Source organism: Schaalia odontolytica (assembly GCF_009730335.1).
GTDB classification, from domain to species: Bacteria; Actinomycetota; Actinomycetes; order Actinomycetales; family Actinomycetaceae; genus Pauljensenia; species Pauljensenia dentiphila.
On sequence record NZ_CP046315.1, the window covers coordinates 2,248,682 to 2,305,723 of the forward strand.

General features: G+C 65.4%; 50 protein-coding genes (2 of these 50 only partly in view). 18 read left to right on the top strand and 32 right to left on the bottom strand.

What is annotated here, in order from left to right; genetic code table 11:
- Positions 1 to 72, bottom strand: the 5' end (the start) of a protein-coding gene (locus tag FOC40_RS09820; protein WP_003792228.1) for a carbohydrate ABC transporter permease. 807 nt of this gene lie to the left of the window's left edge; 72 of the gene's 879 nt are visible here — the first part of the coding sequence; its start codon is at positions 70 to 72; its stop codon lies off the left edge, out of view.
- 10 nt (positions 73 to 82) lie between these two features.
- Positions 83 to 946, bottom strand: coding sequence for a carbohydrate ABC transporter permease (locus FOC40_RS09825; protein ID WP_003792226.1), 864 nt, complete (start codon positions 944 to 946; stop codon positions 83 to 85).
- 297 nt (positions 947 to 1,243) lie between these two features.
- Here FOC40_RS09825 and FOC40_RS09830 point away from each other — a divergent pair, with 297 nt between their 5' ends.
- The gene (locus tag FOC40_RS09830; protein ID WP_003792220.1) at positions 1,244 to 2,929 is read left to right on the top strand and encodes a DUF4832 domain-containing protein; all 1,686 of its coding nucleotides are present in this window, start codon (positions 1,244 to 1,246) and stop codon (positions 2,927 to 2,929) included.
- A 96-nt stretch (positions 2,930 to 3,025) separates the two neighbouring features.
- The gene (locus tag FOC40_RS09835; RefSeq protein WP_004565586.1) at positions 3,026 to 4,186 is read left to right on the top strand and encodes an ROK family transcriptional regulator; all 1,161 of its coding nucleotides are present in this window, start codon (positions 3,026 to 3,028) and stop codon (positions 4,184 to 4,186) included.
- A 55-nt stretch (positions 4,187 to 4,241) separates the two neighbouring features.
- On the opposite strand, the gene FOC40_RS09840 is transcribed toward FOC40_RS09835, so the two are convergent.
- From FOC40_RS09840 to FOC40_RS09860, 5 genes are read right to left on the bottom strand one after another with little or no spacing between them, the layout of a single operon-like run.
- A complete protein-coding gene (locus FOC40_RS09840; protein WP_003792218.1) occupies positions 4,242 to 5,090 on the bottom strand; it encodes a class II fructose-bisphosphate aldolase in 849 nt (282 codons plus the stop codon).
- Between the two features lie 36 nt (positions 5,091 to 5,126).
- Positions 5,127 to 6,068, bottom strand: coding sequence for a 1-phosphofructokinase family hexose kinase (locus FOC40_RS09845; RefSeq protein WP_003792217.1), 942 nt, complete (start codon positions 6,066 to 6,068; stop codon positions 5,127 to 5,129).
- Positions 6,065 to 6,958 (bottom strand): ROK family protein, encoded by an 894-nt coding sequence (locus tag FOC40_RS09850; RefSeq protein ID WP_004565585.1) that lies wholly within the window; start codon positions 6,956 to 6,958, stop codon positions 6,065 to 6,067. The genes FOC40_RS09845 and FOC40_RS09850 overlap by 4 nt, the downstream gene beginning before the upstream one ends.
- Positions 6,955 to 7,827, bottom strand: coding sequence for an SIS domain-containing protein (locus FOC40_RS09855; RefSeq protein WP_004565584.1), 873 nt, complete (start codon positions 7,825 to 7,827; stop codon positions 6,955 to 6,957). Before FOC40_RS09855 ends, FOC40_RS09850 begins: the two co-directional genes overlap by 4 nt.
- Positions 7,828 to 7,869: 42 nt before the next feature.
- Positions 7,870 to 9,045 carry a Gfo/Idh/MocA family protein gene (locus FOC40_RS09860; RefSeq protein WP_081445532.1) on the bottom strand — a complete coding sequence of 392 codons (1,176 nt, stop codon included), beginning with the start codon at positions 9,043 to 9,045 and terminating at the stop codon, positions 7,870 to 7,872.
- 334 nt (positions 9,046 to 9,379) lie between these two features.
- Between FOC40_RS09860 and FOC40_RS10745 the strand changes: the two genes are divergently transcribed.
- From FOC40_RS10745 to FOC40_RS10755, 3 genes are read left to right on the top strand one after another with little or no spacing between them, the layout of a single operon-like run.
- On the top strand, positions 9,380 to 9,619 hold the full coding sequence (locus FOC40_RS10745; protein ID WP_231126009.1) for a hypothetical protein: 240 nt from the start codon (positions 9,380 to 9,382) through the stop codon (positions 9,617 to 9,619).
- On the top strand, positions 9,616 to 9,849 hold the full coding sequence (locus FOC40_RS10750) for a hypothetical protein (protein WP_231126010.1): 234 nt from the start codon (positions 9,616 to 9,618) through the stop codon (positions 9,847 to 9,849). Before FOC40_RS10745 ends, FOC40_RS10750 begins: the two co-directional genes overlap by 4 nt.
- Before the next feature lie 39 nt (positions 9,850 to 9,888).
- Complete coding sequence (locus FOC40_RS10755; protein WP_004565580.1) at positions 9,889 to 10,377, top strand: DUF4832 domain-containing protein; 489 nt, start codon at positions 9,889 to 9,891, stop codon at positions 10,375 to 10,377.
- A gap of 151 nt (positions 10,378 to 10,528) precedes the next feature.
- On the opposite strand, the gene FOC40_RS09870 is transcribed toward FOC40_RS10755, so the two are convergent.
- Together FOC40_RS09870 and FOC40_RS09875 are read right to left on the bottom strand one after the other, a co-directional pair.
- Positions 10,529 to 11,728: a S8/S53 family peptidase gene (locus FOC40_RS09870; RefSeq protein WP_331251205.1), complete on the bottom strand. Its 1,200-nt coding sequence runs from the start codon at positions 11,726 to 11,728 to the stop codon at positions 10,529 to 10,531.
- 146 nt (positions 11,729 to 11,874) lie between these two features.
- Complete coding sequence (locus FOC40_RS09875) at positions 11,875 to 12,582, bottom strand: class I SAM-dependent methyltransferase (RefSeq protein WP_004565577.1); 708 nt, start codon at positions 12,580 to 12,582, stop codon at positions 11,875 to 11,877.
- On the opposite strand from FOC40_RS09875, the gene FOC40_RS09880 reads away from it, so the two are divergent.
- Positions 12,581 to 13,867: an isochorismate synthase gene (locus tag FOC40_RS09880; protein WP_004565576.1), complete on the top strand. Its 1,287-nt coding sequence runs from the start codon at positions 12,581 to 12,583 to the stop codon at positions 13,865 to 13,867. The two genes, FOC40_RS09875 and FOC40_RS09880, sit on opposite strands and share 2 nt — an antisense overlap.
- Before the next feature lie 69 nt (positions 13,868 to 13,936).
- Here FOC40_RS09880 and FOC40_RS09885 read toward each other — a convergent pair whose 3' ends face one another.
- From FOC40_RS09885 to FOC40_RS09895, 3 genes are all read right to left on the bottom strand, one after another.
- Positions 13,937 to 15,433, bottom strand: a complete 1,497-nt coding sequence (locus FOC40_RS09885; RefSeq protein ID WP_155844144.1) for a S1C family serine protease — start codon at positions 15,431 to 15,433, stop codon at positions 13,937 to 13,939.
- 122 nt (positions 15,434 to 15,555) lie between these two features.
- Positions 15,556 to 17,217 carry a 2-succinyl-5-enolpyruvyl-6-hydroxy-3-cyclohexene-1-carboxylic-acid synthase gene (gene menD, locus FOC40_RS09890; RefSeq protein WP_155844145.1) on the bottom strand — a complete coding sequence of 554 codons (1,662 nt, stop codon included), beginning with the start codon at positions 17,215 to 17,217 and terminating at the stop codon, positions 15,556 to 15,558.
- A gap of 9 nt (positions 17,218 to 17,226) precedes the next feature.
- The gene (locus FOC40_RS09895) at positions 17,227 to 18,258 is read right to left on the bottom strand and encodes an o-succinylbenzoate synthase (protein ID WP_004565571.1); all 1,032 of its coding nucleotides are present in this window, start codon (positions 18,256 to 18,258) and stop codon (positions 17,227 to 17,229) included.
- A gap of 374 nt (positions 18,259 to 18,632) precedes the next feature.
- Here FOC40_RS09895 and FOC40_RS09900 point away from each other — a divergent pair, with 374 nt between their 5' ends.
- Positions 18,633 to 19,613 carry a 1,4-dihydroxy-2-naphthoyl-CoA synthase gene (locus FOC40_RS09900; RefSeq protein WP_004565570.1) on the top strand — a complete coding sequence of 327 codons (981 nt, stop codon included), beginning with the start codon at positions 18,633 to 18,635 and terminating at the stop codon, positions 19,611 to 19,613.
- A gap of 4 nt (positions 19,614 to 19,617) precedes the next feature.
- Here the strand turns inward: FOC40_RS09900 and FOC40_RS09905 are convergent, their stop codons facing one another.
- The 6 genes from FOC40_RS09905 to FOC40_RS09930 form a co-directional block, all read right to left on the bottom strand.
- Positions 19,618 to 22,173: a glycoside hydrolase family 66 protein gene (locus FOC40_RS09905; protein ID WP_004565569.1), complete on the bottom strand. Its 2,556-nt coding sequence runs from the start codon at positions 22,171 to 22,173 to the stop codon at positions 19,618 to 19,620.
- A gap of 193 nt (positions 22,174 to 22,366) precedes the next feature.
- The gene (locus tag FOC40_RS09910) at positions 22,367 to 24,100 is read right to left on the bottom strand and encodes an alpha-glucosidase (protein WP_004565568.1); all 1,734 of its coding nucleotides are present in this window, start codon (positions 24,098 to 24,100) and stop codon (positions 22,367 to 22,369) included.
- Positions 24,087 to 25,658: a glycoside hydrolase family 66 protein gene (locus tag FOC40_RS09915; RefSeq protein WP_004565567.1), complete on the bottom strand. Its 1,572-nt coding sequence runs from the start codon at positions 25,656 to 25,658 to the stop codon at positions 24,087 to 24,089. The genes FOC40_RS09910 and FOC40_RS09915 overlap by 14 nt, the downstream gene beginning before the upstream one ends.
- The gene (locus FOC40_RS09920) at positions 25,655 to 26,500 is read right to left on the bottom strand and encodes a carbohydrate ABC transporter permease (RefSeq protein ID WP_003792187.1); all 846 of its coding nucleotides are present in this window, start codon (positions 26,498 to 26,500) and stop codon (positions 25,655 to 25,657) included. The genes FOC40_RS09915 and FOC40_RS09920 overlap by 4 nt, the downstream gene beginning before the upstream one ends.
- A complete protein-coding gene (locus FOC40_RS09925) occupies positions 26,497 to 27,432 on the bottom strand; it encodes a carbohydrate ABC transporter permease (protein WP_003792185.1) in 936 nt (311 codons plus the stop codon). Before FOC40_RS09925 ends, FOC40_RS09920 begins: the two co-directional genes overlap by 4 nt.
- 69 nt (positions 27,433 to 27,501) lie before the next feature.
- A complete protein-coding gene (locus FOC40_RS09930) occupies positions 27,502 to 28,806 on the bottom strand; it encodes an extracellular solute-binding protein (RefSeq protein ID WP_004565566.1) in 1,305 nt (434 codons plus the stop codon).
- A gap of 138 nt (positions 28,807 to 28,944) precedes the next feature.
- Between FOC40_RS09930 and FOC40_RS09935 the strand changes: the two genes are divergently transcribed.
- Complete coding sequence (locus tag FOC40_RS09935) at positions 28,945 to 30,075, top strand: ROK family transcriptional regulator (RefSeq protein ID WP_231126011.1); 1,131 nt, start codon at positions 28,945 to 28,947, stop codon at positions 30,073 to 30,075.
- 562 nt (positions 30,076 to 30,637) lie between these two features.
- On the opposite strand, the gene FOC40_RS09945 is transcribed toward FOC40_RS09935, so the two are convergent.
- Positions 30,638 to 30,922, bottom strand: a complete 285-nt coding sequence (locus FOC40_RS09945; protein WP_155844146.1) for a hypothetical protein — start codon at positions 30,920 to 30,922, stop codon at positions 30,638 to 30,640.
- A gap of 350 nt (positions 30,923 to 31,272) precedes the next feature.
- Positions 31,273 to 32,715 (bottom strand): L,D-transpeptidase family protein, encoded by a 1,443-nt coding sequence (locus FOC40_RS09950; RefSeq protein ID WP_004565555.1) that lies wholly within the window; start codon positions 32,713 to 32,715, stop codon positions 31,273 to 31,275.
- Between the two features lie 206 nt (positions 32,716 to 32,921).
- On the opposite strand from FOC40_RS09950, the gene FOC40_RS09955 reads away from it, so the two are divergent.
- From FOC40_RS09955 to FOC40_RS09975, 5 genes are all read left to right on the top strand, one after another.
- Positions 32,922 to 34,244: an AMP-binding protein gene (locus FOC40_RS09955; protein WP_196773352.1), complete on the top strand. Its 1,323-nt coding sequence runs from the start codon at positions 32,922 to 32,924 to the stop codon at positions 34,242 to 34,244.
- Between the two features lie 43 nt (positions 34,245 to 34,287).
- Positions 34,288 to 35,181: a 1,4-dihydroxy-2-naphthoate polyprenyltransferase gene (locus FOC40_RS09960; RefSeq protein WP_004565552.1), complete on the top strand. Its 894-nt coding sequence runs from the start codon at positions 34,288 to 34,290 to the stop codon at positions 35,179 to 35,181.
- 237 nt (positions 35,182 to 35,418) lie between these two features.
- Complete coding sequence (locus FOC40_RS09965; RefSeq protein WP_231126012.1) at positions 35,419 to 37,008, top strand: alpha/beta hydrolase; 1,590 nt, start codon at positions 35,419 to 35,421, stop codon at positions 37,006 to 37,008.
- A gap of 83 nt (positions 37,009 to 37,091) precedes the next feature.
- Positions 37,092 to 37,589: a DUF4853 domain-containing protein gene (locus FOC40_RS09970; protein ID WP_231126013.1), complete on the top strand. Its 498-nt coding sequence runs from the start codon at positions 37,092 to 37,094 to the stop codon at positions 37,587 to 37,589.
- A 152-nt stretch (positions 37,590 to 37,741) separates the two neighbouring features.
- The gene (locus FOC40_RS09975; protein WP_231126014.1) at positions 37,742 to 38,209 is read left to right on the top strand and encodes a DUF4853 domain-containing protein; all 468 of its coding nucleotides are present in this window, start codon (positions 37,742 to 37,744) and stop codon (positions 38,207 to 38,209) included.
- A 77-nt stretch (positions 38,210 to 38,286) separates the two neighbouring features.
- Here the strand turns inward: FOC40_RS09975 and FOC40_RS09980 are convergent, their stop codons facing one another.
- The gene (locus FOC40_RS09980; protein WP_039929659.1) at positions 38,287 to 39,720 is read right to left on the bottom strand and encodes an MFS transporter; all 1,434 of its coding nucleotides are present in this window, start codon (positions 39,718 to 39,720) and stop codon (positions 38,287 to 38,289) included.
- Positions 39,721 to 39,905: 185 nt separating this feature from the next.
- On the opposite strand from FOC40_RS09980, the gene FOC40_RS09985 reads away from it, so the two are divergent.
- The gene (locus FOC40_RS09985; protein WP_155844147.1) at positions 39,906 to 40,811 is read left to right on the top strand and encodes a ribokinase; all 906 of its coding nucleotides are present in this window, start codon (positions 39,906 to 39,908) and stop codon (positions 40,809 to 40,811) included.
- Between the two features lie 76 nt (positions 40,812 to 40,887).
- A complete protein-coding gene (locus tag FOC40_RS09990; RefSeq protein ID WP_003792172.1) occupies positions 40,888 to 41,280 on the top strand; it encodes a PLD nuclease N-terminal domain-containing protein in 393 nt (130 codons plus the stop codon).
- 103 nt (positions 41,281 to 41,383) lie between these two features.
- Here FOC40_RS09990 and FOC40_RS09995 read toward each other — a convergent pair whose 3' ends face one another.
- From FOC40_RS09995 to FOC40_RS10005, 3 genes are all read right to left on the bottom strand, one after another.
- Positions 41,384 to 42,052, bottom strand: coding sequence for a histidine phosphatase family protein (locus FOC40_RS09995; protein ID WP_004565545.1), 669 nt, complete (start codon positions 42,050 to 42,052; stop codon positions 41,384 to 41,386).
- Positions 42,053 to 42,116: 64 nt separating this feature from the next.
- Positions 42,117 to 42,215 (bottom strand): 30S ribosomal protein bS22, encoded by a 99-nt coding sequence (locus FOC40_RS10000; RefSeq protein WP_003792170.1) that lies wholly within the window; start codon positions 42,213 to 42,215, stop codon positions 42,117 to 42,119.
- 84 nt (positions 42,216 to 42,299) lie between these two features.
- The gene (locus tag FOC40_RS10005; protein ID WP_003792089.1) at positions 42,300 to 42,518 is read right to left on the bottom strand and encodes a helix-turn-helix domain-containing protein; all 219 of its coding nucleotides are present in this window, start codon (positions 42,516 to 42,518) and stop codon (positions 42,300 to 42,302) included.
- Between the two features lie 142 nt (positions 42,519 to 42,660).
- On the opposite strand from FOC40_RS10005, the gene FOC40_RS10010 reads away from it, so the two are divergent.
- The 3 genes from FOC40_RS10010 (at position 42,661) to FOC40_RS10020 (ending at position 47,553) form a co-directional block, all read left to right on the top strand.
- Positions 42,661 to 44,223 (top strand): TrkH family potassium uptake protein, encoded by a 1,563-nt coding sequence (locus FOC40_RS10010; protein ID WP_039929658.1) that lies wholly within the window; start codon positions 42,661 to 42,663, stop codon positions 44,221 to 44,223.
- 1,075 nt (positions 44,224 to 45,298) lie between these two features.
- Positions 45,299 to 45,658 (top strand): DUF559 domain-containing protein, encoded by a 360-nt coding sequence (locus tag FOC40_RS10015; RefSeq protein WP_231126015.1) that lies wholly within the window; start codon positions 45,299 to 45,301, stop codon positions 45,656 to 45,658.
- 1,217 nt (positions 45,659 to 46,875) lie between these two features.
- Positions 46,876 to 47,553, top strand: coding sequence for a potassium channel family protein (locus FOC40_RS10020; RefSeq protein ID WP_003792081.1), 678 nt, complete (start codon positions 46,876 to 46,878; stop codon positions 47,551 to 47,553).
- Positions 47,554 to 47,662: 109 nt separating this feature from the next.
- Here FOC40_RS10020 and FOC40_RS10025 read toward each other — a convergent pair whose 3' ends face one another.
- The 8 genes from FOC40_RS10025 to eccD form a co-directional block, all read right to left on the bottom strand.
- Positions 47,663 to 48,772, bottom strand: a complete 1,110-nt coding sequence (locus FOC40_RS10025) for a hypothetical protein (RefSeq protein ID WP_004565536.1) — start codon at positions 48,770 to 48,772, stop codon at positions 47,663 to 47,665.
- Entirely contained in the window at positions 48,769 to 49,857 is a 1,089-nt protein-coding gene (locus FOC40_RS10030) for a type VII secretion target (RefSeq protein ID WP_155844148.1), read from the bottom strand. The genes FOC40_RS10025 and FOC40_RS10030 overlap by 4 nt, the downstream gene beginning before the upstream one ends.
- A 5-nt stretch (positions 49,858 to 49,862) precedes the next feature.
- Positions 49,863 to 50,249, bottom strand: a complete 387-nt coding sequence (locus FOC40_RS10035; RefSeq protein WP_004565533.1) for a YbaB/EbfC family nucleoid-associated protein — start codon at positions 50,247 to 50,249, stop codon at positions 49,863 to 49,865.
- Between the two features lie 131 nt (positions 50,250 to 50,380).
- Positions 50,381 to 51,598 carry a S8 family peptidase gene (locus FOC40_RS10040; protein WP_004565532.1) on the bottom strand — a complete coding sequence of 406 codons (1,218 nt, stop codon included), beginning with the start codon at positions 51,596 to 51,598 and terminating at the stop codon, positions 50,381 to 50,383.
- A 61-nt stretch (positions 51,599 to 51,659) separates the two neighbouring features.
- Entirely contained in the window at positions 51,660 to 52,847 is a 1,188-nt protein-coding gene (locus FOC40_RS10045; protein ID WP_231126016.1) for a S8 family peptidase, read from the bottom strand.
- Entirely contained in the window at positions 52,844 to 54,262 is a 1,419-nt protein-coding gene (locus FOC40_RS10050; protein WP_231126017.1) for a S8 family serine peptidase, read from the bottom strand. Before FOC40_RS10050 ends, FOC40_RS10045 begins: the two co-directional genes overlap by 4 nt.
- Positions 54,259 to 55,713: a type VII secretion protein EccB gene (locus FOC40_RS10055; RefSeq protein ID WP_004565528.1), complete on the bottom strand. Its 1,455-nt coding sequence runs from the start codon at positions 55,711 to 55,713 to the stop codon at positions 54,259 to 54,261. The genes FOC40_RS10050 and FOC40_RS10055 overlap by 4 nt, the downstream gene beginning before the upstream one ends.
- 3 nt (positions 55,714 to 55,716) lie before the next feature.
- Positions 55,717 to 57,042, bottom strand: the 3' portion of a protein-coding gene (gene eccD / locus FOC40_RS10060) for a type VII secretion integral membrane protein EccD (RefSeq protein WP_039929657.1). 36 nt of this gene lie beyond the right edge of the window; the window shows 1,326 of its 1,362 coding nt (coding positions 37-1,362); its start codon lies beyond the right edge, outside the window; it ends in the stop codon at positions 55,717 to 55,719.

Here is a 57,042-nt window from a genome sequence, read left to right on the forward strand (position 1 = left end):
GACGGTGCACAGGATGGCGACCCCGAGGATCACCCAGGCAACGATGCGCTGAGGGAGGGCTGTGCGATTCATGATGAGCTCCTTATGCCAGATCAGAGGAACCGGCACGCATGAGGCGCAGCTGGATCGCGGTGAAGATGGCCAGAACGAGCACCAGCAGCATGGCGACGGCTGACGCGTAGCCCATCTTCAGGAATGTGAAGCCCTGCTGGTAGATGTAGTAGTAGATGACTCGGACGGCGGGGATGGGGTGCCCGGCGTATCCGATTTGGACGGTGTCGAAGATCTGGAAGCTTCCGATGAGTCCCATGACCAACACGAGGACGAGGACGGGGCGCAGCAGGGGCAGCGTGATGCTGAAGAACATGCGCGTTTCTCCCGCGCCGTCCAGCGCTGCACTTTCGTAGAGCTCGCCGGGGATTTGGAGCATGCCCGCATACAGGAGCAGCGCGGTGTACCCGGTGTAGGCCCAGATGTTGATACCGGCGACGATCGGCATGGCGGCGTGGGCGTTGTAGAAGGTCACCCCGTCGATGCCGACGTAGCTCAGCAGGTGCGTCACGTATCCGATGTTGGAGTCGAGGAGCCAGCCCCAGATCAGGGCGATCGCGACGTTGGGCACCAGCCAAGGAAGCAGCAGCAACGAGCGCACCCAGGTCGATCGGGCGAAGCGCTGCATGAGAGCGGCGAGCAGGAGTCCCAGGAACGTCTGCCCGATGATGTTGTAGAGGGCGTAGGCGATGGTCACCGCGAAGGCGTTCCAGACTTCCTTATCCCCGATTGCTTTCGCGTAGTTGTCGAGGCCGACGTAGTGGGCGTCCCCGATCAGGTTGAAGTCGGTGAAGGAATACCACAGGCCTCGCAGGGCAGGGTAGACGTAGAAGACGAAGAAGCCGACGAAGGTGGGAATGAGGAAGATAGCGGCGGCGACTCGGTCGTCGCGCACACGCTTTTTCCCCTCGCCAGACTTCTCGCCGAAACGCGAGCTGGCGACACCCGCACGCTTGCGGGCCGAGGCCTTGGAACCGCTTGTAGTTCCTGCTAGGTCGGGAGCAACTCCGCCCCCTTTTGTAAGTGTTGTACTCGTCATCGAGAACACCTCCAGTGATGCGACACGTAATTATAAAACAGCTCTAACAAACTTTGTCAAGACCGTTGACAAAGTTGCTGCTCACGTGCTTCACTGTGTGCACTGCGACACTTTAGTGTGTCGCGTGTCCCAGCACCGAAAGGAGTCTCAACGATGAGACGTTTCCCCCGTTTCGCCGTGGCATTGGCGGCCACGGCAGGCCTGACATGCGCGGCCCTGCCGGCCTCGGCGACAGAGAATGACACCGTCAAATGGACGGCGCTCGAAGCGGCCGACGCGCCGATCGCCAACCCCCTCAAGGGCTTCTTCCCATTCGCACCGGAGGACGGCTCCGCCCCCAAGGCCGTCGACGGCGCACTCTCCTACACGATGGAGTGGGCATACTTCCCCGTCAACGCGGTCGTGACCGGGCGCGACACCTACGACTTCACGAAGGTCGACGCGCTCCTCGACGCCATCGCCGCTCGAGGCGATCAGTCGGCAATCCGCTTCTATCTCGACTACCCCACGCGCCCCACCGGCGTCCCCCAGTACCTCATCGACGCGGGCATCGACACGTCGCGCAGCTACACGGTTTTCGACAACAACAACATCTCCTTCTCCCCCGACTACAACGACCCGGCGGTCCAGGAGATGCTCCTGCACTTCGTGGACGCCCTGGGCAAGAAGTACGACGGCGACCCCCGCATCGGCTACATCACCGCGGGGCTCATCGGATTCTGGGGAGAGGACCACACGTGGCCGATGAACGGCGAGAAGAGCGCCGATAACCCCAAGGGCGAGAACTGGATGCCTTCGGACGAGTTCCGGGCCAGCCTGGTCGCCGCGTGGGACAAGGCCTTCGATAAGACCTTCGTGCAGTATCGACTGCCCACGTCTGCGACGAAGGAACACCACATGGGTTACCACGACGACTCCTTCGCGTATTCCACGCTGGATAACGTCGACTGGCACTTCATGTCCCACATGAAGAACCAGAACGAGACGGACGCGTGGCAAAGCGCCCCGATCGGCGGCGAGGTCTACCCGCCGCTGCAGACATGCATTTTCTCCCAGCCCCTCAACTGCGCGGGAGCCGAGGCCGAGCGCGCCCAGGGCCGCAACTTTGACATGATGGGTTCGATCAAGGCCACGCACGCCACCTGGCTCATCAACGAGAAGGCATTCACGGTTGGATACCAGGGCGATGACATGAAGCGCGCCGAGGAGGCGAACGCCGCAATGGGCTACACCCTCCAGGCGACGAAGGCCGCGGCCTCCATCACCGGCAATGACGCCACCGTCTCCGTCGAGATCGCGAATACCGGCGTCGCACCCTTCTACGCGTCCTGGCCGATCGAGGTGTCCCTGGTTGACGGCGTCGGCTCCACGGTCGCCAGCCAGATCGTCGAATCCCCGCTGCCGTCGATCACTCCCGGGACCACCGGCACGGTCACGGCGCACGTCACCGTCCCCGCAGCCCGGGGCGGAGCTCGCGCGGTGGCCGATGAACTGACCGCGACGATCCGCGTCGTCAACCCGCTGCCGAACGGCGCTCCCGTCCTCTTCGCCAACCGCGACATGAACACGATGCTGCCCGGAGCCCTCACACTGACGGCCGTCCAGCGCATGGATGCGACCAACGCTCCCAGCCCGACGCCGCAGGAAACGGCCGCACCGAGTGATCCGGCCTCGTCACCCGCGCCGAGCAGCGCCCCCGCGGCCGCGAGCGCACCGCAGGCGACGCAGCCCACCACCTCGCTGGCTCGCACCGGCACGAACGCGTTGGCTTCTCTCGTCTGCATCGCGGCGATGGCCGGAGCCGGAACGTTCCTCTACAGGCGCGCTCACAGGCGCTGACCTGCGCACATGCCCCCGGGGTAGGTTCCAAACGGGCACAAAAGGGCCTACCCTGGGGGTGTTATCCCGTCGACATCTACGAGGTTAGGAGGACCCATGAGCGCCACGCACGGCCCCGACCGCATTCGTGAGCTCAATTCCCTCGCGATTCTCGACTATCTACGCAGCGTCGACGAGGCCACGGTGAGCCAGATTGCTCAGGAGACCGGACTGTCGCGCACGTCGGTGGGCGCAACGATCGCCGACTGCGAGGAACTCGGCTGGGTAGCATCGCTGCCCCCGGCTCCCTCGATCACCGGGCGTCCGGCGAAGCGCTATCGTTTCCAGTCCGAGGCCGGGGTGGTCGTCGGTCTGGACATCGGCGCGAACCACATTGACGTGATGGCAACGAACCTTATCGGCGCCTCGCTCGCTTCGGCGCGAGCTGACGTGTCTCCGGACGAGCCGGCGCCTCAGCGCTTAGGCGCGGCGCTCGCCCTCCTCGACTCCATCCTGGAGGGCCAGGGCGTCGTGCGCGAGCGCCTGACCGTCATCTCCGTTGCGCTCACGGGTCCCGTCGATGCCGAGGGACGTTCCCCCTACGGCACTCCCCTGCCCGGGTGGGATTCGGTCGATATTTCCCGGGAGCTGCGCGACCGTTATGGCTGCGCGGTCTTCGTCGAGAACGACTGTAAGTGCGCCCTCGCGGCCGAGGCCTGGACCGGCCAGGCGCAGGACCTGTCATCCGCCGCGTACATCATGGCGGGCGCGCGTATCGGCGCGTCTTTCATGATCGATGGGACGGTGTGCCGGGGCGCGGGAGGGGCTGCCGGCGAGGTCGGCGCCCTGAAGGCGCTGAAGTGGAGTTCCACTCCGGCAGTGTTCCTCACGCACTCGCGCCTGCCAGCCGACATCGCGACGCACCGGGCCGCCCAGTGGGTGTGCGATCAGGCGCGCGAGGGGGACCGCGAGGCTATCAAGATCGCGCGCTCCTTTGGTCGCAACCTGGCCGTCGGCGCCTCCGCTCTGGTCCTCACGGTCGACCCGGAGGCCCTCATCGTAGGCGGCGGCATTTCGGCCTCCGCCGATGTGTGGATGGATGCTTTCACGCAGCGCCTCACGGAGCTGGTCCTGCGAGTCCCGGATGTGCGCACGTCCAACCTGGGGTCCCAGGCCGTCGTCCTCGGAGCCGTGCGCCGAGGCCTCAACCACATCGAGGCTCTCACGCTCGGGGATACGCTGAGAGGACCTCAGGTACTCTTCGACGAGCAGCACTGACATCGACGCGAAAGGCGGGTGGCCACCGGGCCACCCGCCTTTCTGATGCATTGCGTCAGGCGACTGCGCACCATGGGGCGTAGAGCTCCATGAGGCGGCGCACCTCGTCGCGGACGATTCCGGTTGCGGGGCCGACGTACTTGCGCGGGTCAACCAGGCCTGGATCGTGCAGCAAGATGTCGCGGATGCGGCTGGTGAACACGACGTTGAGGTGGGTGGAGACGTTGATTTTTGTCATTCCCGCGTTGATCGCGGCGACCATTCCGTCGTCGGGCACGCCGGAGGAGCCGTGCAGGACGAGGGGGACGGGGACGGCACGCTTGATGGCGGCGATAAGCTCGGTGTCCAGGACCGCGTCTCGCGTGGCCATGGCGTGGGAGGAGCCGACGGCAACGGCCAGGAGGTCGACACCCGTGTCGGCGACGAACTGGGCGGCATCCTCGGGCTTCGTGCGCGCCTTGGGATCGTGGACGCCGTTCTTTCCTCCGACTTCCCCGAGCTCAGCCTCAACGCTTACCCCCGAGGCGTGAGCCATCTCGACCATCGCCGCGGTCGTCGCCCGGTTGACGTCATCGGGCAGGACGGAGCCGTCGTACATGATTGAGGTGAAGCCCAGGTCGACGGCTGCGCGGCACAGGTCGGTCGATTCGGCGTGGTCCAGGTGGACGGAGACGGGGACGGTGGCCTCGGAGGCGAGTTCGATGAGCGCCCGTCCGATCGGTGCGAGTCGGCCTCCGTGGTACGCCACAGCGTTTTGCGAGAGCTGGAGGACCAGGGGCAGCTGCGCCTCCTGTGCCGCGTCGATGAACGCCTCGGCGTGGTCCAGCAGAACGACGTTGAAGGCTGCCAGACCCTGCCCTCGCTGCGCTGCGTCGCGGGCGAGTTCTGCGGTATCTGCGAGCATTATTCGCTCCTTTCGTTGGTCTGAAAATGGTGGAGGTTAGTGGATGGGCAAGGGCGAGAGGCGGACGGGCGCCGTGGATTGAAGAACGCTGGCGCGCACGCTCATGTCGATCTCTCCCGCCGTTGGGCGCACAACTGCGGCCGTCGAGGTGGCGACCGCGTCGGTGAGCGCCATGACGCCGTCATTTTCGGTCATGAGCAACCGCCCTTCGAGGTGCGTCGCGATTGCTGCCACCGCAGCGTCGCCTGCCCCGGTCGGGTTTCCGGTGATTGTCGGGTCACTCGAGGCGTACCATGATCCGCCGTGCGAGTACAGGTCCATGCCGTCGGCACCTCGGGAGACGAACACCCAGGAGGCCCCGAGTCCCAGGAGCATGCGCGCTCCTTCGTCGATGGTTGAGCATCCGGTGACGGCCCGTAGCTCGTGCTCGTTGGGCTTGAGGACATCCGCATACGAGGCGGCGTCGACGAGGGCGGTCCCGGAGGTGTCCAGGATGATGCGTGCACCCGAGGCTTTCGCTGCCTCGAAAATGGGGGTGATATCGCTGGCACAACTGTCTCCCGGGAGTGACCCGCAGATCGCGCAGACATCGCCGGGCGTGAGCACGGAGGCGAGGAACTCGGCGCAGCGGGACCACACTTCACGCGGAGGGGCCTGCCCGGCCTCGTTGAAGATCGACACCTGCTCATCGACGAGGGCCACGGACCTGCGCGTGGGGACCGGGGAGGCTACCCAGCGGGTCTGCACCCGAGGTGCGAGGCTCGCGAAGAGCTCGCGAACCCGTTCTCCGGTCGCACCGCCGAGGGGACCCAGGGCACACGCCGAGGCACCCAGCTGGTCCGCCACTCGGGCAACGTTGAGGCCTTTCCCGCCGGGGCTCTCCATGATGTCGGTGACGCGCGTCGTGGATCCGCGTTCCCACCCGGGCACGCCCCAGGTGATGTCCAGCGCGGGGTTGGGGGTCACGGTGTAGATCATGCGTACACCTCCTCGAGTTCGAGGGAGAGCGCGACCGCGCCGAGGGCCTGCGAGTCGGCCCCGAGGCGGGCGCGCAGCAGCGCGGGCGGGGGTGCGACGATCGAGCCGAGCGTGAGCGCCCGGCGCAGCGGCCCGTAGATGAGTTCTCCTCCGCGCGACAGCCCACCGCCCAGGACGATGGGGATGGATCCGACCTGGTGGGCGACGACGGAGAGGACGTGCCCGAGGGCGCCCATCGCCTCGTCGAGGATCCGCACCGCCTCCTGGCTACCCGTGACGGCCGCGTCTTCCACGTCGCGCGCTCCCGCCCCCTCGGGGACGATCCCGGCGTCCGCGGCCCTCCCGGCGATCGCCGAGGCCGAGGACACCGACTCGAGGGGAACGGTCACTCCGGTGGCGGGGTGCGCGACACCGACCTGCCCAATCTCACCCGTCCACGGGCGCGACGGGGACAGGTGGCCGCCGAGTACCAGGCCCGAGGCGATCCCTGTCCCCACTGCCACGTAGAGGCAGTCGGGGACGCCCACGCCCCAGCGGGCCTCGGCGAGGGCCCCCGAGCGCACGTCGTGCCCGAAGGCGACGGGGCACCCGCACAGGTGGGCGATAAGGTCACGCAGGGGCGCGCGATGCCAGCCGAGGTTGGCGGAGAAGACACCCATGCCTCGTTCCTCATCGACGATCCCCGGCACGCACACTCCCAGGGCGGCCCCCGGACCCGCGAGTGCCAGGAGGGGCTTCGCCATGGACGCGACCACCCGGGCAACGTCCTCGGCCCCGGTGTGCGGGGTCGGTGCCGGATCGACGCGCTCGCGCACAACCCCGTCATCGCCGGCGAGAACCGCCTTGATGGTGGTTCCGCCGACGTCGACTCCGACTCCCAGCGTGTTCACGGCAGGATGACGGATCGGGTGAGGTTGCGGGGCGTATCGGGGTTGAGGCCGCGCGCGAGTGCGCATTCGACGGCTAGGCGCTGAGCGAGGACCAGGTGAGCGATCGGGCACCCGTCGAATGTGACGAGCTCCGCGCCCGTCTCGTGGACCTGCTCGGCGAGGCCGTCCGGGACCGGGCCGAAGACCCAGGTGAGGCGTCCGGGCTGGGCGATCGATATGGGGCCGTGGCGGTATTCCATCGCGGGGTAGACCTCGGTCCACGACTGCGAGGCCTCACGCAGCTTGAGTCCGGCTTCCGCGGCCAGTCCGATCGTCCATTCCGTGCCGAGGAAGGAAATCTGATCCGCGTCGACCCAGCGCGAAGGAATCTCCATCGCCAGCGCGCGCTCAGCGTCGGCGGCCGAGGCCCCGACGTCGTGTCCGAGGGAGCCGAGGAAGTACTGCAGGGCACTCGTCGCGAATCGGGTCTGGACCACGGAGGTCTCGTCGGCGAAGTCGAGGACGACCTCCTCGCTGGCGTACTCGGCGGCAGGGCCGCCCGCCACCGCGGTGATGAGGAGCGCGGGACGGCCCTCCTCGTGCAGGCGCTTCATGACCTGGATGATCTCCGTCGTCGTGCCGGAGCGCGACAGGCAGATGACCCGATCGAACGTGCGTCCCCACGGGAACTCGGTGGCGGTGTAGGCATCTCCCGCACCCTTGCCCGCCCGCTCGCGGTACACGGTGTAGGCCTGCGCGATGAACCACGAGGTGCCGCATCCAACGACGGCGATGTGCTCGCCGTCGGCGGGCAGCGGGTCCGTGGAAAGCTCGGCGACGCGGCGCCACAGGTCGGGCTGGCTGACGATTTCATCGTGAGTACACGACATTGTTGTTCTCCTGGTGTGTGGAATGACTGAGGAATGGGGGTGCTATCGCAGCTGGTTTCGGTTGAAATACTCGGCGATCTCAGGGCGGACTCGAGGCACGTCCACGGGGACGTTTCCGCCCCTGAGCGAGGTCGTGGCGGCCACTCCGGCGGCGACTGCCTCGCGCGCGCCGAGAGGCGTCGTGTCCGTGACGTCACCGTTGACGACGAAACGGATGAACTCGTCCATGGTGTTCACGTCGGCGTCGCCGTGGCCACCCGCGTCCCCGCGCAGGGGGATCTCGAGGTCGGGAACGGGCTCGTAGCCGCTGCGATGCGCCCACACGCGAACGCTCCCGCCTTCGCCGTCGCCGAAGTTTTCGGCTCGGCCGCGCGTGCCGATGACGGTGTAGTTACGCCAGTAATCCGGGGTGAAGTGGCACTGTTCGTAGGAGATCATGACGCCGTTTTCCTGGCGCGCTAGCAGCATGGAGAGGTCTTCGACGTCGATGACCGGGTTCAATCCGGTCTGCGTCTCGGGCGGCCAGTTATCGAAGGAGAACCAGTCCTCCATGACCGCTCCGTCGCTCTGGCCGCTGCGGTCCGCGAGCGCCCCGTAGACCATCAGGTCTCCCATTGCGACGACGCGGGTGGGCACCGAGTCGGACAGCCAGTTCATGACGTCGATGTCGTGCGCTGCCTTTTGCAGAAGGAGGCCCGTCGTGCGGCTGCGATCCGCGTGCCAGTCTTTGAAGTAGTAGTCGCCTCCGTTGCCGACGAAGTGGCGGCACCAGATCGCTTTCACCTCGCCGATGCGCCCCTCCTGGATGACGCGGCGCAGCGTGCGCACCACGTCCATGTGGCGCATGTTGTGGCCGACGTACAGGGGCGTGCATGTCCGGTACGCGGTCTCCAGGACTCGGTCGGCTCCTTCGATCGTGATGGCGATCGGCTTTTCGAGGAAGACCGCGACCCCTGCCTCGAGCAGCGAGCAGGTGACATCCTCGTGGGTGTCGTCGGGGCTGGTGACAATGGCGGCGTCGATCGACAGACCGAGGAGCTCTTCGAGCGTGGCCACCCACTGCCCCTCCCCGAGTGTGCGCGTCGCGCGCTCCCGCATTGCGGGGTTGGGGTCGCATCCTCCGACGAGGACTGCAGGGTGGGTGACCGACGCGAGGTGGTGAGCGATTGATGATCGGGCCCCAAGTCCGACAACACCGACGCGTAATGGCGCGTTCATGGGTTCTCCTTTTGGGCGGGAGGTCTTCCTTGACGCAACCATTATGCGCTCAATCACCCCACTTATGCAAGACCCTTAACAAATAGCCTCGACAAACCCCCTCACATCAGCCGCAACACACAGCCCACACACCCACACACATACACTTGTCATAAAATCACTTACCGACACACTTTTCCGTAATATTGCACGCATTGATGACAACATGATTCACTTGACAGCCGTGGAGTCCTCGCTCGCACGTCACTGCACCGTCGCACACGCAGACTCCACGCGACGCGCCCACGCCGCACCTGTCCCCAGCCGCAGTACTCATGACTGAAAGGACCTCGCGATGAGAACATCTACTCGCATCGCCATCGCTCTCGCGGCGACCGCAGGACTGGTGGGTGCCACCCTGCCGGCCACGGCCTCGTCGGCCGCCACACCCCAGTGGACCGATCTGAAAGACGCACCCGCCCCGGTCTCGAACCCAATGAAGGGCTTCATGCCGTGGGCGCCCGAGGACGGGAGGGCGCCCGGAACGGTCGCAACGCCCTGCCCTACACGCTCGAATGGGCACCCTTCCCCGTGAACACCGTCGTCACCGGACGCGACACCTACGACCTCACGAAGGTTGACGCCCTCCTGGACGCGATCGCCTCTCGCGGTCACCAGGCCGTCATCCGTTTTACCCTGGATACACCCGGCAAAAAGACCGGGATGCCCCAATACCTGATCGACGCAGGCACGGACACGAGCCGCTACCCCACCGCTGTCACGAAGGCTCACGGCATGGGCTACTACGATGATTCCCTCGGCTAAGCGACCCTGGAGGGGACCAGCTGGCACTTCATCCCCAGGTTGAAGAAGCAGGGCGAGGAGGACGCATGGCAGCACGCCCCCATCGGCGGCGAGCTGACGCGCGCCAAGGCCGCGAGCGCCGCCATGGGCTACACGCTGCAGGAGACCCGCACGTCGGTGACGTACAACCAGGTGAAGGCCACCGTGGTCGTGGAGATCAAGAACACGGGCGTCGCCCCGTTCTATGCGACGTGGCCGCTCGAGGTCATCCTCGTCGATGAGAACAATGAGATCGTGACCACCCAGACCATCGAGTCCACCCTGCCCTCGATCCTCCCGGACCAGACAGGGAAGGTGACCGCGCGACTGCCGCTGCCCGAGAAGTTCCGGTCGAACGACTCCGCGCAGAAGCTGACCGCCGTGATCCGCGTCGAGAACCCGCTGCCGAACGGCGCGCCCGTCGCCTTCGCGAACAAGGCCATGAACAAGCCGCTGCCCGGCTACCTGGAACTGGGGAAGCTCACCCGGGGCCGCGCGCCGAAGAACTAACGACGAGGCCGGGGCGAGGCGCACGTCACGCGCACGAGGGTGTGCGCCTCTGCCCCGCCCAGCGGCGCGGCTGCGCCTTCCGTACCCAACGCGAGAGGCCAGGACCCCACACAAGGGGCCCCGGCCTATCACTGCGTCTCGCAGGTTTCTTCTACTTCGCGTGGTAGCGCGGGCTCGTACCGAGGTGTGTCGGGTACGGGTTTGTGGTTGCACCGAGGACGGATTCGTCCAGTCCGCGGTACGAGTAGGAGTTGTCGAAGACGATCTCCGCCGGTGGGACGACGCCGTCGACGTACTGCGCAATCTCCTCGGGGGTCGGGCTGGACCCGCCTCCCTTGTCCGCGAGGGGGTTGACGTCGGGGTATTGACTGGGATCGGTATTCATCATCGTCGCGGGGCTCGCGACGCCGTAGCCGGTGTACTGATTCCAGCCGCCGTCCGGGTTGACGGTCGTGTGTATCAGCAGCTGCAGCAGCTGGTTCGACGTCGCATCGGGCCACTTCTGGCGAGCCATTGCGAGGAATCCTGCAACGATGGGGGTGGAAATGGATGTTCCATTACTTTGAGCTAACGACCCGCTCGGATACTCACGAGCAGTTAACGGACCGCCCACCGCCGCAGTTGTGACCCCCTGTCCCCAGGAGGAATATGTTGCCCGCGCACCGTTTGTATCAACCGCAGACACACCCACGACACCTGACCAATACGACAGTCCATCTGCGGTTTCATCTCGAGCTTCGTTACCAATGGCGTCAGTAATGATAACCCCTTGGCTAATAGCTCGGGCGACTGCCCACTTTATCCCGTTACCGTGGTCTTTCGAGCCTGTTGCATTAGTAATGATTGACGCACCATCGTTAATCGCATGATTGATGAGAGATGCGACGGAGGTGAGGTCAAGTCCCTCAGGGGTTACACAGTCACTCCCCACAGCGCTCGTCTTATCCACATTCACGTACGACAGTAGAGAAGCCTTCGGCGCTACGCCATATTCACCGGCAACTAATACGGACGCAACCGCAGTACCGTGATTCTTGCTTTCTATGCTTGCGTCGACAGTGCATGGGCTCTTATCGGTAATGTGTGCATCACGCAGCTCCGGAGCAGTCACATCAACTGGCCCATCAATCATCGCGATCGTGACACCTTGACCCGTGTAGCCTTTAGCTCTCGCTTGCTCGAGGTGATAGTACGCAAAGTAGGGCTGATCGGCTGCGGTAATGGTATCCGCGGCCTGCGCCGGGGCAACGGGAACTGCGACAAGTCCCAGGGCGAAAGCTGACGCAGAGGCAACAGCGAGCGAGACGCGTGAGACCTTGTGGGTGGGGGTCACCATTGGCGGGGATCCCATCCGTCGTCCTCACGCTTCGCGGGCGTCAGGTCCTTGTCCGAGCCGTAGGTCTGAGACATGGGATTCACGTAGCCTTCAGGCAGCCTACTCATCGCCCTGCTCTCGATTTCCATCTTTGTTGCCCCGGCCTCGTCAGTATCGAAAAATTACGGCAGCGGCTTGACCGCGCGGTGCATGCAGGCGATGCCGCCGGTGAGGTTGCGGTACTCGACTTCGCTCCAGCCGTTGGCGGCGATCATGCGGCCGAGTTCCTCCTGGGCCGGCCACGCACGAATCGACTCAACCAGGTAGTCGTAGGCGCCGTCGTTCGTGGAGACCAGGCGCGCAATCGCAGGCATGACGGTCGACTGGTAGGCGTTGTACATGCCGCGGAAGACGCGCGAAGGCGGGGTGGAGAACTCCAGGACCACGAGGCGGCCGCGCGGGCGCACGACGCGCGCCATCTCGCGCAGCGCGAGCTCCGGGTCCGGGATGTTGCGCAGGCCCCACGAGATGGTGACCGCGTCGAAGGAGCCGTCCTCGAAGTCCAGGTCCATGGCGTTGCCATGCACGAACTCAATCTCGGGGTGGCGCTCACGGCCGACCTCGATCATGCCTTCGGACAGGTCGCAGGCGACGACCTCGGCACCGCCCTTGGCCAGCGCGGCCGACGAGGCGCCGGTGCCGGCCGCCAGGTCGAGGATGCGTTCGCCGGGGTGGGGGGCGACAGCCTTACGCAGGGCGGTCATCCACACCCTGTCCAAACCGCCCGTCATCAGCGCATCCATCACGTCGTATCGCGAGGCGAGGGAGTCAAACATCGAGGCGATCTCTTTGGGATCCTTGTTCAGGTCCGCGCGCTGGGATTCAGTCATGCGTCAATACTCGCACGTCTTCCAGCGCGCCGCCGCCCCTGCTCCTACCATGGAACCCATGCACAACGACTTCGGATGCTCGCGCCTCGTCTTTCGGGCGTTGGTCCTACCCCCGCAGCACCCGGGGTCTACTTGCTCACTGACGTCTCTGCTTCCCGACTCCGGGGGCTCCGCCTGGCTGGGTGATCGCCGTCAGATGATCGGCCTGGGACGGGCGCTCACGATCGAGTCCGCGACCCCGGGTGCGATCGCCGACGTGCGCCGCGCGTGGGAGGCCGCCCCCGCCTCATCCTGCGTCGAGGGAGCCCCCTCCCCCGTTCTTTTCGCGTCCTTCGCGTTCCGCTCCCCCGCCCGCTCGGTTGCCTTCGTGCCCGCGCTGACTCTCATCGACGAGGCCGGGGCCCGCTGGGCGATCACGGCGGGTATCGGGGACGCCCCGGATCCGCTGGCGGCTGTTGATGAGGCCCTGGCCGAGGCGAGGCCCGCGCCGCGCGTGCCGGAGTCTCTGACCTTCGGTCACGGGTCGATGTCGCGCGGCCAGTGGCGCGACTCGGTGCGAGCGATGGCGCAGCGCCTGCGCGATGGGGCCGCCGACAAGGCCGTCATGGCGCGCGATATGACGGTGCGGTGCCCACACGGATTCGACGAGCGTTTCCTGCTTGAGCGCCTGAGCGATCTGTATCCGTCGACGTGGCGTTTCTGCGTGGATTCGCTGGTGGGAGCGTCCCCGGAGATGCTGATCGCGGCTTCGCACGGTACGGCGAGCTCTCGCGTCCTGGCGGGCACGTGCAAGCCCGGCGAGGGAGAGATGCTCGCGTCGAGCGCGAAGGATCTACGCGAGCACGACCTGGCCTCCGAGTCAGTGTCCTCGATCCTGATGCAGCTGTGCTCCTCGGTGACGACTCAGGGGCCGTTCCTCCTGTCGCTGCCCAACGTCGTTCACCTGGCGACGGACGTGCACGCACGCCTGGGCGAGGCCCACCTCCTGGATCTGGTGGCCGCCCTGCATCCGACGGCCGCCGTGTGCGGCACCCCGCGCCCCGCGGCGATGCGACTCATCGAAGAGCTGGAAGACACCGAGCGCGGCCGCTACTCGGGGCCCGTGGGCTGGGTCGACACAGCGGGCGATGGCGAGTTTGCGATCTCGCTGCGCTGCGGACTCACCTCGGGCACTCGTCTGCGCCTTTTCGCCGGTGCCGGCATCATGCCGGATTCCGACCCGGACGCCGAGCTCGCCGAGACCGAAGCGAAGATGCGCCCGCTCCTGGACGCCCTCGGGGTTTAAGCGACTCGTCGACGTGCAAAGGCCCGCCGCCCCTTCACGGGGACGACGGGCCTCGTCAGCGCGCGCAGCTCACTGAATCCGCACGGACACATCCTGCGTGGCGCCGTCGCGCACGATCGTCATGGTGACGGTGTCACCGGCCTTGTAGCGGCGCACGTAGCCGATCAGCTGCTTGGGGCTGGTCACTTCCTGGCCTTCAACCTTGACGATGACGTCGCCTGCACGGATGCCCGCCGCGGAGGCGCCGGAACCTGCGGAGACGTCCTGGACCTCGGCGCCCACGTAGGTGTCGGAGCCGACGGTCGTGGTCGCGGCCTTGACGGTCACGCCAAGCATGCCGTGCGAGGCGCTGCCGGAGGCAATGAGCTGGTCCGCGATGGACACGACCAGGTCGGAGGGGATTGCGAAGCCCAGGCCGATCGAGCCCGCCTGCCCGTCGGAGGACGAGGAGAGCGACTTGATCGAGGAGTTAATGCCGATGACCGCGCCACTCGCGTCGAAGAGCGGGCCACCCGAGTTACCGGGGTTGATGGACGCGTCGATCTGGATCGCGTTCGTCACCACAAGATCCGAGGAAGCCTGCGTGCCGTCCTCCGAGGTCGCGGATTCGTCCATCGAGACCTCGACGGGGCGGTTGAGCGCGGAGACGATGCCGGTCGTCACCGTGTTCGACAGGCCCAGGGGCGCGCCGATCGCCATGACGGGGGCACCGACCTCGAGGTTCGCCGACGTCGCGAAGCGCGCGACGGTGAGGTCCGAGGGCGGGTTCTCCAGGCGGATGACGGCCAGGTCGGTGGTCTTGTCGTGGCCGACGACCACGGCGCTGTACAGGCGCCCGTCGGCGAGGGTCACCTGGATCTGTCCCCCGCCGAGGGCAGACGCGATGACGTGGTAGTTGGTGACAATGTCGCCCTGCGCGTCGTAAACGACGCCGGAGCCGGTACCGCCCGAGGACGCGCCCTGCGCCTGGATGGTCACGACGGCGGGCGACACAGCGGCGGCGACGTCCGTCCAGTCCGTCCCGGAGCCATTCGAGACGGGCACGGTGGCCACCGTTCCCCCGTTGAGGTTGGTGGGCGTAGACGCGCGCAGCATCGCGGGGCGCGCATAGAACACGGCACCGAGGGTCAGGCCGATCGTCAGGAGCATCGCGCCGAGGAGGGCGACCCAGCCCGGGCCCTTCTTCGTCACGATGACGGTGGGCGACGCGAAGGCGTCCGGCGAGGCCGGGGCCGCGTATCCGCCGTAGGGCTCGCCAGAGGGGGCGGAGTATGTGCCGCCGGACGCGGGGGCTTCCTGGGCGGAGGGGGCGGGGGCCGCCGGCACGGCGGGGGCGCCCGGCGCGGCGGGTGCAGCCGGTGCCGAGGCGGGCGGAACCGTGCCAGCGGGCGGCGCGGGGATCGTCGTGGCGGAGGGCATCTCGCGCGTGGCGTCCTGCGCGGCCGGAAGCTCCTGGGTGGCCGAGTGGTCTTGAGCCGTCGAGCGCTGCGGGTAGCTGGGGGCCGAGGCCGTCTCAGCGTCGCGCGCCGAGTCGCCGTCGTGGGCCGGAATATGAGGCTGAGTCATGGTTTCCTCTGGTGTCAGTTCGTTATCTGCCCACCAGTATGGGCCGTTTCCTCAAAGGGCCACTGAAAGCACCCTGGAAGTTTCCTGTAAACCGTTCAACCTCACAGCGAACACGCGTCCCGTCATGAGAGTACGTCGCGGACGGCCGGGTACAGGTGCGCGGCGCGCTCGACGGGCGCGTGAATCAAACGCGGTCCGTTGGCGGGGTGGGCGAGCAACGACTCCAGCTCCCGAGGTGCGTCGGCTCGCACGAAGGCCACGCCGTACGCGGCCGCGAGCGCCTCGTAGTCCACCGATTGAGCGAGGCCGAACCAACGGTCGTAGGCCTCGGCGCTGGTGGCGCGCCCGTGTTCGAGGGTGGCGAAGATGCCGCCACCCTGGTCGTCCGCGACGATGATGTCGAGGTGAGCATCCACACTCGCCGCCAGGGCGAGGGAGGAGGCGTCATGGCAGGCCGTGAGATCGCCCATGACGGCGGTGACGCGCTCGCCCGCGGGGGCCGAGGCCTCGCCCGCGTATCCGGAGCCCATGCAGATACCGACGGCGGTCGCGACGGTGCCGTCGATGCCGGCCTGTCCCCGGTTGGAGTGGACGATGCGCCCCTCCAGCGTGGGGACGGCGAGGTCGAAGGCTCGCACGGGGTTGGAGGCGCCCAGCACGAGGGGGCCGCTCGTCGAGGCGGCAACGCTTCGAGCGAGGTCAAGCATCGTGCGCCCGGAGCCGGAGGCGAGCAGGGATTCGATGCGCTCGTCGGCGTCACGAGCGGCTTCGCGCACGCGAGAGGCCCACTCGGCCTGAGCGGCGCGGATCAGCTCGCGAGCTGGCTCGAGGTCGGCGACGACGACCGAGGCGTTGCCCGAGATGTCCACCCACGGGGCGTGCGCATCGACAACGACGACACGCACGCCGGGGCACGCGAGTAGAGCCTGAATCGGGCGGGACAACGTCGGGCGCCCGGTCACGACGACCGCGTCGACCTCACGCCCGAGCGGCGAGCTGACGAGGGACTGCTCGAAGGGGGTCACTCCCCCGCCGCGCCACGCGCCCGACGCCGGTTCAGCAAGCAGCGGGAAGCCAGAGGCCTCCGACCACTCGCGGGCACGGGGCGAGGCCCCCTCACCCGCGACAATCAGACCGGCGACGGCAGGACCAACCACGTCCTCCCATCGCGCGGGCACGGCAGGCGCGCCCATCACCCGGGTCGGCCGAGGGACGAACGACGCCCCGACCTCGTCCCCTGAGTCGGAGGCGGGACGGACGGGGGTCAGCGGGTCGCGGAAGGCGACGTTGATCTGCACGGGCCCGGGCGTACCGCTCGGCGCCCCGCAGGCGGCCGCGACCGCGCGGGCGAGGTGGCCGACCAGGGAGGGCGAGGCCTCCTGATGCTCCAGATCAATGCTCGCGCGCACGTGCATGCCGAAGAAGCCGGACTGGTGGGTCGCCTGGGAGGCTCCAACGCCACGCAGTTCGCCGGGGCGGTCGGCGCTCACGACCAGCAGGGGCAGGCGCGCGTGCGAGGCCTCGAGAACGGCGGGGGCCAGCTCGGCGACGGCGGTGCCGGAGGTGACGACGATGGCGGGCAGCGCTCCGGTTCGCGCCAGACCGACAGCCGCAAAACCGGCGCCGCGCTCATCCAGGATGGGGCGCGCATCCCCGCTGAAAGACCCCGCCTCGAGGGCGTAGGCGAAGGGCGCGGAGCGCGAACCCGGGCAGTACAGGACGTGCGTGACGCCCAGGGTATCCAGGGACGAGAGGATAGCGCTGGCGGTATCGACGGAGGGCATACGCCCAGCCTACCGGGAGCCCACCCTCAGGTGCTCAGCCATGCCTTCGAGGCGCATACCCCAGCGGGAGACGAGATCGCCGTCGACCGGGGTGCGGTCGATGAGCTCCTGGTCCGGCTCGAGGCGCCTCACGGGCAGGCAGCCACGTTCGGGAATCAGGGGCTGGGTCACGTCGCCCACCAGCAACGAGGCAGTGGCTAGTCCGGCTGCCCGGGGCACACCGGGCACGGCGGCAGCAGCGGCGACGCCGACCGACAGGCCGACGGACGTCTCGAGGGCGGAGGACACGACGACGCCGAGGCCGCTCTTGCGGGCAACCTTGAGTGCGGCGCGCACGCCTCCGAGTGGCGCAACCTTGATGATGACGACGTCGGCGGCCTCCTTGCGGGCCACCTCCAGGGGGTCCTCAGCGCGGCGGATCGACTCATCGGCAGCGATCGGCACGTCCACGGATCGGCGCACCTGGGCCAGCTCATCCACCGTCAGGCAGGGCTGCTCGACGTACTCGATGGGAACGACGCCGGCGGCCGCAGCCATTGCCGGGATTGCCTCGCGAGCCTGATCGACCTCCCACGCGCCGTTGGCGTCGAGGCGGATCATCGCCTGCCCGCCCACGGTCTCACGCAGGGCGTCGGCGACGGCGGCGATGCGCGCACAGTCCCGCCCAACGCTGACGCCGGGCTCCGCAACCTTGATCTTCGCGGTCGCACACCCGCCCGAGCCCTTCACGCGCTCGTGGGCTTCCTCCGGCGATATGACGGGGATCGTGACGTTGACGGGCACGAACTTGCGTCGAGGTACCGGCGGGAAACGGCGAGCAGACTCGAGGGCTGCGGCCAGCCAGCGCGAGGACTCCAGATCGTCATAGTTCCAGAAGGGCGCAGCCTCTCCCCAACCGGCATGTCCGTGCAGGAGGAGCCCCTCGCGGCGAGTCACGCCGCGGAAGCGCGTCGTCATCCCTACCTTGTACACAAGGATGTCGTCGACGCCTTCGAGGGCATAACGCGTTTGACGGCTGAGCGTGCGCATCGGGATGCGCATCAGCGTCGGTTGCTGCGCTGCGTTCACAAGAACCCTCCTTACTTACCGGTAATATTGTCGCGCAACCTCACGCTATCGACAAATCCAACACGCATCAACTTGTAACCAATTGCGCAGTAAGTGCCGCAAAGTGACAGACTCTTTGGAGCGGTTGAACACGTGGCAAGCAGGCACGTCTCGCAGGACACACCTCCAAGTGTCTAGACGCCATATAAAACGGTTACAAGCAAGTAGCCTTTGTTCCGATTGGCTAGGTTGCGCACCCCATAGCCCCGCGTGTGTCCTTCAGCCGAGGCTGGTCGGCAACGCCGCCACCCCTCTCGAGCACGCACGCCCCAACGCCTGCCACTGCCTCGTCGATTAGAATCCGACACATGAGTGCTCTCCCCTTCGTGTCCGACACCTTCGACCCGACCCGCTGGCGCGAGGTCAAGGGATTCGACTTCGCCGACATCACCTACCATCGCGGCATCTCGCGCGGCCCTGAGGCCGACGGCCGCCCCGAGGGCGCCGACATGCCGGTCGTGCGCATCGCCTTTGATCGCCCCGACATCCGCAACGCCTTCCGCCCCGGCACCGTCGACGAGCTGTACCGCGCGCTCGACCACGCGCGCCAGAACTCCTCGGTCGCGGCCGTCATCCTGACGGGCAACGGCCCCTCGACGCGCGACGGAGGATACTCCTTCTGTTCCGGCGGCGACCAGAGGGTGCGAGGCCGCGACGGCTACCGTTACGAGGTCGAGGGCGCGGACCCCGAGGCGGCCACCGCCCAGCGCCGCGAGCAGATCGACCCCGCGCGCGCCGGACGCCTGCACATCCTTGAGGTCCAGCGCCTCATCCGCACGATGCCGAAGGTCGTCATCGCGGCCGTCCCCGGCTGGGCAGCTGGCGGCGGTCACTCCCTCAACGTGGTCGCGGACCTGTCGGTCGCCTCCATCGAGCACGCGGCCTTCATGCAGACGGACGCGAACGTCGGATCCTTCGACGCAGGCTACGGTTCGGCGCTCCTGGCCCGCCAGGCCGGGGATAAGCGGGCACGCGAGATCTTCTTCCTCGCCGAGCGCTACGATGCCGAAACTGCCGAGCGCTGGGGCGTCATCAACCGGGCCGTCCCCCACGCCGAGCTCGAGGAGACCGCCCTGGAGTGGGCCGCGACCATCGCAACAAAGTCCCCGCAGGCCATCCGCATGCTCAAGTTTGCCTTCAACCTGGCCGACGACGGCCTGGCCGGCCAGCAGGTCTTCGCGGGCGAGGCCACGCGCATGGCCTACATGACGGCCGAGGCCCAGGAGGGGCGCGACGCCTTCCTCGAACACCGCGCCCCCCGCTGGGAGGATTACCCCTACTACTACTGAGGCACTACTGCGGCTTGCTCCACTTCTGGGTCGCCCCGCCGTTGCAGTCCCAGACCGTCAGGCGGTTACCGTTCGCGTAGTGGTCTGCGTCCAGCGTCAGGCACTTGCCTGAGTGCGGGTTGTAGTACTGGTTGCGCGGCGTGTAGTGCCAGGTTTGGGAGGGCGCGCCGTTGCAGTCCCAGAGGTGGGTGTAGGTCCCGTTCTCGGTCCCCTGATATTCGAGGTCGACGCACTTGCCCATGACGGACAGCGTGTTGCCGTCGTAGGTGACGCGCTGGGCCGGGACCGAGGCGCAATCGTAGAGCTGGATGGGCGTCCCATTGGCGGATGCTCCTTCTCGAACGTCCATGCACTTTTGCCCCTGGTTCACAACGTTGCCGTTGCCGGCCGTGTTCTGTCCCATGTAGAGGACATCCCAGGCATGGAGGTTGTCGACGTCGATATCGACGTAGTTGCCCGCCTCGTCGGTGCCGAGCCTTGAGGGCAGGGCAACGGCTCTCGTCCCGCGCTCGGTGTCCGGGGTGACCTTGTAGACGGTGCCCGGCGTGGGCGAGTCACCGTAGTGGTAGCGCACAGTGAAGGATCCCGTGTCCGTCACCGAATTGCCCGGGTCGCGCCAGAATTCGTCGTTGCCAAGCAGGTTGATCAGGTGGATGACATCCATTCCGCCCGAGCGCATGACGCGGGCGTAGATCGTGTTTTTCAGGCCGTTGCGCGACACGTTGTATCCGGGGATCTCGACGATCGAGTCGTCGAGGGGGCGCAGCGTCGGCCCGTAGAACAGTTCCTCGTAGCCGGTGGTGACGTCGTAGTAGCGACTGATCCACTGCGTCAGCTCCTCGTCCATCCACTTGGTGCGATCCGGGAAGTAGGCGGCGGCAATCATGCGGTCGCCCTGCCCCATCTCGATGTGGCTGGCGCCGTTGGCCGCGAGTGCCGCGTCGAACAGCTGGACGGAGGGGGTCGAGAAGGAGTTGATGTGCAGCTCGTCGAGGTTGATGTACCCATAGTCGCCCTCATCGACGCTGATCGTGACGGTGTGGTCCCCCTGGGTGAGATACGCCCAAGTACCTCCCTCAATGTTCCAGTGGTCCCAGTCCTGCGTGAGGCCAAGAAGGACGTTCCGCGAGACGACACGCCCGTCGACGGAGAAGGTTCGCGCCGCAATGTCTCCCGTGGCGTTGGACCACCGCGGGACGAGGCCGTAGTTGCGCGAGGCGTCCACATGGACGCGGAAGGTCACGGAGTCTCCACGCTCACCGAAGTGGTCGATGAATCCCGTACCTGAGTAATCGCGGTGATCGGTAGCCACCTGCACGCCCGTGCGCGACACGGTCGATGCTTCGGCCTCGTACCCGGGGCCGTTGTTCCACTTGTTGTTGACGTATCCGGCGACAACGGCGGGCTTGTTCCCCGACAGGATGCGCTGTTGCTGGAGGTAGTTTTGCACTTCCTCGTAGCGTTCGTGGGAGTCCCACATTTCCGTGTACTCGTAGGTCGCGGATCCGGCGGCCATGTGGTCCATGCCGAAGCCGTCCACCGCGTTCATTCCGACGGGTTTCCCGGTGGCGTCCATGGTCTGATCGATGAGCGTGCCGAAGGCTTTGGGCAGATCAACCGGAACGCCTCCGGTTGTCGCCATTCCTCCCTGGTGATCCTCGCTGTGGCCCCAGTCGCCAAGCTGGTCGAGGTGGGTCCCGTCGAACCCAATGTCCTCGCTCTGGTGGACGTACTGGGAGACGATGTGCGAGCGCCACGCAGGGTTGGATGGGTCCATGATCCACAGGGTGGAGTCCGGACGGTTCGCCAGCATTTCGAAGGACCAGGGACTGCCGCTCGAGCGGTAGGTTAGCCTCCAGTCGGGGCTCACCCCATAGGATTCGTAGCCGTTGAGCGCCGCGTAGCTCATGGAGTACGGGTAGGCCTCGACGGAACGCCACTGGGCGGCGTTAATGAGTCCTGTGATGGTGTCTCGCGACATTTTCTCCCCGCCCCACGAGGACCAGGTGGGGGCGACGCCGTTTCCGTCGTAGGGAACCGGTGCCTCGTGGCGGTACATCCAGTCGTAGAACTGCAGGGCATTGATGTGGTACTTCTGGGCGAGGTCGTCGACGATCCTCTGCTGGTCCGCCCCGCTCATGCCCTCGGGGTAGGAGTCCAGGAACCCGAAGCGCAGGTAGCGATACGGGTCGGAGGACACGTCCAGCGCGGTCTCGCCCTGCGCGCCGTTGTCCGAGTCGGCTTCGATGACGTAGCCGGTGTAGTCGCGGTCGGGGGCGCTGAACTCCCAGGATGCGCGCCCGGATCCGTCGACGGGCCGATCGTCCGAGGCCATGACCTGTTCGCCCAGGTGCATGAGGCGGAATCGGACGTGTGATGCGCCGGTGACCTGGGCGGTCACGTCGACGCTCTGGTTGGGCAGGTATCGGGCGTTTTCTGTCCAGACGCGCGTGATCTGCGCCTGGGCGTGCGCCGGCGTCACCATCCCGATGATTCCGGCAGCGGTCGCTGCTGCCGTCGCGACGATCGCTACTTTCGCGGTTAACACTCGCGATTTCATGGTGTGTTCCTTTTCAAGACATCGTTGTCTGCCCCGCGCGTGGGTCGGGCGAGGACGGAGCACAAATGGCTTCCGTCGAGCACGCGTGCTGCGTGCGCGCGTCGAGGCATCGTCTCCTTCGTCGGTGACGAGGCCTATGAAGACCCCCGGGGGCGGCCATCGGTGCCGGCCCCGGGGGAATCGTCATGTGGAGTTAGCGAATGTAGACTAGGGCCTCCCATTCTCCGAGGGTTTCCGGGACTCCCCGGTCCCCCTCGGGCAGGTCGCGGTTGGCCAGGAGGAGGTCCCCACTCACCCCGCGCGCCGCCTCGCCGAGGGGCGCGCTCTGGGAGGAGAGGTTGACGAGGACGGTTGCCACGGCCTCGCCGAGCGTGCGGCGGTAGGCGAAGATCGCGGGCGAGGGGGCAGCGATGCGCTCGAACGCGCCAACCGCGATGACGGGGAGTCCGTGCCGGATGTCCGCGAGCGCGCGGTAGTAGGCGTACACGGAGGACGGGTCGTCGACCTGGGAGGCGGCGTTGATGTCGCGATAGTTCGGGGTGACGCCGATCCACGGGGTGCCCTGCGTGAAACCGGCGTTCTCGCTCGCGTCCCACTGGACGGGGGTGCGCGCGTTGTCGCGACCGGTGAAGGCCAGGCCCTTCAGGACTGACTCGGGGCTCTCGCCCGACTCCACGGCCTCGCGGTAGTAGCGCAGCGCCTCGACGTCTCGGTAGTCGTCGATGCCCCCGAAGACGCTGTTGGTCATGCCGAGTTCCTCGCCCTGATACACGTAGGGCGTCCCGCGCAGCATGTGCAGGGCCGTAGCCAGGGCCGTTGCCGACTCGTAGCGCCACGCCTCGTCACCGAAGCGGCTGACGGCGCGCGGTTGGTCGTGATTGTCCAGGTAGAGGCTGTTCCAGCCAACCTCGCCCTGGGCCTCCTGCCACTGGGTGAGGCAGTCGGCGAGCTCACCGGGGCGCAGCGGGCGCGGGTGAAACTTCCCCGCTTCAAGACCGAGGTCGACGTGGTCGAACTGGAACACCATGTCGAGCTCACACCGGGCAGGATCCGTGAACAGCAGGACGTTGTCGCGGCGCACGCCCGGGCACTCGCCGACCGTCATGGTGCCGGCGCGACCATCGAAGACCTCGCGTCGCATCTCGGCGAGGTATTCGTGCAGGTGCGGACCTTCGGAGAAGTGCGGGAAGCCCTCGCCCCACGCGCGCCCGGGGTAGACGACGCCGTCGGGCAGGCCAGGATCCTTCGAGATCAGGTTGATGACGTCCATGCGGAAGCCGTCGACGCCGCGGTCGAGCCACCAGTTCATCATCTCGTAGACGGCGGCACGGACCTGTGGGTTCTCCCAGTTCAGGTCGGGCTGCTTCTTATGGAAGAGGTGCAGGTAGTACTGGCCCGTGGCCTCGTCCCACGCCCAGGCCGAGCCGGAGAAGAAGGACCCCCAGTTGTTGGGCTCAGCCCCAGCATCGCCGCCCACGCACCCGGGACGAGGATCGCGCCAGATGTACCAGTCACGCTTCGGGCTCTCCCGCGAGGACCGCGACTCGACGAACCACGGGTTCTCGTCGGAGGAGTGGTTGACGACCAGGTCCATGACGAGGCGCATGCCCCGCTCGTGGACGCCCTCCAGCAGGCGATCGAAGTCCGACAGAGTGCCGAACATCGGGTCGATGTCGTAGTAGTCGGCGATGTCGTAACCGTTGTCGGCCTGCGGGGAGGCGTAGATCGGAGAGAGCCACAGGACGTCGACGCCGAGGGCCTGCAGGTAGTCGAGTTTGGAGCGGATCCCCTCGAGGTCGCCAATGCCGTCACCGTTGGAGTCTTTGAAGGAGCGCGGGTAGATCTGGTAGACGACGGCGCCCTTCCACCACTCGTCGGGGCCCAGGCCGTTGCCTGCGGGGTTCAGCGCATCATTACAGAAGAACATGGAGCACCTGCCATACGTTGAGGTCGGGGAGGGAAACAACGGCCTGGCCGTCGACGATTCGCACGTCTAGAGGGATGAGCGTCGAGCCTGCATCGGGATCCGCCGCCGCCACGCGCGGTACGCGCCCGAACAGGGGCTTCAGACGCAGCGTACCGCCTCGTAGCGCGATCGCCGAGCGGTGGGACCCGTCCCACACCGTGTCGGACTGTCCCACCAGGTTGATGAGGTGGACGACGAGCGCGTCCCCCGCGCGGGTGACGCGTCGCCACACGCATCCGGGGGCGGCCTCCCAGCACACGGGGGCCTCGTCGAAGGACACGTCGATATCCGCGTTGTACGCGCCCACGTACGAGGCCGTCACGTCGACGATCCCGGGATCGACGAGGATCTCGTCGTTTGCGACGAGGAAGTCGTACCAGCTGGCGAGCATGTCGAGGGTCTCATCCTCAGCGGGCATGTTGCGCACGTAGTACGGGTCGACGAGGATGTGGCCGTCCTCTCCGGCGAGGAGCTGGGTGGCTCCGTGCGAGAAGAGCGTCGCCATCGTGAGCCGCGTGGACGCGTCACCCACGTCCCGGGCGGCCTTGTCGTAGATGGCCTGGTAGGCCGCCAGGACGACCGGCTTCCCACCCCCGACGAGGCGGGCCCTCGTCGCCACGCGAGCCAGGGCCTCGTACGTGGTGACGGGTTCCCAGGGCTCGATGTAGACCGCGTCCTGCGGGGCGCTGGGCGAGGACCAGGTCGGGAAGTCGTTGACGTTGTTGAACACGAGGGTCGAGCCGGGCACCGCCTCGCGCACGCCTCGGATGAGGGTGTCGAAGGATGAGGCGACGTCGACGACCTCCCCATTGGGGCGGACGGCCGCCTTCGGGCAGCCGTACTGGTCCAGGTGGAAGCCGTCGAAGCCGACCTCGCGCGCGGCCGCCGCAACGTCTGCCGCGAAGTGGGCGAGCCAGCGCGGGTGCGCAGGATCGACGATGCGCAGGAAGTCGGCGAGCGAGTACGGCTCCCCCGCTGGATCCAGCAGGGCCGCATCCTCCCACTGTTCCCACTCGTCATTGCCGACGCCGTACACGGCCGCGTAGCCGATGGATCGCGTGCCCACCGCCCGCAGTGCCTCGATGAGGGCGCGCACGGTCGCCAGGGAAATCGGCTGATCGAGGGCATCGAGGTACTCCTCTCCCCCGCCCAGCAGATCCGCGTGCCGATACGCCCAGTCGTAGAACTGAATGCCGGTCAGGTGCAGGCGACGCGCGAAACGGGCCACGGCCTCGACGTCCTTTCCCGGACGGAAGGACGCGACGAAACCGTATCGCAGTCGGTCCGACGCCGACGCGCACACCTGGAGAGCGCTCGACGCACCGGTCGCGGGCTGGGCGACGCCGTACCCGCCGACGCTCAGTTCTCCCAGATCGACGAGGCCGGGGCGCTCGCACCGGACCTCGCGCACAGTCTCGCCCAGGTGTGTGATGACGAGGTCGCCCGGGTGGGAGGCCTCGACGAGGACGGCCTGCCCGGGCAGGTAGACGGATTGGGTGGGAAGGAGCAAGGGAGTCATCCTTTCACGGCTCCTGCGGTCAGGCCCGCGACGAAGTGGCGCTGGAAGATCAGGTACACGACGATGACGGGGAGAATCGCGATCAGGGACGCGGCAAAAACGAGCCCCCACTGGGTGGAGTTTTGCCCGTGGAACAGCTGAATGGCGATGGGGAGAGTGCGCTTCGTTTCCGTCGAAATGACCGTGAGTGCCCACGCGAACTCGTCCCAGGTGGCCAGGAAAGTGAAGATAACGGTCGTCGCGAGCGCCGGCCTGGCCAGCGGCATCGCGAGGCGCCAGTAGCGGGTCCACACGTTCGCGCCGTCGACCTCCATGGCCTCGTCAAGCTCGCGGGGGATCCCCTCGAAGAAACTGCGCAGCAGGAACGTGTTAAGCGCCAAGTTTCCCGACACGTAGAACAGCACGAGGGCCCACAGGTTATCGATGAGGTGCAGCTGCTTCGTGAGCACGAACTGCGGAATGATGAGCATCATCGACGGGATCATCAGGCCGAGGAGGAGGGCCCGGAAGAACCACTCCTTGCACGGGAAATCGAAGCGCGCGAACGCGTAGGCCATCATCGAGGAGAGCCAGACAGCCAGCACCGTCGACGTCACGGACACGAACGCTGAGTTCAGGGCGTAGCGGGAAAAATCCTGCGTCGTCCACGCCTGCACGAAGTTGTCGACCGTGCCCGGGTCAGGAATGAACTTCGGTGGCGTCTCCAGGACATAGGCCTGCGGCTTGAAGGCTGTCGACACCATGTAGGCGAACGGCAGGATCATGACAATCGCGCCGACCGTCAGGACGACGAAGCGCAGCGACGTTCCGGCGGCGTGCATCGTTTTGCGTGACGTGCTCATGCTCCCGCCCTTTCGTCGTCACGGTTCAACACCTTGAGCTGAACAATCGAAATGATGAACACGAGGATCGTCAGGACGACCGCGATCGCCGAGCCGTACCCGAAGTTCAAGTCGGAGAACGCCAGGCGATACATGTAGGTGAGCAGGACCTCGGTCTGGCCATTGGGCCCGCCCTTCGTCATGAGCAGCACCGACGTGAAGACGTTCAGCCCGCCGATCACCAGCATCACGATGACGAAGACGGTGGCCGGCCAGATTGCCGGCACGGTCACGGCCTTAAAGCGCTGCCACCAGTTCGCCCCATCGACGAGGGCGGCCTCCTCCAGCTCCTTGGGTACCCCCTGGAGGGCGGCGAGGAAGATCATCATCGACCAGCCGATGCCCTTCCACACCCCCAGCGCGCAGATCGCGATCATCGCCGTCCAACGGTTCGACAGCCACGACGTGTCCCCCGCGCCCAGGTGGGCGCTCCCCAGCATGTAGTTAATGAGCCCCTGGTCGGCAAACAGGTACTTGAAAAGCAGCGACACAACCACCCAGGACGTGACCACGGGCAGGTAGTAGAGCACCCGGAACAGGGGCTGCAGCGGCGCCTTCGAGCGCAGCAGCATCGCAACGGCGAGGCCGAGGATGATCTGCGGGGGCACCGTCAGCGCCATGTAGATCCCAGAGTTACCCAGACCCGTCCAAAACGATGGGTCATGGAAGGCCTTCACATAGTTGTCCAGGCCTACAAAGTCCGAGTTCGAGCCCTTCACGATGTTCCAGTCGTAAAAGCTCATCTGCCCCGAACGCACCATGGGGTACAGGACGCACAGGGCGAACAGGATCATTCCCGGCGCCAAGAAAAGGTAGGGGGCCACCGGGTTCCTCCGGGAGGAACGCCGACGCGCGCGAGGCGCCACGGCCTCGTCCGCGGTGGGGGTGCTCATGAGGAGTCCTTTCCCGGGCCCAGCCCCGTGCGTGTGGGAGCCGGGCCCGGTTGCAGGAGCGACGCCAGGTTACTTGGCGGCGCTCAGGAGCGGGTCAATCTGCTGCGCAGCCTTCGTCAGGGCTTCCTTGACGGTCACCTTGCCTTCGAAGGCGGGGGTCAGCTCAGTCTTGAGGATCTCGTCGACCTTCCCGGAATCGGGGATGGACAGGCGAGACTTCGCGGTCTTGAGCTGCTCGGAGAAGATCTTGGTGCCCGGCGTCGCCTCGGCCTCCTCGGCCGCATACTCGGCGACGACCGTCATCTGGCCGGCCTTGCTCATCGGCAGCTGGAACTCGCGCGACTGGGTGAACTCGAGGAATTTGTACGAGGCCTCGAGGTCCTTCGTCTGCTCCGTGATGACGATGGACTCGCCGCCGACGACCGAGATCGATCCGCCCTCACCGGCGGGGACCTTCGAGTAGGTGGGCTTGAAGTCCGGGTAGGAGCCCGCCCAGATCTGGTCCATCCATGGGCCATCGAGGATCGTCGCGTACTCGCCATTCGGCATGCCGTCCTGCGTCTTGGTCGCACCCTCGTTGCCGATAATCGCGTTGGGGATCTGCCCCTCCTTATACAGGTCGACGAGGAACTGGACGCCGGCCACGGACTTATCGGAGTCCAGGTAGCCCGAGGCCTTGGTCTGGTCCGGGTCGGCAATGTCGCCGCCCGCGCTCCAGATCCACGGCATGATGTTCCACTGCGAGATGTCGCCGTCTGCGAACGCGTAGACCGAGCCGCCCGCATCCTTGGCCTTGGCGGCGAGGTCCTTCAGCTCGTCGAAGGTCTCAGGAGCCTTGTCGACGCCGAGCTTCGACAGGGCATCGGGGTTGGAGATGAGCACGCGCGTGTTCGTATCCAGGGGCAGGCCGTAGTGGTGGCCGTTGTACAGAGTCGTGCCCAGCAGGCCCGGATACACCTTGGCCGCGAGCGCGTCATAGTTCGGCATGTTTCCGTCGAGCTGCTTGAGGACGCCCAGCTTGGCGAACTGAGCGTTCCAACCGAGGTCGGTACGGATCAGGTCGGGCAGTTCTCCGGCCGCGGCGCCGGTCGTGAGCTTCTGCTTGAGGCCATCGTACGGCATGTCGACGTACTTGATGGTGATTCCGGGGTTTGCCTTCTCAAAGGCGGGGATGATTTCCTTCTCCAGCGCGTCCTTCTGTGCGCTGTTGGAGCCCGCACCGTACGTGCCCCACAGGGTCAGTTCGACGGTCGAGGAGCCGGATCCGGAGTCGGAGGATGATGACTGGTCGGCAGTGTTACCGCCACAGGCTGCGAGCATCGAGGCCGCAGCGAAAAGGGTGACACCGACGGTGAGGAGACGCTTCTGCTTCATTGCACTGTGATCTTTCTCGTGATCGCGACCACCTTTGGCCGCTTGGAGGTAATTTCACCACGCAAAATTAGTCTTGTCAATACGCTAGGCAAATTTGAGATTTACGTGTAATCTTTTTTTCACCAGAAAGGAATGGTCATGACCTGGCAGCCCAAAGACGAGCTCGCTTCTGCGGTCGCGCTCGAAGTCCTCATCCACGGCCCGCTCGGCCGCGCTGAACTGGCCCGACGCCTCGGCCTGGCCCCCGCGACGCTCACACGCATCTCGACGGAGCTCATCGCCTCGGGCCTCCTCGCCGAGGTTCCCGAAGCGACCCAGCGCACCTCCGGTCGCCCGACCATCCCCCTCGACGTCGTCCCCTCCTCGCACTACTTCCTGGGCATCAAGCTGACGGATAGCGCACTCGACGCCACCGTCATCGACCTGAAGGCGACCCCTCGCGACTCCTACCGAGTCCCCCTCGACTCCCTCACGCCCATCCGCGTCATCCGGGCGATCGCGGACCTGACCCACCGTGCCCGCTCGGCCTACCGCATCGACGCGATCGGCATCGCTGTCGGCGGCATCGTGAACGCCGACGGCACCGTCGAGTCGGCACCCTTCCTCAAGTGGCACGACGTCCCGCTCGCTTCCCTCGTCTCCGAGGCGACCCGCTTGCCCGCCTTCGTCGCAAACGACCTGTCTGCCTACACGCAGATCCAGCACTGGTTCGGGTCGGGCACCGGCCACTCCAACTTCGCCGTCATCACGGTCGGCGTGGGCGTGGGCTACGGGTGCGTCGCGAACGGGGCGCGCCTGGAGAACGAGGACTCGGGCATCGGCCTCGTCGGGCACTGGCCGTTGGATCCCCTCGGGCCCATCTGCTCCCAGGGGCACCGGGGTTGCGCCGAAGCAATGCTGACGACCCCCGCAATCTGCCGGGACGCGTCGGCCGCCGTCGGCCGACCCCTCGAATGGAATGACGTCATCACCCTCGCTTCTGAGAAGCACCCCGCGGTGGAGGCAATTCTGGCGGCGTCGGGGCGCGCCCTCGGCAGGCTCATCGGCCTAGTGGCGTCATTGACGGCGCCCGAGCTCGTGATCATCGGCGGCGAGGGGGTCGCTCTCGCATCCCTGAGCGGCGATGCCGTCCGGGAGGGCATCGGCGAAGTGCGCGACCCGCGAGCCACCTCGATTCGCGTCACCCTCTCCGACGGCTCCAACGAGGCCTGGTCTCGTGGTGCCGGCGTCATTGCGTTGCAGGGCTACATCGCGGCCCGAGCCGCGTAGCCGGCCCCCTTGCGGCGTTGGTGTTGCTGCAGCGGCAGGTCTGACGCGTCGGCTGGCTGCGTCGGCGGGCCCGCCAGGTCGCCCACGGTCTGCCACCTGCGGCCTTCCGTCTGCTGCCCTGGCCGACCGCTGCCCGCCGTCTGCCGCCTGTCGCCTGCCACCATGGCCGACCGCCGCCTGTCGCCTGCCACCATGGCCGACCGCCATCTGCCGCACCAGCCGAGCGCCGGACGAGCCCACCCGCAACCACACGCACGCTGCCACCGATTCGGCTCATCGACGCGACTATCGGCATCGGTCCGGCGCCCCTGAGCGACATGCCCCCACAATTCCGCATGCAATTCCCTGAGGGCTCACACTCGCGATGACCCACAAACCGCAGAACTTCAACGATCTGAGTTCAGATTTTGAAATACATTCAGGGGAATTGCATGTGACCTTTCTCCCCGGCTGATGAGCGACCACCGCAAGGACTGCGGGCGCACATAGACACGTTCACGATGAGAGCTTGCAGCGGTTCTTCCGCGAGAAACTCGCCCAGCGCACCAACAAGCAGCGTTTTTCACCCGTTTTGGGCTTGCAGGGCGAACTTTTTCGGGCACCACGGCAGGAACGGGAGATGCGGGGCGAACTTTTGCGCGCACAGGATGCGATGACGGACCAACTTTGAAACCGCCAACACCTTTGCACGCCACGCTGCGCGCCCCATTGAAACCGCCAACACCTTTGCAGGTTGGAATTCGCCCGAAAATGGCCTTTCATCGCCCGCAATGGTGATTGCGGTTTCATTCCACTGCAAGGAAGCGCCAGCAAAGGTGCTGTCGGTTTCATCGCGGAGCGCAAACACACCAGCGATGGCGCCAAGTGCGCCGCCGAGACACGGTGGACTACGAAAGAAAGATCGCCCATGTGCGGCGATGGGGCCTGGCCGGGCTTCGAGACGACGCGCCGAGCGAAGCTCGCAGCGCGGACGGCGAGCGGGCGGGCCGCCGCCCACGGGCGCACCAAGCAGCCCGGCCCCACAGCAGGATCAGACGGCGCCCGGAACACCAGCGGGGCCACAAACACAAACACAACAAAGCGGGCCGGAACCCCTCGGTTCCGGCCCGCCCTCGATGCTCAGTGATTATTGGCGCTACGCGACATGTATCGGCGCCACGCGGCAGGTGATCACCAGTGCACCACAGCAGTCAGCTGTCAGTAGTGCACGACCACCGTGTCGCCCATGTCCGTCCAGTCGTAGATGAACTTCGCGGCGTCGACGGGCATGTTCACGCAGCCGTGGGAGCCGCCGTAGCCGCTCCAGCCGAAGGAGGAGCGCCAGGGGGCGCCGTGCATCGCGTAGGAGCCGGTGAAGTAGGTGACCCACGGGACGCCTTCGGTCTCGTACTTGGTTCCGTCGGCGTTCTCGCCGCGCATGGTCTGCACGTCGTACTTGAGGTACACGTGGAAGGTGCCGGTGACGGTCGGGGTGTCAGGTGCGCCGGGAACCATGTAGTAGGGGCCGCCGGCGACCTTGCCGCCAATGTAGGCGGTCACGGAGTTGTCGGCGAGACTAATGTCGACCCACTTTTCACCTTCGGCTGCCTGGTAGACCAGGTTTTCGGTGCCTTCGGCGACCTGCTTGGTCTCGGAGCCGGGCTCGACATCGTCGTAGTGGAACAGACCCTCGTACGCCTTGCCGTCGGTCATGGCGGCGATGATGTCTTTGGTGACCTGCTCGGTGTTGTTGGTCTTAAGGCCCTTCTTACCCTCGCGGGCGACAGTCAGAACGTTGCCGGAGGAATCGACGTTGTCGACGCGGTTCTGCGGCTTGACGTCGGTGGTGGCGGCCAGCGCGTTCACCCAGTCGGCGACCTTGACGGTGCTGATCGAGGGAGTATCCAGGCTGCCGTCATCCTTGGTAAGGAATTCAATCCACTGGACCTTGTCGGAGCGCTCGGCACTGAAGGTGTCGATACCGTCGGAGATCTCGATGTTCGTCTCCAGGAGGGCGTTGGCCTTCTCAGCGGCGGCCTGAGCGTTCTCAGTGGTGATGGAGGGCTCCATCTGGTGCACGCTCACGTCCTGGGTGACGGAGGTGAGGGTAGCACCCGCCTGCTTCACGGCGGCGGCCACGTCCTCAGCGGACACGCCGTTGCCCATCTGCGCAGGGGTGACGGTGAAGGATTGGCCATCTTGGGCGACGATGACCGAGGCGTCCTTCATTTCCGAGGTGAGGGTCGAGTTCACACTCGCCGCGAGCTTCTTGATCGACTCTTCGCTGACGGTGACGACGGGCTCAATGTCGCGCTCGGAGAACAGGGCGCTCACGAAGGCGGGGAAGGACGTGGAGCCCTTCATCGCGGCGTCGGCGGTTTCGTCGGCGTTGACCGAAATACCCGCTTCGTTGAGCGAGGCCTTGGTGGTCTTGCCTTCGACGGTCAGGGTCACGTTGGTGGCGTCGGCGCGCTGGTTCACGGCGGAGACGACCTGGTCGCGGGTCATGCCCGCCACGGAGGTCCCAGCGACGCTGGTTCCGGGCAGGGCGCGTCCGGAGTAGTTGGCGGCGTAGACGACGCCGGCGCACACGACGAGGAGGACGAGGGCGCTCACAACGCCGATCGCCCACTTGGTTCTCAGGGATAGTACTTTGAGCATCGTCACCTATCGTATAGCCTCGCGTGCAGTTGCGGGCACATAACGTTGAATTTTCAGCTGCGTTGTCTGCCACAGGGAAAGAGTCATTATTTCACCGTTTCAACCGACAAACGTGACTATTGCCGCGAGGCCCCCTTCCACCTGCGCGAACACGAGCGCTTATCCTGGTTGTGTATGCGTTCGCTGTCGACTTTGGGAGGCTCATCATGACCGCGCCGCGACTTCTTGTTGTGCCCGGGGGCACCGCTATCGGCGCGGTCGCGCTGGCGAATGCGTCGATTCATAAGCTCGTGGAGCTCTACGAGGAGCGCCAGGCGGACCCGAATCATCCGGCACCGCACACGGTCGTCATCCTGCGCACCCCCGAGGATGTGCCACCGGCGACACTGCGCGGCTCCGCGGTAGCCCCCGAGGAGGCTTTCCCGGAGGACCGTTACCCCGGTCTCGCCGAGGCGATCAACGCGGACCCGCATTTCTTCGACGGCATCGACCTGGTCGTTCCGACGTCCGGATCGAGCGCGGGCAGCCCCCGCCTCGTCGGCCTGTCGATCGAGGCTCTCATGGCCTCGGCGAAAACAACCGAGCTGGCTCTGGAAGGCCCGGGCCGTTGGATCTTGGCGATGCCGGCGCACCATATCGCGGGCGCGATGATCCTGCTGCGCGCGGCCGTCGCGGAGACGAACCCGCAGATCGTCGACACCTCCGAGGGCTTTGACCCCCGCGCCCTCCTGCCTGCGATTCAGGGCGCCACGCAGGACGACATGCCCGGCTACCTGTCGCTCGTTCCCACCCAGCTCGCCCAGTGCCTCGACGCTGGCGAGGAGGTCGTGGGACCGATGCGCTCCCTGGCGTCGATCCTCGTGGGTGGGGCGGCGACCAACCAGCAGCTGCTGGCACGCGCCACCGAGGCGGGCCTGAAGGTGCGCCTCACCTACGGCATGACGGAGACGGCGGGCGGCTGCGTGTACGACGGCAAGCCGCTGCCGGGCACGTCAGTGCGCGCGGTGGATTGGGACGGGCGCACGCGCCTGGCGATCCACGGCCCGACGCTCATGACCCGCTACCTGGACGCGGAGAGCCCCTTCTTCGACGAGGGCGGCCACCGTTGGCTGCTCACCGGGGACCTGGGCATTATCCGGGCTTCGGGGACGGTGGAGGTGCGCGGCCGCGCCGACGACGTGATCGTCTCGGGCGGCCTGTCGATCGCGCCGGGTCCGGTGCGCCCCGCGGTGCGTTCCTTCGAGGGCGTGTCGGACGCGTGGATTATGGGCACCCCGGACGAGAAGTGGGGCCACGTGGTGACCGCGCTCGTGGTTGTCGATCAGATGCCGTCGGATTCGCTGGAGATGGCGGAGCTCGGCTCGGCGATCCGCGAGCATGCGGCGGCACACATCGGGCGCGCGCAGGCTCCTCGCCGGATTGTGGCCGTCGAGTCCCTCCCCTACCTGGGCTTCGACAAGATCGACCGCGCCGCCGCCGCGCAGGCTGCGGCCGAGGCCTCGGGTACCGAGCGGGAGTGGGTGCGCTAACCCGCTGCTCGGACCCGCGCCCGCTCCAACTACACTGGTGGGCATGGCTTCCGTTTCTGACTGGATTGAAGGCGCTCGCCTGCGCACCCTCCCTGCTGCCGCCGCGCCCGTGATTGTGGGCTCTGCAGGCGCGCACTACCTGGGGGGTTTCAGCGCGGCTCGCGCTGCCCTGGCACTGCTGGTGGCGCTTGCCCTGCAGGTGGGGGTCAATTACGCGAACGACTATTCGGATGGCATTCGGGGCACGGACGACAACCGCAAGGGGCCCGCGCGCCTGACGGGCGGCGGCCTCGCCAAGCCGAAGACGGTGCTGGCGGCCGCGCTCGGTTCGTTCGCGGTGGCCGGCGTGGCGGGCCTCGCCCTGGTTGCCGTATCGGGTACCTGGTGGCTGATCGCTGCGGGTGCCGCGGCGGTTGTGGCCGCGTGGTTCTACACGGGCGGTAAGCACCCGTATGCGTACTTGGGCATCGGCCTGTCCGAGCTGATGGTCTTCGTGTTCTTCGGTCTCCTCGCGTGCGTGGGCACGGCGTGGACGCAGGTGCGGTCGGCTCCGTGGTGGCTGTGGATGAGCGCGTCGGCGGTGGGTCTGCTCTCGGTGGCACTGCTGATGGCCAATAACATCCGAGATATTCCGACGGACCGCGAGTCGGGCAAGATGACAGCCGCCGTGCGCCTGGGCGATCGCCCGTCGCGTTGGGTGTTTGCGGCGTGCGCGTGGCTTCCTGTCGCGATGATCATCGTGCTGGGCGTCGCGGTGGGACTGCATCCCCTCGCGACGGGCGCGCTGGGCGTGGGGGAGGGAGCGTGGGCTGCCGGAGTGAGCCTCCCGGTCCTCACCGGCGCCTCGGGCCGCGAGCTCATCACGGTGCTGCGCAACACGGGGTTCTTCACCCTGGCGTGGGCGCTGTTGGCTGCACTCGCACTGATCCTGTCCTAGGAACAAGGCAGGGGTCACTCCGTTCACAAGCTCTCCCCGAGTAGCGAAAAACGACCATCTGTCATATAGGATGACCTACAACACTACTCACCGTTTAGCAGAGGCCACGATGAGCAACGATTCCTACACGCCGGGCGAGCACGCCCCGATGGGCAAGGTCGCCCTGGGTTCGGTGATGAAGCCGTGAAATGGACAGACATTCAGCAATGGGAGTCGGCGCCGCTGCAGGCGTACGCAGTGGAGTGTGAAAATAAGCAGCGCAAGCTGCAGGCAGAAGGTGACAACCTCGCTGCAGACCTTGAAAGCCTGTCGGGGAGCGGACAGACCGTCCAGGCCGCTCGCAGCTCGCTCCGTCAGCAAATCTCCTCGATCGAGCGGCAGGTGAATCACCTCATCAGCACGGCTGAGATCTGTAGCGCGGGCGCACATGGGATCGACAGGCTTCGCGCGAATATCGACGACGCACTCCAGCTGGCCAACACGTGGGGCATGTCTATTGACGCGAGCGGAAACGTGTCGATGGATGCCACCCAGGTACAAAAGCTCGTCGACGAGGGCAAGAGCAGGAGCGAGCTGAAGTCCCTGGTTAAAACCGCTCAGGAACGTGTCAACACTGCCCTCAAGCAGGCCCAGGAACTCGTCGAGTCTCTCTCGCAGAAGCTCGCGGCCCTCGAGGCAGGTACCTTCGACAACAACGTGCACTACTCCGCAACGATCAAGAGTCGCCCCACGTTGCCCCCAGCCGACGCCTCCCCGCAGGAAGTCGCATCCTGGTGGAGTTCCCTGTCCGACGAGGACAAGCAGTGGATGATCCACGAGCACCCCGACGTCATCGGCAACCTCGAGGGCGTCGACTACACGTCGCGTAACGAAGCGAATCGCATCATGCTGCCTCGTCTTAAGGAACAGGCCGAGGCTGACCTTCAAAAGTTCTACGATGACAATGGGCCGTATATCGAGCCAGCTCTGCGTTCTGAACGAGATCGCCTGAAGAACCGCGTGACAGCCCTCGAGCAGATCGAAGAAACTCTGGAGCGAGAGAATACAGAGAATCCCCCAGTCCCACGCTACCTGATGCAGTTGGATGCCTCCGGACCAAACATTCTCGCGGCCGTCTCTCAGAATAATCCGGATGATGCCGATCACATCGGCGTCATCGTTCCCGGTATGACAACAAGCGTCGCAGACTCCCTGGGCGAATATGACGGGCATGCGACAACCCTGCGTAAATCGGCAGAAACTGCGGCGACAAACGGCAAAAAGGTCGCCATGGTCGAATTCTTCGGCTACGACGCACCTCCCGGCCCTGCCGAGGCTTCCTTCACCATCATGGCTAACAATGGTGCACCGAAGCTCGCCAGCTTCCTGAACGGCATCGACGCGGTGCGAGAGCACGGGGCCGGTGACGCCCACATCACCGTCGCCAGCCACTCCTACGGCTCGACCACGGCGGGTATCGCCGCGACGCTGGTTAACGATGGCGTCATCGACGACTTGGTGCAATTCGGTTCGCCCGGCTCGGGCGTGCAGGATGTGAGCGAGTTCCACGTCCCCGAAGGACACACGTACGTGAGTGCTGCTCCCTACGAGAACGACATGGTCCAAGGACTCGGACCAAACCCCTGGTTCGGTAAGAATCCCGACACTATGGACGGCTATAAGCATCTGTCAGGCGACGTCGGTCCTACTAAATGGGGCCTCCTACCAATTGGCGTGATCCCGATCCCCATCCCCAAGCCTTTCGCTCAGCACAGCGGCTACTTTGAAGAGGAGACGCAGGCGAACCGTGACATTGCCAGCGTCATTGGAGGTAACCCAAACGTATGAAAAAATCACTCCCCCTCATTCTCTCGATTTTCTCAGTCGTCTTATTTACCGTCAGTGCAATCACACTCTATTGCGGAGGTTTCATGAACCCCTTTCCCCCCAAGGTCAAAACTGTTGAAGCGTTCCAGCGCGACCTTGAGCCCACCATCATTGCCGCGCGCAACGAGCTTCTCACTGCTGAGAACTTCATGGCGTACAAAAACGGCTATCAAATCGACACTTATTCCAAACGTGGCGAAACCATCTGTTCTTTCCAGTCACGCACTTTTTTCTTCGCCGAGCTGGACACAGACCACATCCGCGACACCTACAACAAGCACCTCCTCCCCCTCGGATTCAAACTCTCCGAAAAACGCTGGACATCGGGTGGAGTCGAACTCGCGAACTTCCTGTGGACCAACGAGGAGTACCACGCTGTAGTGACATCAACGACACGTCTCGGAGAACAGACCGCCATGTTCTACTACACGCAGGGGACCCCTACAGACGGATCCACTGGTAACCCACCGCAGCTCATCGACCAGCCCGGACGCATCCCCGACTGGTTCGACCCCAACCTCCCTCCAGCAGACCAGAAATGACACAACAGGCACCGGCACACCGAGGAGCACGACCACTCGCATTCCTCGCCTGCGCCCTCCTGGCGCTGTGCACCGCCTCATGCGCGGAGTTTTTCGGTGGTACTCCGGGGATGAATCCATGGCACGCTGAGCAGCTTCAGCAGGCTGGGCAGATGCACTCCATCGAGGACTTTGGACGCGATATCGAGCCGGCCCTGATCCAGGTACGTAACGAGCTCATCAACGAGAACAACTTTGAGCTGCGCCATGGAGACGACGCGATTTCCAGCCAACCAACGGGAGATCAAACACTCTACAGCCTCAATTCCCCAACCATTTATTTTCTTGAAGACAATGTCGACAAGGCACGGACGGCGTTTGAAAGTCATCTGACCCCTCTCGGCTTCACGGTCACGGTGGACGAACAAATGACGGACAAGGAAGGAAAATTGACTTGGATCGTCGCACGGAACCCCACCTACGGGATTAGCGCCAGCGCCTACATCCGTGATTCCAAGCGTTCTTCCTTCCACTACGAGACCGAAATGCTCAGCTCCGATGGATCAACGGACGACCCTCAGCAGCTCGCCGACATCCCGGGCCGCCGACCCGACTGGCTCATCCCTACCCCCACGACCTGACAGGCATCACGACCACGCGTGCTCGCGCTGCTCCTGTCCTAGCAACGAGGCCGGTGCTGCTCTGCGCTCCCCCGCCGTCAGCGCCCCCGGCGGTACAGGTACTCGTGCAGCCAGTCACCCGCGATGCCGGTCGCTGCTGCTACGACGCAGACGAGAGCGACGGCCCGGAATGCGCCCGTCGCGAGCATCGGCGTGAACACGCCAATGCCGATCGCGGCGCTGCCCTGCATGGCGAGGTCGTTCATGGCGACGGCACGCCCATTCTGCCCGGGGGCGACGGTCGCGAAGACCGTGTCGTAGATGGGCGTGAACAGGGCACCAAAGCCCGCGTAGATGAAGCACATGGCGGCGGTGATCACCCACGGGCCCATGCTCATGCACAGCGCAATGAGGGCGGTACCCACGAGGATGAGGGTCACGCATGCGCGCACGGTCCGCCCGCGCCCGATCCGAGCCATCACGGCGCCCGACGTCATGGCGGTGGCCAGGGCGACGCAGTAGGCGGGCAGGAGGCGCACGGACACCTGGGCGGGCGTGAGCCCGTAGTTAGCGGCACCGATTCCGTTCATGAGGGGCGCGACCGTGAAGTTCATGCAGTAGACGATCACGATGAGGCTGATCGAGCGCGCCCACGGCACGTTCGTGAAGAAGGAACGCGTGATGAAGGGGGCGCGCGCACGCCCGATGTAGCGCCAGAAGAGGACCCCGCCGAGGATGAGGCCCGCAATGAGCCACCAGCGCGGGTTCGCGGCGACCAGGGTGAGTAGCAGGGCCAGGGAGGAGAAGATCGCGAGGCCGACGACGTCGACACGCCCGGCACGGGCACGCGCGGGGACACGACGCCCCATGATCGGCAGGCAGGCGAGGCCGGCCAGGGGAATGAGGAGGAGCAGAGCCCAGTTGATGTCGGCGAGGATGCCGCCGGCCAGCATGCCAATCGCCGTGCCGCCCTGGAAGGCCGCGCACATGAGGCCGACGTAGAGGCCTCGTTTCTTCGGGTCACGGATGGCTGTCGCCAGGATCATGTACGCGGAGGCAGCGGCCTGGTATCCGAGGGTTTGGAGCGCTCGGGCGACGATGACGCCGACCAGTGACGAGGAGAAGACGAAGCCGAGCAGGGAGCCCGCGACGATCAGCGCGATCCCCACATCGACGATCCGGCGCAGCGGAATGAAGTCACCGAGGGTTCCGTACAGGAAGCAGGCGACGCCGAGGACGATGCCGGGGATCGCCGTGATGAGGCCGGAGGCATCCCCCGCGCCAATGCCCTGGGCGACGCGCAGGTAGACCAGGTTGAACCCCTGGAGGGAGACGGTCCCGAGCGCGTAGATGCCGAGAAGCGGCAGGAGCACGCGCGCCGGCCCGTCCGCGTATTCGCCGTCCGTGGCGACGGTGCGCAAGTTGACCGCGGGGGCCGAGGCCGCTCCTCGAATGACCTGTGAGGGGACGGTGGCGACGCGGCAGGTGGGACCTGCCGATCGAGAGGAGATGAAGAAGCGGAGCGTGCGCACGGCGATTAGTTCACCACAAATCAACCGTTTAGCAGTATTGCAGGAAACTAGCGCGCAAATGAAGCTCAACTTAACACTCTGATAGCCCGTCACTCCCCGTACGCATGCCCGTCCATCAGGGCTCAATGTCGCCACTGTCCCGCCCCTGACGTGGCACAATGAATCATCCCTCGCAAAGGAGCACTATGTCTCGCGTCATCGTTGTCGGTTCCATCAACCAGGATGTCACGGTCACCGTCGACCGTTTCCCGAACCCCGGCGAAACACTCTCGGGCACCTCGCTCACCTACGGCCTCGGCGGCAAGGGCGCGAACCAGGCGGCCGCCGCCGCGCATTCGGGGGTCCCCGTCTTCTTCGTGGGCGCGGTCGGCGCGGATCCCTCGGGCCAGCGCCTGCGGGCGGAGCTGGCGTCTCACGGCGTGGACGTCACCCACCTACGCGAGGTCGACGGGCCGTCCGGGACCGCGCTCATCACTGTCAACTCCTCGGGTGAGAACACGATCATCCTCGACGCCGGGGCGAACGCGACCGTGACCGTCGAGCCCGCCAAGGCCTCGTTGTTCCCCGCCCCCGCCGACATCGTCGTCCTCCAGGCCGAAATCCCTGCCGAGGCTAACGCCGAAGCCCTCGCGTGGGCACACTCGTTTGGCGCGCGCATCCTACTCAACCTGGCCCCCGCCCGCCCCACCGACGCCACATTCATGGCGCGCGTCGACGTTCTCATCGTCAACGAGACGGAGGCAGGCCTGACGCTGGGCATGCCCGCCCCCGCCGGCCCCACCGAGGCGATCGGCGTCGCATGGGCGCTGCGAGGCCTCGGCCCCAAGCACGTCATGGTGACGCTCGGCGCGGACGGCGCGGCGTGGGCGTCGGGCAGCGAGGCCGGGCACTTCCCCGCCCTCACGCTCGGCGAGGCCGTGGACACCACCGGGGCCGGGGACGCGTGCGTGGGCGCGCTGGCGGCCGCCATGGCCCTCGGCAAGCCTTTCGCCGAGGCCGTAGCCGACGGCATCCGTGCCGGGTCGACGGCGGTCCTCGCACCGGGCGCCGCCCCCTCGTACGCAGCACTCCCCCGCGTCACGCGCGCCTAAACGCCGCGCGACTCCTCCGATTGCTCCGGGAGTGAACGCGCCAGCGTGAGACGGCCCACGCCCCTATGCTAGGGGCATGGCCAGGATCGTCTTCGTCGTCGCAATGCTCGCAGTCACCATCTACGCTGCCGCCGACTGGCACCGCACGCCCGAAGACGAGATGCCCGGAAAGATCGCCAAGCCCATCTGGCTGATGATCATCCTCTTCACCGCGACGATCGCCGCCATCGGCCCCATCGCCTGGCTCGTCCTGCGGTGGGTATCGCGCGAGGAAAAGAAGCAGACCCGAGCGCCCGAAGCCCCCAAGCGCCCCTCCTCTCCCGACGACGACCCGGAGTTCCTGTTCCGTCTCGAGCGCGACATCCAGCGCAAGCGCCGCGAGGACGAGCGCCGCGCGCAGGAACAGCGCAAGAGCTCCAAGGATGAGGAGACCGACCCCGCCGAGGATTCCAGCGACGAGGCCAACTAAGCGACGCTCACGCCATCTGCCGCGGGCACTACCCCACTGCGGTGCGACGCGGTCGCAGCACGACGCGGTCGCGGCACGACGCGAGGCGCCCCGGCCAGCACGGTCAGCGGCGCAAGTCCGCCTGCGAGTCCCCCGGCGTCATATCCTTCGCCATCGCAACCAGGTCAGCCGCGGGCTCCGCGTAGGACGTACCCACGAGCGTCGCACCCGAGAAAACAAACGACGTGATCGACGCGAGCGCACAGTGGCGCGACTTCGGCGCGTGCGCCAGCGGCTGGCCGTTCACGAAGCGCGTCAGCGTCACGATCGGATTCTGATGGGACACGACGAGCGCCTCACGCCCCCGGGCCTCACGCAGCGCCGAGGAGAGGGCCGCACTCATACGCGACGCAATATCCCGATAGGGCTCACCCCACGAGGGACGCAGCGGATTGCAGTAGTACTTGAAGTACTTAGGGTTCGCCAGCATCGCGCGGTTGGTGTTCACCGGCAAACCCTCGAAGACGTTGTCCGACTCAATGAGGCGCGGATCCGACTGAATGCCCAGGTCGTACGCGGCCGCCGTCGGCGCCGCCGTCAACTGCGCACGCAGCAGCGGCGACGAAATCACGCGAGCAATATCCGCACCCGAATCCACCAGGTACTCAGCGGCGCGGGCAGCCATCGCATGCCCAAGCTCCGTCAGCCCAAAACCGGGCAGCCGCCCATACAAAACACCGTCGGGATTGTCCACCTCGCCGTGGCGCATAACGTGAATAATGGTGCGGTCCATGACACCCAAGTATAGGGCCCCGAATACACGAGAGGCCCGACCAAAAGGTCGGGCCTCCGCTCGCTCACTTCTTATTGCGACGCTGGTGACGCGTCTTGCGCAGGAGCTTACGGTGCTTCTTCTTCGCCATGCGCTTGCGGCGCTTCTTGATGACGGAGCCCATGGGGTTCCTCCCTCGTAGTGTGTGCGGCAGAGGTACTACCGCTGATGGATGATGGGTGCCCGAGCCGGGCACATCGTGCCTATACTACCCGCCAATGACGCGAGCCTGGTCACCAGAGTGATCTGCCATACCGGCCTGGATCATCTGGGCGACCGCAGCCTCCGGGACTCGGAAGCTCTTTCCGACGCGAATCGCGGGCATTTCGCCACTGTGAATCAAGCGGTACACAGTCATCTTAGAGACGCGCATGATGTCCGCCACTTCCGTGACAGTCATAAAGCGCGGCGCCGACTGCTGTTCCATTAATGACTCCCAGATATGCTCGCGAGGCGCGCTAAACCCGATTCGTTCACCGCTTACGTAGCCTCACGAAATATACTAATGCCTAACCGTATGGAAACTGCAACTTTGTCCACTTTTGTTGCAGAGTCGTTAAGGAGCATCGATGGCACCGGCACACAAGGGTCGTCAGCAGCGAGGCAAGAACCCTCGCTTACGTCCCGAACCCGGCGCCACCCGTTCCCTGATGCACGGACGCGCCACGGCCTCGTCCCCTGTGTTCTCGGAGGACCCGCTGAACCCGCAGCCCTCCCCCGTCGTACGCCGAGTCGCCGAAGGCCCCCAGAACCCGCACGGCGAGGTACCCACCACAACTGTGCAGCGCGTGCGCGCGTGGCTGTCCAAGCAGGCCCGTTATTCACCCGCACGCCTCGCTCTGGGCACATTCGCGCTCATCATCGGCGTCATCACGGCGCTCCTGATGTTGCCAATCTCCTCCTCGTCCGACACGTCCGCCCCCTTCGTCAACGTTCTCTTCACCGCCGTGTCCGCCGTCTGCGTCACCGGCCTGACCACCGTCGACACCGCGACCTACTGGTCCCCCTTCGGGCAGGCAGTCATCGCCGCCGGCATCGTCGTCGGCGGCCTGGGCGTCATGACCCTTGCGTCGATCCTCGGATTCGCTGTCTCACGCCACCTCGGCCTCACCCAGCGTATGCTCGCCACGCAGGAAACCGGCACCGGCGCCATGGGCCAGATCTCCCTCCTGCTCAAAGCAGTCATCGCGACATCGCTGACGATGCAGGCCCTCCTGGCCGCCATGTTCCTCCCGCGCTTCCTATCGATGGGCATCGACCCCGTGCGCGCCGTGTGGGACTCCGTCTTCATGGCGATCTCCGTGTTCAACAACGCTGGCTTCGTCATCCTGCCCGAAGGCCTCTCCCCCCATGTCACCGACTGGTGGATGCTCATCCCCATCATCCTGGGCACCACCGTGGGCGCCATCGGCTTCCCCGTCATCATGGACGTCGCGAAGAACCTGCGCACACCGCGGCGTTGGCGACTCCACACCAAGCTCACCCTGTCGACCTACCTGATCCTTGCATTCGTGGGGGCGCTCGCCCTCGCGCTCACCGAGTGGAACAACCCCGCAACTCTGGGTGCGATCGACACTCCTTCTAAGATCCTCAACGCCATGCTCGCCGGCGTTAACTCGCGCTCGTCCGGCCTGTCCGCACTGGACGTCGGCGCCATGCGGTCCCAGACCCACTTCGTGCAGGACATCCTCATGATGATTGGCGGCGGCTCCGCATCCACAGCGGGTGGCGTGAAGGTCACAACTTTTGCCGTTCTCGTCTTGGCTGTCATCGCGGAGGCTCGAGGCGACCGCGACATCGAGACCTTCGGGCGTCGCATCCCCACGAGCGCCGTCCGACTGGCGGTTGCCGTGTCGCTGCTGGGCCTGGCCCTCGTGGCCGTGTCCGTCGTCCTGCTGCTGTCAATGACGAACTATTCTCTCGACATCATCCTGTTCGAAACCGCCTCCGCGTTCGCGACCGTAGGCCTGTCCACCGGCATTACCCCGGCCTTGCCCATCGGCGCCAAGTACGTGCTTATTTTCCTCATGTTCGCCGGCCGTACCGGCTCCATGACGGTGGCCGCGGCCCTCGCCCTGCGCGAGCGCTCCCGCGTCATCCGCATGCCGGAAGAACGGCCAATCATCGGCTAATTGCGGGGCGGCCGACACTCGCGCTTGAAACCCACAGCACCAATACACGGCGGCCGACACTCGCGCTTGAAACCCACGACACCAATGCACGGCGGCCGACACTCGCACTTGAAACCCGTGACACCAATGCACGGCTCCAACCACCCAAAGCAGGCCCATTCACACCCGCAAAGGCGACACCGGTTTCACGCGCCACGCCAACCACACCCGCAAAGGCAACCCCGGTTTCACCAACGGCCGACAAACACAACCGGCGGCACCGCCCCCAGGCCGCCGACTCCCATCACCGTGGTTTATCCACAGGCGAGATGCTGAACGCCAGTTATCCACAGGGGCACAATTCCAGCTTCTCATCTCACTCTCGGAGAGCGATCATCCATCAATCAGGCCCATATCCGCAGCTACACATGGTGGTGTCCAATTGTTACCTGAACTCGTCACATCCGTCAGATCGTCGCTTCGCGTTGTTGGCACTCATGGAACGAAAGTACAACTACATCGCCTCAGAAAGAACGGCGATGTTTTGAGGATCATGCCAGGCATTTACCTGCCAGCGGGAATCCTCACCGACACCTCATCAACCGAACGCCAAGAAATTACATTCATCGCGCGTTTAGCCGCCCTGAGTATCCGCTATCCCACGTATGTCCTGAGTGGACCGAGTGCCGCTTTTCTCCTGGGGTTACCGATCGAGTGCCGCTTGAAGGATCTGTTTGTGTACACAGGCAGCCCTAGTGGAACACGAAGGATCGTATTTCCTCATGTTGTAGCTCCTGATGGAACTAAAGTTCCCGGAACTACAATCAGCACATGCCGACCAAACCATCCTGTTCCAGCAATCGAGTACTTAGGCTTCCGCATCGCGACACCTGCGCGAGTTGTCGTTGATTGCGCTCGTCTGCTAAACGAACAGCACGGGTTTCCCATCGCCTGCGCAGGGTTGGCCCGGGCGTGCCAGTTTGATCGTTTCCATCAGGATGAGTCGCGTGCCCGCCAGGAGAAGGCGCGCGGAGAATTCCACGAGACCTTGGCTGGCACTCCCCTCAACACCATCGGACGCGAGCGGGCTCGATGGATGATTGATCGTGCCGACGCTGGATGTGAGTCTCCCGGCGAGGCCCTGGTCCTCCTCGCGTTGCTGCGCGCGGGGATCGAAGGAATGACGACTCAAGAAGAGGTCCAGGTTGCCGACCACACGTACTTCATCGATATTGCACTGCCCAACCTGAAGATCGCTATCGAATTCGACGGGCGCATCAAATACGGGGATACGGTTGATGAAGTCCACGACAGCATTGAGGCCGAGCAGCGTCGACAAAGAGACCTCGAACGCGCCGGGTGGACAGTCATTCGTGTCCGTTGGTCGGATCTGCGCGTCATCGACGAGGTCGTCGCCCAGGTACTGGTCGCCATCCGCGCAAAGAAGGGAAACTGAAGAAGACGACGATCTGATTGGCGCATGACTCATGCCATCTTTGAATTCCCAGACAGCATATTGCTGTGCGCTGGAAACACTTTGAGATGGTTCGAGCAATACAGCCCAGCATGAAACCCACAGCACCAATGCGCGGCGGCTGGCACTCGCGCTTGAAACCCACAGCACCACTGCGCGGCTCCAACCACCCAAAACAGGCCCATTCACACCCGCAAAGGCGACGCCGGTTTCACCACCCCCACCGACCAAACCCGCAAAGGCGACACCGGTTTCACCAACGGCCGCCAAACACAACCGATCTCACCACCACAAGGCGCCACACAGCCCGACGTGAAACCCACAGCACCACTGCGCGGCGGCTGGCACTCGCGCTTGAAACCCACAGCACCACTGCACGGCGGCCGACACTCGCGCTTGAAACCCGTGACACCACTGCGCGGCTCCAACCACCCAAAACAGGCCCATTCACACCCGCAAAGGCGACGCCGGTTTCACGCGCCGCGCCAACCACACCCGCAAAGGCAACACCGGTTTCACCAACGGCCGCCAAACACAACCGATCTCACCACCACAAGGCGCCACACAGCCCGACGTGAAACCCACAGCACCACTGCGCGGCGGCTGGCACTCGCGCTTGAAACCCACAGCACCACTGCACGGCGGCCGACACTCGCACTTGAAACCCGTGACACCAATGCACGGCGGCTGGCACTCGCGCTTGAAACCCGTGACACCACTGCGCGGCTCCAACCACCCAAAACAGGCCCATTCACACCCGCAAAGGCGACGCCGGTTTCACGCGCCGCGCCAACCACACCCGCAAAGGCGACGCCGGTTTCACAAGCGAGCCAACCTCACTGTCACCTCGAACTACGCCCGGCACAAAACCGTCTTTCTTTCACAGGTTCTGGTCGCCATCCGCGCGAAGGTAGGACGTTAGCGACCAAGTAAAGATGTTTCACGCGCGTTTCACGGCACCAACCAGATACCGACACCGGTGCCGCGACAGACCTTGCAGAGACAGCCCCACTTTGAAAACGCCTTCCACCGTCTTCTCGCGCGCCAGGCAATGCAACCGTGCCACGCCCTTGCGCTCCACGAGCTACACGGAGGCGCCCTCACACTAGCCAGCACTTCCAGGCACGGACACCGCAAAACCACTGCGCTCACGACCGCAGCGTTCGCGTTGGGGGCGCACGCAGGGAAGAATGGGGGGCATGGCAGATGAACGCGAGTCAAAGGAACTCCAGTCGGGAACGCTCGTCATTGGGCTGGGCCGTTTCGGGTCCGCCGTCGCAGTGACGCAGGACCAGCTGGGCTACGAGATCCTGGCCGTCGAAAAGAACCCCGCACGCGTGCAGGCCTTCGCGGGTCGTTTCCCCCTCGTCGAGGCCGACGCGACCTCCAAGGATGCCCTCGAGCAGCTGGGGGCGCGTGAGTTCCGCAGCGCCGTTGTCGGTGTGGGTTCCTCGCTGGAGGCGGCGGTGCTCATCACCGCGAACCTGGTCGACATGGGCATTTCCTCTATCTGGGTGAAGGCGACCTCCTCTCAGCACGGTCGCATTCTTCGCCGCGTAGGTGCCCACCACGTCGTCTACCCCGACCTGGACGCCGGCAAGCGCACGGCGCACCTGGTGGGTGGCCGCATGGTCGACTACATCGAGATGGAGAAGGACGGCTTCTCCATCATGAAGCTGCGCCCGCCGCAGGAGGTGCGCGGCTTCTCCCTTGAGGAACTCGACCTGCGCGGCCGCTACGGCGTGAACGTGCTGGCGATCCGCCGTCCCAAGCAGCGCTTCGAGTACGCGGACTCGTCGACGCGCATTAACGCTGACGACGAGATCATCGTGTCGGGCGACTCGCATCTGCTGGAGTACTTCGCGAACCGCCCCTGAGCCCCTTTGCATACGGTTGTGGCCCCGCACAGTATTTTCTGTGCGGGGCCACATCCAGTGTCACTGCCGACCAACAAGCCTCATTGTGGCTCGCTTTCCGACTGAAAACTCAGGGCAGCATCGGCCGCTTGCCGCCGGGGAGAATACCAACCTTCGGTGCCGGAATTCTCGGCCAGGGGCTGCTCGGTCCCTTCGGCGCCTTAACCTCGGGAGGCTTCTGCGAACCCCCGTCAGACTTCTTGCCCTTCCAAAGCTCCCAGAGCTTCTGAACGGTCTCCCCAACCTTCCTTGCACGATCCCAGAAGGAAGACTCTTCCTTCTTCTTCGGGGCCTCGGGGGCAGGCTTCGGAATGTCGGGTTCCGGCGACTTGCGCGGGGTCTCGGGAGTCTTCGACGAGGACGACTTGTCCGCGGAGGAGTCGCTGCCGCCGCAGCAGCCGCCGCCTGGATCCACGCAATCCTTGCCGACCTCACGGATGGAGGACGTCAGGTTCGACATTGCGGTGCCAATCATGTCCACCATCGCCTTGATGGCGTTGAAAGCGTTCTCGACCATCGTGAGGATGTTCTTGATTTCGGATGCCCACTGAACGGCCCTCGCCGCGATCTCCTTACAGGCATTCGCCAGCGCGAATCCCAACGTCAACGGAGCCTTCCAGGCAGCGTCCGCGGCAATGCCGACGAGTTCGGAGATCACCGCGCAGATCAGGTCGTGTACCTTCTTGACGAGGGTCGCGACCGTCGCAACAGCGTTTCCGAACTTAGACGAGGTGCCTGCGACGCCGCGAGTGGCGTTGACGACCTGGCCCTGACGCATCAGGTAGGCGGACACCGACTCACCCGACATCTCCGCCATGGCGCTCTGACCGCTCGACTCCAGCTCGTCCGCGATCGACGACAGCGACTCGGAAACGGACTGCCAGGAGACGCCGATGCCGTTCACCTGAGCGGAGTCACCGGTGAGCTGGTTCATCCACATGTTCAGTGGGTACACGTACTCAAGGGCAAGGCGAGTGGCAAACGAGACACCTGCCTGAATGGGACTGGTCATCGATCCGACGACGGACGTTGCCGCGTCCACCGCGGAACTCGCAGCCTGCAAGGCACTATCCACATTCGGCGACTGAGCCAGGGACACAAGGTCTTCGGCTGCGTTGATGATCGGGTCGGAGCCTCGAATACCCTGGCTCGGCGTGTAGACGGGCTGCTTCACAGTCACTTCTTAACTCCTTCGAAGATAAAGCGGCGCAGGGAGCGTTCCTCGTCCTGACGCTGGCGGTTCAGGAACGTGTCGATGTCCTGATCGCCGTGCTGGTCCTGCTTCTCGAAGAGGGACTTCACGTCATCCGGCTTCGAATCCGGATGTGCCTTCGCGAACTCTTCGATGCGCGTGTTCTGAGCCTTCTGCTGCTCCTCGACGAAGGTGCGGTAGCTGGCCTGCTGGTCAGTGCGCTGCTTGGACATGAAGGTGTCGAACTCGCGGCTGGTCGCCGTCGGGTTGTCCTTGACCCACTCGCGAATCTGCGCCTCTTCATCCGTGCGCTGCTTCGCCAGGAAGTCGGTCATCGCGTCCTGCTGTTCCTGCTGGTTCTGCTCGATGAGCGACTTGACCTCGGAGATATCCTCGCCCGGGTGGGCCTCGGCGTAACGCTCGAGCGCCTTCGCTTGGTCCTCCTTCTGACGCTCGTAGAACGTCTTCAGGTCATCATTTTCTTCCTCGCGCTGCTTCTCGAGGAAGGCGCGCAGTTCGTCGTCGGTGACAGAGATCTTGTCGTTGCCGCTCAGAAGGGAGGCGAGATCGTCTTCCTTCTTCTCGTCTTTGTCCTTGTCGTCGTCGAGCGAGCCATCGCCGCCGGGAGGGGTCGGGAGCGCCGCGCCGCCGGTAGCCCCGCCGCCACCGCCGGTAGCCCCGCCGCCACCGCCGAAGCCTCCGCCGCCACCGCCACCGCCGCCGGGGCCGGTACCGGTACCAGTAACGGGTTCCTGCAAGTCGTCCAGAATCTCCTTGGTGTCCTTTACGCGTCCATCCTCAACCGTTGCCATCTCAGCCGCCGTTTGACGCAGGCACGCAGCGAGACGGTGCTCAGCCTCGGAGATGTCCTTCATCATCGCGGAGAGGTTCTTGATGCCGAAATGCGCAACGATCGCATACGGAGCGAACATAAGGCCGAATGCGTTCTGCGAGACCTGGTTCTGTGTGCCGGCAGCAATGTTCTGCGCGCTCTCGATCGTGGTTGCACACGCGTCAACCTCGGTCGCATGCGACTGAAGTTGGGCGGTGTTAATCGCGAGATCGTAACCCATCGCAATCAGCGCCCAAGCTGCTCGAGGCGCGAGCTAATCTGATCGACAAACTCGCCCATCGCCGAGTCCCCGCCGCCGAACTGGCGGTGGCCCTGCTCGCGCAGGAAGCGGCTCATGTTCTTACCGGCGTCGGAGTAGGCCTCCATGATGGCTTCCTCGAGGTCCGAGGTGCTGCCTTCGAGGGCCTCGTCGTCGATCGACACGCGGGTCATGGTCCCCTCCTGGTTGACCTCGACCTCGACCTCGCGGCGGGAGTCGAAACCCGTGACGCGAGCGGACTCGAGTGTGGCCACGAACTCGTTCATAGCCGCGGCCTTGCGTTCGGCCTCGGCGATCTGAGCGTTAAGCATCTCTTCAAATTCTTCGGGCGTACGCCCCATCACATCTACCATACGGTTATCCTAACTGACTTGTTTGATCTACGTACAACACTTCACGGGACGAGACGCCCCGCTGCCCCGCAGCCCCGCGCATGTCGGCACGGCGTTCAACATTCGCGAGGGCGTCACCCATCACCACGTGCTCACCTCGAGTAGTGGTAGAGCGGGCTCGTCCCCAGGTGGACCTCGTACCCGTGCCCTTCACTCAGAGCGCTTTCCTCGTCGACGCCGCGGTACACGTACCAGCCATCGTTCACGACCTCGCGCGGATTCGCCAACCCGTAGTAGTAGTCGTAGAGGTCATCCTCATGGAAGGCAAAGCGGCTGCCCTTCTCCAGGAGCGGATTCTCCTCCGGGTACTGCGACGGATCGTCGGCCAGCAAAGCTGCCGGGTTGATCTCACCGTAGCCGGTGCGCTCATTCCACTGCCCGTTCGTCCCCCACGCCGTGGCCAGCACGGCCTGGAGAACCTGGTTCACGCTCACCTCACCACCGGCAAAACGCTGCCACGCGAGGGCCAGGAAACCCGCAACCATGGGCGCCGCAAAAGAGGTGCCCCTCACCTCCTTGAGCTGATTGTCTAGCGTCGACCTACCAACAACGACCCCCACGGCGGAAAGAGTAACCCCCTCCCCGTAGTTAGAATAGTCCGCGAAGTTACCGTCCTTATCAAGGGCAGAGACGCCGATGACGCCTCCCCACATGCCCAGCCAATTATCGGGATCGTGAGCTCGATCATTACCGACGGCAGCAACGATCGGTACACCCGAGAGAGCCGCCCGAGAAATCGCCCAGCGCATCTCCTGACTCTGAGGTTTCTTGTATGTAGAGGAGATCGCGATAATGTCAGCGCCGTCGTTGATCGCCTGCTCGATGAGATAGTCCAACTTGGCTCGCCCTGCCGGATGCGCCGTTCCCAGAGAACAGTCATTGCTACTCTTCTGTGAATCCAGGATCGACACATAGTTGTAGATGGTCGCCTTCGGCGCGATACCGAAGTCCGGGGCGACCAAGAGCTGCGCGATATACGTCGCGTGTTCGTCGCTTTCGGCGTCCACGGGCGCGTCACACGGACTCTTTTCGACGATGTCCGCGCCCTGTAGCTCGGGAATGGACGTGTCGATGCGCCCGTCGATAACCGCGATCGTCACCCCCTCGCCCGTATACCCCTGGGCGTGCAGCGCCTCCAGGTTGTAGCGCGAATAGTACGCCTCATCCGAGACTCTCACCTTGCGATCCACCGCCCCCGCAGGGGCAGCGGGAGCGACAGGCGAGAGCACGGCCGTCAGGGCCAGGGCGCAGGCCGAGGCCAGAACGGAGAGGGCGCGCAGGCCTCGGGACCGACCGATCGATCGCACCATTCTGTCTGTTCCTTTCGTTCGGGCACTCGTGCACTCAGGCACTCGGGTAAGCTGAGGCCTGTCACTGACTGTGGTACCGGGGGCTGGTGCCGATGTGGGTCGGGTAGCCGTGCTCGCGGCTGAGTGCAGCCTCTTCGTTCACGCCGCGGTAGACGTAGACATCATCATTACGAATCAAAATGGGGTTGACGACGCCGTCCGCATAGTCGGCAACGTCATCCCATGAGGGCAGCGAGTCGTAGACCTGCGGAACGCACGGATTCTCGTCCGCATACTGCGACGGGTCTGACCGGAGGAACGCGACCGGGTCGGCGGGGCCGTAGCCGGTGAGCTTATTCCAGCCGCTGCCGCTTCTGCCCGTTGCGGCCAGTGCCTGCAGAATCTGATCTGCGCTGACGTCCTTGTCGAAGTGCTGCCAGCCGAGCGCCAAGAAGCCGGCGATAATCGGGGTCGCAAAGGACGTTCCTTCCGCTTCCTCAACACGACCAGTCGACGTGTCACGCGTCAGGACTGTTCCCAGGGCGGTCGTCAGCAACCCATTGCCCCAGTTCGTGTACTCCGTCAGAGTGTTGTAACGCGTCGTCGCTCCGATGCCGCAGATTCCCCTCCACAGGGCGAGCGAATCGCCGGGGTCCTCGGTGGTCTCGTTGCCCATCGCGGCCACGACGATGACGCCCTCGGCAAGCGCCCGGGCCATAGCCCACCGAAGGTCGATGGAATCGGTCGGGAAGCTACTGGAGATCGTGATGATGTCGGCGCCGTCGTTGATCGCCTGCTCAATAAGGAGCGGCGTGTCATTCTCTGCTTCACCCGTCCAGCCGGAGAGCGTGCAGTTCGACTTATCGCCGTACAGGGGGATCGTGTAGGTGTAGAGCGTCGCGTCGGGCGCCACACCAAACTCGGGCGAGACCAGGATCTGCGCGACAGTGGTGCCGTGTGCCGCATTCTCGGGCGCCGACTCCTTGACGCAGGGCGTCCGATCCTGAATGTTCGCACCCTTGAGTTCGGGGATGTTCGGGTTCACGGCACCGTCCAGGACCGCGATGGTCACGCCCTTGCCTGTGATTCCCTGATCGTGAATGGACTTGAGCTTGTAGTACTTGTAGTAGTCCTGCTTGTCAGCGGTCACCGGCGGGTCGGCGGCGTAAGCCGGCGCAACGGGGGCAAGGCTCGCTCCGAGGCTGAGCGCGAGGGTTCCGGCAAGAACTCCCACGCTCCTACCCCAGCGTCGCGTTGTCCGAGTTGTCATGACAGGTCCTCTTCGGAGTCTTCGACGACGGCGGGCCTACCGCGCAAGTGAGAGAGGATCACGAGGCCTCCGAGTAGCGAGGCCCCGAGGACCGCAATCGCGGACACGATGTAGGTGCGAATCGTCAGGTTGTTATCGCGGGACGCCAAGTCCGCCGAGGCCACGGCGGGCCGAGCCGGAGCGGGATGCTCTGCAGCGTTGGGATGTTCGGGCCCGAACCTTGTGCCGATGTCGGTGAAGGTGAGGGCATCGAAGGGAGCGACAACACCCCAGCCAAGGGCGTCAGTGCGCTGATCGGCGGTGCCGCGCAGGGCGGTCACTTCGAGCCGATACTTCCACATGTCGGGCCCCTCATCGGGGTACGCCGAGGCCACGAGGGCCGCGAAGCCGCCCGCGTATGCAGTCGCATAGGACGACGACGGCAGGGGCTGGTCCCCCTCGTATCCACCGACGAGGCAGTCGGCCTGGTCGAACCAGGTCGTGAGAATGACGCCCGCAGGCACAGCGAGCTTGACGTGCGCGCCGTGCACCTGCTGCTCCGAAGCCGAACCATCCGCGTTCGAGGCGGTCACCCCCAGCACACCCGGGTACGCGGCCGGGTAGACGACGTGATCCGTTTCCTGGCCCTGGTACACGTTGCCGGTCGAGGCCACGACGAGGGCCCTGCCGCGCACTGCGTTAATCGCGGCCTCCAGCTGGGGGTCGCCATCGGGGGCGGACTGCGCGACGACGATGATCTGCGCGCCGTGGTCGGCGGCCCACTGGATCCCGCGGCCCACCTTCGACATGAAGGTCTCTTCGCCTTCCTTCTGCGGGCGGTTTTCCTGAAGACCGGTCTCGACGCGCACCGGGAGGATCTTCGCCTCGGGGGCGACGCCGACGAGGCCCGATCCCATCTCCTTGGGCAGCTCCTGCGCGGCGATCGCGCCCGCGATGGCGGTACCGTGTTCGCCGACGTCGACGCGCCCGTCGGTGTTTTCACCGCTCAGGTCGATGCCTGGGAGTACCACGGGGCCGTCCGACCCCTGGAAGTGCTGGTTGCCGGCGGCTACGCCCGAGTCGATGATCGCGACCGTCACGCCGCGGCCTCGTGAGACCTCCCAGGCACGACGTACTCCAACAGCGTCGAAGATGGCGGGCGTTTGCTTGATGTACGAGGGCGAGTTCTGCGAGCATTCGCCGCCCTCGGAATCGCTTGCGGGGGTCGTCGCCGACGACGAGGGAGTCGCCGTCGGCGTCGGACGCACGCTCGGGGTCGGTACCGGGTCCGCGTGGGCGACGCCGGGGCCGAACGCACCGGAGTCATCAGGCGAGACGACCGGCGCGGCGATAGGCACGAGCGCGAGTCCTGCGATCAGCGAGGCCCCGACGAGGCCTCGGCCCAAAGACCGGGAACGCGCGCGGCGGGTACTCACTTGATCCCCACTGAGGTGGCGGCGGCCTTCGGAGACATCTCAGAGCCCGGCGGGATGAGCTCGCCCCATGCGCGCGGTACCGACGCAGCCTCGGATGACTGCCACCCGAGGGCATTCATAGAGACGGCCGGAACATCTCCGAGGGAGTGACGGAAGCCCATATCGGAGATGAAGACGTAGGACGCAGCTTCGCCGCCACCGCCGGACGTGAGGGCGAGGAGGGCGCCAGATCCGCCCGCAACAGTGACGTTGCGCGTCGTGGACGGCCCCTTCGGGGACTGCAGTGATTCCGCGTCGTAGGACGCTTCGATCGCACGCTTTTCGGGCATGGTGACCAGGTCGAACTTCGGATTGAGTCGATCAGTGGTGTCCATCTGGGCGCACAGGACCGTCCGGCTGGCCGCGTCGCGGCTCTCGTCGAACCACTCGGGCGATTCAAAGTCCTCGACGGCAGGCCAATCGTCACCAACGAAGACGGCCCGGACGGGCTCGACGTACTTGAACATCTCGGTGGGGAACTTCTTCGAGGGCGGGGCGTCCTGATACAGGCGCGCCGCAGTCGAGTTGAAGACCACCAGATTCGAGTCGTCGATCACCAGGTACGAGTTCTTGACCTGACCGGTGGAGTCGACCTGATCGAGGACCATTCCGATGGTGATGCCCTCGTTCTTCAGGTCGCCGGGCAGGTTCGTGGCAGGCTGCCCCGCGTTCTCGATGTCGTTGTAGCTCCAGGGACGCAGAGGCGTGCCCGAAGGGAAGAGGTCGAGCCACTCGGGTTCGACGGTGATCGGATAGCTGGTGAGGTTCTGGAAGGACAGCGCCCAGTCACCCAGGCGGCTCACGCTGGAGTCGATGTAGTACTTCTTGCCTTTTTCCCGATCGACGAAGTACTTTTCTCCACTGCCGGTCGCCTGAACGAGCGCGGATGTCGCCTGCTTCACCGGAAAATTCGCCGCAGGCAGTTCCTTGGCGATCCACGTGTGGTATCCGGACTCCATGTCGCAGGAGAGCCACTGCTTACTCAGCATGTTGGGCTGCGGAACGTCATCGGGGACGTCGGGCAGACCGATCTGGGCACCGCGCGGAATGTTCTCGAGTGACGACGCTGAGGCCTGGATGTAGGGCAGCTTCGATTCGGGGCTGAGGAGCTTAGCGGTGGTCACGTTCGCAATGGGATGAAGAACGCCGTTTGCCCAGAAATAGCGGGCCCCCGTCCCCTTGACATCAACCAGCTGGTACTGTGCCTCCCCGAGCTGGGGACTCGGCGCGAAAACACGCATGCCGATTCCAACCACGCTGAGAATAACGGCGACCACGAGCCCGAAAACAAGGGGGCGTACGGGCGAGGGCGTGTCGACTTCGCGGCCGTCGGGCGTGCCGGAGGTGAAGGCCGTGATCAGGCGGTTTCGATTAAAGCGCTGGGCTTCGAGAATGTCTTTACTCGACGGCATGACTCAGCTCCACAGGTAGACGGCCAGGGGAAGCAGGACAAACAGCGACAGCACCGAGATCGTGTCGGCAATGCGCGTCAGGTGCGGGCGAGCACGAGGCCCGACGACATTCGTGATGACGAGGACGAGGGCCGTCGCGATCGCCGACAGCGTCAGCCACGGCATGGTCCTCGGGTCCGCGTAGGCGCCGAGCACAGCGGCAACGAGGATCACGATGAGGCCGGTGAGAGCACCGAGAAGCACCTCAACGCGAGCGCGGATCGAACGCGTCTGAAGAACAAGGGAGACCGCGCCGAGCACGATGAGAGTCAGCGGCAGGGAGACCGAGCGCGTTTCGGGTGCCGTCATCAGGGCGACGGCCAGGAAGAGAGCGGCGATTGCCCCGCCGGCGCGCAGGGCGACGACGAACATGAAGGAGGTGCTGATCTGGTCGGTGATGCCCTTCGCGGGAATCTGCTCAGTTGTGTCGGCATCCAGGATGCGCACGGGGATGTGGGCCAGCGCGATCCAGGGCGCGACCTGAAGAAGAACGATCACCAGGGCGAACAGGATGGCGGAGATACCGGCCTGAGAGAGCTGGCCGAGTCGTACCAGGAGGCCGGTGGCAGCCAAGACCGTACCGACGACAAGAGGGGCCGCGATGGAGATACGAGACCGCTTGGGCAGCGCGAGCACGGCGAGGGAGCCGATCAGGAGGCCGAGGCCGGTCCACCCCCAGCCGGCTGTGTCCCAGTGGCTCTGACTCAGGCGCAGAGCCGAGGCGGCCGTCAGGAAGGGGACGGTGTGTGCGAGCGCGATGCCGCTTGCCTGCGGGTGCTTCCGGGTCATCACGGCGGACGTCGCAGTCACGAGCAGGGCCGCGACGATGCCGATTGCGCCGGCAATGACGTTGTACCTCGTGACGGCTTTGGGGTCCAGGGCGGTGAGGGCGTCCGGAGGAGTAGTCGCCAGGAGGAGGGCTGCGACGAAGACGAGGCCCGCCGCGGAGAGCGCGGCAAGAGTGCGAGCGTCCTCACGCGTCCAAGGAGTGGACACTCTTTCGACGACTTGACCAACCGCTTCGGTGAGGTCGTCATAGACCATATCGGAAGCGCCCTCACCCAGCGGCTCGAGGGTGAGGGCCGCACCGGCGCGCACTCCCTGTGCGGACAGAGACTTGGATTGGTCGAGCAGACGGCCCGAGGCCGTGCGCACCGCGAAGCCATCATTCGTTGGCTGATCAGTGAAAGCGCCCACCGTTTCAACCATTCCGGGGAGAAGCTCCACCAGGGGAATCGACTGCGGAAGCGTCACGTCACTACGGTCAACGCCGTACGTAATCGTGAGCGG

Excerpts from the sequence above, each read along its gene's own strand:
- FOC40_RS09830 (WP_003792220.1), top strand. The coding sequence starts at position 1,244 with ATGAGACGTTTCCCCCGTTTCGCCGTGGCATTGGCGGCCACGGCAGGC.
- FOC40_RS09835 (WP_004565586.1), top strand. The coding sequence starts at position 3,026 with ATGAGCGCCACGCACGGCCCCGACCGCATTCGTGAGCTCAATTCCCTC.
- FOC40_RS09840 (WP_003792218.1), bottom strand. The coding sequence starts at position 5,090 with ATGCTCGCAGATACCGCAGAACTCGCCCGCGACGCAGCGCAGCGAGGG.
- FOC40_RS09845 (WP_003792217.1), bottom strand. The coding sequence starts at position 6,068 with ATGATCTACACCGTGACCCCCAACCCCGCGCTGGACATCACCTGGGGC.
- FOC40_RS09855 (WP_004565584.1), bottom strand. The coding sequence starts at position 7,827 with ATGTCGTGTACTCACGATGAAATCGTCAGCCAGCCCGACCTGTGGCGC.
- FOC40_RS09860 (WP_081445532.1), bottom strand. The coding sequence starts at position 9,045 with ATGAACGCGCCATTACGCGTCGGTGTTGTCGGACTTGGGGCCCGATCA.
- FOC40_RS10745 (WP_231126009.1), top strand. The coding sequence starts at position 9,380 with ATGAGAACATCTACTCGCATCGCCATCGCTCTCGCGGCGACCGCAGGA.
- FOC40_RS09870 (WP_331251205.1), bottom strand. The coding sequence starts at position 11,728 with ATGGGATCCCCGCCAATGGTGACCCCCACCCACAAGGTCTCACGCGTC.
- FOC40_RS09880 (WP_004565576.1), top strand. The coding sequence starts at position 12,581 with ATGCGTCAATACTCGCACGTCTTCCAGCGCGCCGCCGCCCCTGCTCCT.
- FOC40_RS09875 (WP_004565577.1), bottom strand. The coding sequence starts at position 12,582 with ATGACTGAATCCCAGCGCGCGGACCTGAACAAGGATCCCAAAGAGATC.
- FOC40_RS09885 (WP_155844144.1), bottom strand. The coding sequence starts at position 15,433 with ATGACTCAGCCTCATATTCCGGCCCACGACGGCGACTCGGCGCGCGAC.
- menD (WP_155844145.1), bottom strand. The coding sequence starts at position 17,217 with ATGCCCTCCGTCGATACCGCCAGCGCTATCCTCTCGTCCCTGGATACC.
- FOC40_RS09895 (WP_004565571.1), bottom strand. The coding sequence starts at position 18,258 with ATGCGCATCCCGATGCGCACGCTCAGCCGTCAAACGCGTTATGCCCTC.
- FOC40_RS09900 (WP_004565570.1), top strand. The coding sequence starts at position 18,633 with ATGAGTGCTCTCCCCTTCGTGTCCGACACCTTCGACCCGACCCGCTGG.
- FOC40_RS09905 (WP_004565569.1), bottom strand. The coding sequence starts at position 22,173 with ATGAAATCGCGAGTGTTAACCGCGAAAGTAGCGATCGTCGCGACGGCA.
- FOC40_RS09910 (WP_004565568.1), bottom strand. The coding sequence starts at position 24,100 with ATGTTCTTCTGTAATGATGCGCTGAACCCCGCAGGCAACGGCCTGGGC.
- FOC40_RS09915 (WP_004565567.1), bottom strand. The coding sequence starts at position 25,658 with ATGACTCCCTTGCTCCTTCCCACCCAATCCGTCTACCTGCCCGGGCAG.
- FOC40_RS09920 (WP_003792187.1), bottom strand. The coding sequence starts at position 26,500 with ATGAGCACGTCACGCAAAACGATGCACGCCGCCGGAACGTCGCTGCGC.
- FOC40_RS09925 (WP_003792185.1), bottom strand. The coding sequence starts at position 27,432 with ATGAGCACCCCCACCGCGGACGAGGCCGTGGCGCCTCGCGCGCGTCGG.
- FOC40_RS09930 (WP_004565566.1), bottom strand. The coding sequence starts at position 28,806 with ATGAAGCAGAAGCGTCTCCTCACCGTCGGTGTCACCCTTTTCGCTGCG.
- FOC40_RS09935 (WP_231126011.1), top strand. The coding sequence starts at position 28,945 with ATGACCTGGCAGCCCAAAGACGAGCTCGCTTCTGCGGTCGCGCTCGAA.
- FOC40_RS09950 (WP_004565555.1), bottom strand. The coding sequence starts at position 32,715 with ATGCTCAAAGTACTATCCCTGAGAACCAAGTGGGCGATCGGCGTTGTG.
- FOC40_RS09955 (WP_196773352.1), top strand. The coding sequence starts at position 32,922 with ATGACCGCGCCGCGACTTCTTGTTGTGCCCGGGGGCACCGCTATCGGC.
- FOC40_RS09960 (WP_004565552.1), top strand. The coding sequence starts at position 34,288 with ATGGCTTCCGTTTCTGACTGGATTGAAGGCGCTCGCCTGCGCACCCTC.
- FOC40_RS09970 (WP_231126013.1), top strand. The coding sequence starts at position 37,092 with ATGAACCCCTTTCCCCCCAAGGTCAAAACTGTTGAAGCGTTCCAGCGC.
- FOC40_RS09975 (WP_231126014.1), top strand. The coding sequence starts at position 37,742 with ATGCACTCCATCGAGGACTTTGGACGCGATATCGAGCCGGCCCTGATC.
- FOC40_RS09985 (WP_155844147.1), top strand. The coding sequence starts at position 39,906 with ATGTCTCGCGTCATCGTTGTCGGTTCCATCAACCAGGATGTCACGGTC.
- FOC40_RS09990 (WP_003792172.1), top strand. The coding sequence starts at position 40,888 with ATGGCCAGGATCGTCTTCGTCGTCGCAATGCTCGCAGTCACCATCTAC.
- FOC40_RS09995 (WP_004565545.1), bottom strand. The coding sequence starts at position 42,052 with ATGGACCGCACCATTATTCACGTTATGCGCCACGGCGAGGTGGACAAT.
- FOC40_RS10000 (WP_003792170.1), bottom strand. The coding sequence starts at position 42,215 with ATGGGCTCCGTCATCAAGAAGCGCCGCAAGCGCATGGCGAAGAAGAAG.
- FOC40_RS10005 (WP_003792089.1), bottom strand. The coding sequence starts at position 42,518 with ATGGAACAGCAGTCGGCGCCGCGCTTTATGACTGTCACGGAAGTGGCG.
- FOC40_RS10010 (WP_039929658.1), top strand. The coding sequence starts at position 42,661 with ATGGCACCGGCACACAAGGGTCGTCAGCAGCGAGGCAAGAACCCTCGC.
- FOC40_RS10015 (WP_231126015.1), top strand. The coding sequence starts at position 45,299 with ATGATTGATCGTGCCGACGCTGGATGTGAGTCTCCCGGCGAGGCCCTG.
- FOC40_RS10020 (WP_003792081.1), top strand. The coding sequence starts at position 46,876 with ATGGCAGATGAACGCGAGTCAAAGGAACTCCAGTCGGGAACGCTCGTC.
- FOC40_RS10030 (WP_155844148.1), bottom strand. The coding sequence starts at position 49,857 with ATGGGTTACGATCTCGCGATTAACACCGCCCAACTTCAGTCGCATGCG.
- FOC40_RS10035 (WP_004565533.1), bottom strand. The coding sequence starts at position 50,249 with ATGGTAGATGTGATGGGGCGTACGCCCGAAGAATTTGAAGAGATGCTT.
- FOC40_RS10040 (WP_004565532.1), bottom strand. The coding sequence starts at position 51,598 with ATGGTGCGATCGATCGGTCGGTCCCGAGGCCTGCGCGCCCTCTCCGTT.
- FOC40_RS10045 (WP_231126016.1), bottom strand. The coding sequence starts at position 52,847 with ATGACAACTCGGACAACGCGACGCTGGGGTAGGAGCGTGGGAGTTCTT.
- FOC40_RS10055 (WP_004565528.1), bottom strand. The coding sequence starts at position 55,713 with ATGCCGTCGAGTAAAGACATTCTCGAAGCCCAGCGCTTTAATCGAAAC.